Annotated in this window: 52 protein-coding genes and 1 riboswitch (2 of these 53 cut by a window edge); of the genes, 22 read left to right on the plus strand and 30 right to left on the minus strand. The window is 70.9% G+C overall.

What is annotated here, in order from left to right:
- The 3 genes from CP983_RS11160 to CP983_RS11170 all read right to left on the minus strand — a co-directional run.
- On the minus strand, nt 1-669 hold the 5' portion of the coding sequence (locus CP983_RS11160) for a phosphatase PAP2 family protein (protein WP_150499500.1). The gene continues 12 nt to the left of window position 1, outside the view; the window shows 669 of its 681 coding nt (coding positions 1-669); it begins with the start codon at nt 667-669; its stop codon lies beyond the left edge, outside the window.
- A gap of 122 nt (nt 670-791) precedes the next feature.
- The gene (locus CP983_RS11165; RefSeq protein WP_150499501.1) at nt 792-1,811 is read right to left on the minus strand and encodes an aldo/keto reductase; all 1,020 of its coding nucleotides are present in this window, start codon (nt 1,809-1,811) and stop codon (nt 792-794) included.
- Nucleotides 1,812-1,834: 23 nt separating this feature from the next.
- Nucleotides 1,835-2,731 (minus strand): helix-turn-helix transcriptional regulator, encoded by an 897-nt coding sequence (locus CP983_RS11170; RefSeq protein WP_150499502.1) that lies wholly within the window; start codon nt 2,729-2,731, stop codon nt 1,835-1,837.
- 413 nt (nt 2,732-3,144) lie between these two features.
- On the opposite strand from CP983_RS11170, the gene CP983_RS11175 reads away from it, so the two are divergent.
- Genes CP983_RS11175 through CP983_RS11185 form a run of 3 tightly spaced genes read left to right on the plus strand, consistent with a single transcriptional unit; the run spans nt 3,145 to nt 5,527 of the window.
- Nucleotides 3,145-4,029, plus strand: coding sequence for an aldo/keto reductase (locus CP983_RS11175; protein ID WP_150499503.1), 885 nt, complete (start codon nt 3,145-3,147; stop codon nt 4,027-4,029).
- Between the two features lie 58 nt (nt 4,030-4,087).
- Nucleotides 4,088-4,459, plus strand: coding sequence for a DUF2255 family protein (locus tag CP983_RS11180; RefSeq protein WP_150499504.1), 372 nt, complete (start codon nt 4,088-4,090; stop codon nt 4,457-4,459).
- A 33-nt stretch (nt 4,460-4,492) separates the two neighbouring features.
- The gene (locus tag CP983_RS11185) at nt 4,493-5,527 is read left to right on the plus strand and encodes a zinc-dependent alcohol dehydrogenase family protein (RefSeq protein WP_150499505.1); all 1,035 of its coding nucleotides are present in this window, start codon (nt 4,493-4,495) and stop codon (nt 5,525-5,527) included.
- A gap of 4 nt (nt 5,528-5,531) precedes the next feature.
- Here the strand turns inward: CP983_RS11185 and CP983_RS11190 are convergent, their stop codons facing one another.
- The gene (locus CP983_RS11190; protein WP_167537684.1) at nt 5,532-6,443 is read right to left on the minus strand and encodes a squalene/phytoene synthase family protein; all 912 of its coding nucleotides are present in this window, start codon (nt 6,441-6,443) and stop codon (nt 5,532-5,534) included.
- A 293-nt stretch (nt 6,444-6,736) separates the two neighbouring features.
- Between CP983_RS11190 and CP983_RS11195 the strand changes: the two genes are divergently transcribed.
- From CP983_RS11195 to CP983_RS11210, 4 genes are all read left to right on the plus strand, one after another.
- Complete coding sequence (locus CP983_RS11195) at nt 6,737-7,321, plus strand: sigma-70 family RNA polymerase sigma factor (protein ID WP_150499507.1); 585 nt, start codon at nt 6,737-6,739, stop codon at nt 7,319-7,321.
- A complete protein-coding gene (locus CP983_RS11200) occupies nt 7,318-8,070 on the plus strand; it encodes an anti-sigma factor (protein ID WP_150499508.1) in 753 nt (250 codons plus the stop codon). The genes CP983_RS11195 and CP983_RS11200 overlap by 4 nt, the downstream gene beginning before the upstream one ends.
- Nucleotides 8,071-8,181: 111 nt before the next feature.
- Nucleotides 8,182-9,795 carry a molybdopterin-dependent oxidoreductase gene (locus CP983_RS11205; RefSeq protein WP_150499509.1) on the plus strand — a complete coding sequence of 538 codons (1,614 nt, stop codon included), beginning with the start codon at nt 8,182-8,184 and terminating at the stop codon, nt 9,793-9,795.
- Between the two features lie 70 nt (nt 9,796-9,865).
- A complete protein-coding gene (locus CP983_RS11210) occupies nt 9,866-10,522 on the plus strand; it encodes a fasciclin domain-containing protein (protein ID WP_150499510.1) in 657 nt (218 codons plus the stop codon).
- A 73-nt stretch (nt 10,523-10,595) separates the two neighbouring features.
- Here CP983_RS11210 and CP983_RS11215 read toward each other — a convergent pair whose 3' ends face one another.
- Both CP983_RS11215 and CP983_RS11220 read right to left on the minus strand, forming a co-directional pair.
- Nucleotides 10,596-11,915: a class I SAM-dependent RNA methyltransferase gene (locus CP983_RS11215; protein ID WP_093747538.1), complete on the minus strand. Its 1,320-nt coding sequence runs from the start codon at nt 11,913-11,915 to the stop codon at nt 10,596-10,598.
- 97 nt (nt 11,916-12,012) lie between these two features.
- On the minus strand, nt 12,013-14,061 hold the full coding sequence (locus CP983_RS11220; RefSeq protein ID WP_107907509.1) for an APC family permease: 2,049 nt from the start codon (nt 14,059-14,061) through the stop codon (nt 12,013-12,015).
- Nucleotides 14,062-14,558: 497 nt separating this feature from the next.
- Between CP983_RS11220 and CP983_RS11225 the strand changes: the two genes are divergently transcribed.
- The gene (locus tag CP983_RS11225) at nt 14,559-15,230 is read left to right on the plus strand and encodes a potassium channel family protein (protein WP_030953572.1); all 672 of its coding nucleotides are present in this window, start codon (nt 14,559-14,561) and stop codon (nt 15,228-15,230) included.
- The gene (locus CP983_RS11230; protein WP_107907508.1) at nt 15,230-15,907 is read left to right on the plus strand and encodes a potassium channel family protein; all 678 of its coding nucleotides are present in this window, start codon (nt 15,230-15,232) and stop codon (nt 15,905-15,907) included. Before CP983_RS11225 ends, CP983_RS11230 begins: the two co-directional genes overlap by 1 nt.
- A 78-nt stretch (nt 15,908-15,985) precedes the next feature.
- Here CP983_RS11230 and CP983_RS11235 read toward each other — a convergent pair whose 3' ends face one another.
- From CP983_RS11235 to CP983_RS11270, 8 genes are all read right to left on the minus strand, one after another.
- Nucleotides 15,986-16,717 (minus strand): DUF3159 domain-containing protein, encoded by a 732-nt coding sequence (locus CP983_RS11235; RefSeq protein ID WP_030953575.1) that lies wholly within the window; start codon nt 16,715-16,717, stop codon nt 15,986-15,988.
- A gap of 3 nt (nt 16,718-16,720) precedes the next feature.
- Complete coding sequence (locus CP983_RS11240; protein ID WP_093747537.1) at nt 16,721-17,119, minus strand: OB-fold nucleic acid binding domain-containing protein; 399 nt, start codon at nt 17,117-17,119, stop codon at nt 16,721-16,723.
- A gap of 94 nt (nt 17,120-17,213) precedes the next feature.
- Nucleotides 17,214-17,897, minus strand: coding sequence for a response regulator (locus CP983_RS11245; protein ID WP_125525890.1), 684 nt, complete (start codon nt 17,895-17,897; stop codon nt 17,214-17,216).
- Complete coding sequence (locus CP983_RS11250; RefSeq protein WP_150499511.1) at nt 17,894-20,500, minus strand: sensor histidine kinase; 2,607 nt, start codon at nt 20,498-20,500, stop codon at nt 17,894-17,896. Before CP983_RS11250 ends, CP983_RS11245 begins: the two co-directional genes overlap by 4 nt.
- Nucleotides 20,501-20,635: 135 nt before the next feature.
- Nucleotides 20,636-21,850, minus strand: a complete 1,215-nt coding sequence (locus CP983_RS11255; RefSeq protein ID WP_125525892.1) for an alginate lyase family protein — start codon at nt 21,848-21,850, stop codon at nt 20,636-20,638.
- Between the two features lie 159 nt (nt 21,851-22,009).
- Nucleotides 22,010-22,768, minus strand: coding sequence for a DUF3710 domain-containing protein (locus CP983_RS11260; RefSeq protein WP_107907505.1), 759 nt, complete (start codon nt 22,766-22,768; stop codon nt 22,010-22,012).
- A 1-nt stretch (nt 22,769) separates the two neighbouring features.
- The gene (dut, locus tag CP983_RS11265) at nt 22,770-23,321 is read right to left on the minus strand and encodes a dUTP diphosphatase (protein WP_125525893.1); all 552 of its coding nucleotides are present in this window, start codon (nt 23,319-23,321) and stop codon (nt 22,770-22,772) included.
- Nucleotides 23,318-23,902 carry a PaaI family thioesterase gene (locus CP983_RS11270; protein ID WP_107907503.1) on the minus strand — a complete coding sequence of 195 codons (585 nt, stop codon included), beginning with the start codon at nt 23,900-23,902 and terminating at the stop codon, nt 23,318-23,320. The genes dut and CP983_RS11270 overlap by 4 nt, the downstream gene beginning before the upstream one ends.
- A 58-nt stretch (nt 23,903-23,960) precedes the next feature.
- Here CP983_RS11270 and CP983_RS11275 point away from each other — a divergent pair, with 58 nt between their 5' ends.
- Complete coding sequence (locus CP983_RS11275; RefSeq protein WP_107907502.1) at nt 23,961-24,422, plus strand: DUF3093 domain-containing protein; 462 nt, start codon at nt 23,961-23,963, stop codon at nt 24,420-24,422.
- Nucleotides 24,423-24,500: 78 nt separating this feature from the next.
- Here the strand turns inward: CP983_RS11275 and CP983_RS11280 are convergent, their stop codons facing one another.
- The 4 genes from CP983_RS11280 to CP983_RS11295 all read right to left on the minus strand — a co-directional run bounded on the left by CP983_RS11280 (nt 24,501) and on the right by CP983_RS11295 (nt 28,050).
- Nucleotides 24,501-25,424 (minus strand): hypothetical protein, encoded by a 924-nt coding sequence (locus CP983_RS11280; protein WP_107907501.1) that lies wholly within the window; start codon nt 25,422-25,424, stop codon nt 24,501-24,503.
- A gap of 13 nt (nt 25,425-25,437) precedes the next feature.
- Nucleotides 25,438-25,734 (minus strand): DUF4193 domain-containing protein, encoded by a 297-nt coding sequence (locus CP983_RS11285; protein WP_005481602.1) that lies wholly within the window; start codon nt 25,732-25,734, stop codon nt 25,438-25,440.
- Between the two features lie 405 nt (nt 25,735-26,139).
- Nucleotides 26,140-27,390, minus strand: coding sequence for a sensor histidine kinase (locus CP983_RS11290; protein WP_093865845.1), 1,251 nt, complete (start codon nt 27,388-27,390; stop codon nt 26,140-26,142).
- A 6-nt stretch (nt 27,391-27,396) separates the two neighbouring features.
- Nucleotides 27,397-28,050, minus strand: coding sequence for a response regulator transcription factor (locus tag CP983_RS11295; protein ID WP_007385219.1), 654 nt, complete (start codon nt 28,048-28,050; stop codon nt 27,397-27,399).
- A gap of 418 nt (nt 28,051-28,468) precedes the next feature.
- Between CP983_RS11295 and CP983_RS43935 the strand changes: the two genes are divergently transcribed.
- Nucleotides 28,469-28,642, plus strand: a complete 174-nt coding sequence (locus tag CP983_RS43935) for a hypothetical protein (protein WP_163017036.1) — start codon at nt 28,469-28,471, stop codon at nt 28,640-28,642.
- Nucleotides 28,643-28,733: 91 nt separating this feature from the next.
- On the opposite strand, the gene CP983_RS11300 is transcribed toward CP983_RS43935, so the two are convergent.
- Both CP983_RS11300 and CP983_RS11305 read right to left on the minus strand, forming a co-directional pair.
- Nucleotides 28,734-29,549, minus strand: a complete 816-nt coding sequence (locus CP983_RS11300; protein ID WP_150499512.1) for an inositol monophosphatase family protein — start codon at nt 29,547-29,549, stop codon at nt 28,734-28,736.
- Between the two features lie 8 nt (nt 29,550-29,557).
- Entirely contained in the window at nt 29,558-30,685 is a 1,128-nt protein-coding gene (locus CP983_RS11305) for a ferrochelatase (RefSeq protein ID WP_150499513.1), read from the minus strand.
- A 187-nt stretch (nt 30,686-30,872) separates the two neighbouring features.
- On the opposite strand from CP983_RS11305, the gene CP983_RS11310 reads away from it, so the two are divergent.
- The 3 genes from CP983_RS11310 (at nt 30,873) to sepH (ending at nt 34,898) form a co-directional block, all read left to right on the plus strand.
- Complete coding sequence (locus CP983_RS11310; protein WP_107907498.1) at nt 30,873-32,111, plus strand: MFS transporter; 1,239 nt, start codon at nt 30,873-30,875, stop codon at nt 32,109-32,111.
- A complete protein-coding gene (locus CP983_RS11315) occupies nt 32,071-33,399 on the plus strand; it encodes a D-arabinono-1,4-lactone oxidase (RefSeq protein ID WP_150499514.1) in 1,329 nt (442 codons plus the stop codon). The genes CP983_RS11310 and CP983_RS11315 overlap by 41 nt, the downstream gene beginning before the upstream one ends.
- A 461-nt stretch (nt 33,400-33,860) precedes the next feature.
- Complete coding sequence (sepH, locus tag CP983_RS11320; RefSeq protein WP_150499515.1) at nt 33,861-34,898, plus strand: septation protein SepH; 1,038 nt, start codon at nt 33,861-33,863, stop codon at nt 34,896-34,898.
- A 92-nt stretch (nt 34,899-34,990) separates the two neighbouring features.
- Here the strand turns inward: sepH and CP983_RS11325 are convergent, their stop codons facing one another.
- Nucleotides 34,991-35,842, minus strand: a complete 852-nt coding sequence (locus tag CP983_RS11325) for a sulfurtransferase (RefSeq protein ID WP_150499516.1) — start codon at nt 35,840-35,842, stop codon at nt 34,991-34,993.
- 296 nt (nt 35,843-36,138) lie between these two features.
- On the opposite strand from CP983_RS11325, the gene CP983_RS11330 reads away from it, so the two are divergent.
- Nucleotides 36,139-36,942 carry a VOC family protein gene (locus tag CP983_RS11330; protein WP_150499517.1) on the plus strand — a complete coding sequence of 268 codons (804 nt, stop codon included), beginning with the start codon at nt 36,139-36,141 and terminating at the stop codon, nt 36,940-36,942.
- A gap of 15 nt (nt 36,943-36,957) precedes the next feature.
- On the opposite strand, the gene CP983_RS11335 is transcribed toward CP983_RS11330, so the two are convergent.
- Genes CP983_RS11335 through CP983_RS11350 form a run of 4 tightly spaced genes read right to left on the minus strand, consistent with a single transcriptional unit; the run spans nt 36,958 to nt 42,338 of the window.
- On the minus strand, nt 36,958-37,605 hold the full coding sequence (locus tag CP983_RS11335) for a thymidine kinase (RefSeq protein WP_107907493.1): 648 nt from the start codon (nt 37,603-37,605) through the stop codon (nt 36,958-36,960).
- Nucleotides 37,606-37,649: 44 nt separating this feature from the next.
- Nucleotides 37,650-38,852 (minus strand): alkaline phosphatase family protein, encoded by a 1,203-nt coding sequence (locus CP983_RS11340; protein ID WP_125525900.1) that lies wholly within the window; start codon nt 38,850-38,852, stop codon nt 37,650-37,652.
- Nucleotides 38,852-39,439: a DUF5998 family protein gene (locus tag CP983_RS11345; protein ID WP_030956635.1), complete on the minus strand. Its 588-nt coding sequence runs from the start codon at nt 39,437-39,439 to the stop codon at nt 38,852-38,854. Before CP983_RS11345 ends, CP983_RS11340 begins: the two co-directional genes overlap by 1 nt.
- A 52-nt stretch (nt 39,440-39,491) precedes the next feature.
- Complete coding sequence (locus CP983_RS11350) at nt 39,492-42,338, minus strand: bifunctional acetate--CoA ligase family protein/GNAT family N-acetyltransferase (protein WP_150499518.1); 2,847 nt, start codon at nt 42,336-42,338, stop codon at nt 39,492-39,494.
- A gap of 178 nt (nt 42,339-42,516) precedes the next feature.
- Between CP983_RS11350 and CP983_RS11360 the strand changes: the two genes are divergently transcribed.
- The gene (locus CP983_RS11360; RefSeq protein ID WP_016432192.1) at nt 42,517-42,798 is read left to right on the plus strand and encodes an HPr family phosphocarrier protein; all 282 of its coding nucleotides are present in this window, start codon (nt 42,517-42,519) and stop codon (nt 42,796-42,798) included.
- Nucleotides 42,799-42,977: 179 nt separating this feature from the next.
- On the opposite strand, the gene CP983_RS11365 is transcribed toward CP983_RS11360, so the two are convergent.
- The 4 genes from CP983_RS11365 to CP983_RS11380 form a co-directional block, all read right to left on the minus strand.
- On the minus strand, nt 42,978-43,673 hold the full coding sequence (locus CP983_RS11365) for a GntR family transcriptional regulator (protein ID WP_125528361.1): 696 nt from the start codon (nt 43,671-43,673) through the stop codon (nt 42,978-42,980).
- A 188-nt stretch (nt 43,674-43,861) separates the two neighbouring features.
- On the minus strand, nt 43,862-44,647 hold the full coding sequence (locus CP983_RS11370) for a M23 family metallopeptidase (protein ID WP_150499519.1): 786 nt from the start codon (nt 44,645-44,647) through the stop codon (nt 43,862-43,864).
- Nucleotides 44,648-44,659: 12 nt separating this feature from the next.
- Nucleotides 44,660-44,825, minus strand: a riboswitch (cyclic di-AMP (ydaO/yuaA leader).
- 213 nt (nt 44,826-45,038) lie between these two features.
- Nucleotides 45,039-46,427 (minus strand): M16 family metallopeptidase, encoded by a 1,389-nt coding sequence (locus CP983_RS11375; RefSeq protein WP_150499520.1) that lies wholly within the window; start codon nt 46,425-46,427, stop codon nt 45,039-45,041.
- Nucleotides 46,424-47,800 carry a M16 family metallopeptidase gene (locus CP983_RS11380; RefSeq protein ID WP_176575204.1) on the minus strand — a complete coding sequence of 459 codons (1,377 nt, stop codon included), beginning with the start codon at nt 47,798-47,800 and terminating at the stop codon, nt 46,424-46,426. Before CP983_RS11380 ends, CP983_RS11375 begins: the two co-directional genes overlap by 4 nt.
- A 420-nt stretch (nt 47,801-48,220) precedes the next feature.
- Here CP983_RS11380 and CP983_RS11385 point away from each other — a divergent pair, with 420 nt between their 5' ends.
- Entirely contained in the window at nt 48,221-50,677 is a 2,457-nt protein-coding gene (locus CP983_RS11385) for a DNA gyrase/topoisomerase IV subunit A (protein ID WP_150499522.1), read from the plus strand.
- On the opposite strand, the gene CP983_RS11390 is transcribed toward CP983_RS11385, so the two are convergent.
- Nucleotides 50,674-51,819, minus strand: a complete 1,146-nt coding sequence (locus CP983_RS11390) for a CobW family GTP-binding protein (protein WP_229914693.1) — start codon at nt 51,817-51,819, stop codon at nt 50,674-50,676. The genes CP983_RS11385 and CP983_RS11390 overlap by 4 nt on opposite strands.
- A 323-nt stretch (nt 51,820-52,142) precedes the next feature.
- Here CP983_RS11390 and CP983_RS11395 point away from each other — a divergent pair, with 323 nt between their 5' ends.
- From CP983_RS11395 to CP983_RS11415, 5 genes are all read left to right on the plus strand, one after another.
- Nucleotides 52,143-52,694 (plus strand): DUF6082 family protein, encoded by a 552-nt coding sequence (locus tag CP983_RS11395; protein ID WP_150499524.1) that lies wholly within the window; start codon nt 52,143-52,145, stop codon nt 52,692-52,694.
- A gap of 758 nt (nt 52,695-53,452) precedes the next feature.
- Complete coding sequence (locus CP983_RS11400; protein WP_128430880.1) at nt 53,453-53,689, plus strand: hypothetical protein; 237 nt, start codon at nt 53,453-53,455, stop codon at nt 53,687-53,689.
- Nucleotides 53,690-53,933: 244 nt separating this feature from the next.
- The gene (locus CP983_RS11405; RefSeq protein WP_150499525.1) at nt 53,934-54,878 is read left to right on the plus strand and encodes a sucrase ferredoxin; all 945 of its coding nucleotides are present in this window, start codon (nt 53,934-53,936) and stop codon (nt 54,876-54,878) included.
- A 379-nt stretch (nt 54,879-55,257) separates the two neighbouring features.
- Nucleotides 55,258-56,940, plus strand: a complete 1,683-nt coding sequence (locus CP983_RS11410; protein ID WP_167537685.1) for an ATP-binding protein — start codon at nt 55,258-55,260, stop codon at nt 56,938-56,940.
- Nucleotides 56,937-57,197, plus strand: the 5' end (the start) of a protein-coding gene (locus CP983_RS11415) for a response regulator (protein WP_030945089.1). 420 nt of this gene lie beyond the right edge of the window; the window shows 261 of its 681 coding nt (coding positions 1-261); the start codon lies at nt 56,937-56,939; the stop codon falls past the right edge of the window. Before CP983_RS11410 ends, CP983_RS11415 begins: the two co-directional genes overlap by 4 nt.

Here is a 57,197-nt window from a genome sequence, read left to right on the forward strand (position 1 = left end):
GCGCCGACCGGCGTCGGTCGCCCTCTCGGCCAGCCGGTCGGCCGTCCGGTCGACGAGCCACGCGGTCGCCGGTATCACCGCGAGCGCGGTGCACCAGCCGCCGAGGACGTCGGTCGGATAGTGCGCGCCCAGGGCGACCTGGGCCCAGCCCATGACGGCGCCCGCAACCAGCGCCGCGGCCGGCACGATCAGCGTGCCGGCCGTCCTCCCGAGGCCGAGCCGGCCGGTCACGAGCAGCGCCACCACGAGGGCGAGCGAGGTGAGGAAGGCGGTGTGCCCGCTCGGGTACGACAGGTTGTCATCGCCGTGGATGGTGCGCCCCACCAGGGACTTGAGCAGCGTCGCCGTCACCACGGCGATTCCCGGACCGGCGACGACGAACACCGCCGCGCGAGGGCTCCGCAGCAGCAGACAGCCGGTCACGACGGCGCCGACCAGCATGGCCGCGCCCAAGGGCTCCCCCAAGAAGTCGACGGCCAGCGCGACACCCCGCCACGGCGGCCCCACGCTGTCCGCCGTCGGATCGACGACCCACCTGTCCACCCGGCCGGGCTCCGTGTGCCCGGAGTACGCGACCCCGAGCCCGACGACCACCGACGCGGCGAGACCCGAGATCAGCCCGAGCCACGCCCGCAGCGACGGCGGTAACACCGCCGACCGCCCGGTCACACGCCCACCACGCCGGATCGCCCCGCGGCGCTTCGCCGTGACCGATGGACGGCCTTCCGGATCTGGACCACTTGGGGCGAGGTGAGAGCGCGACGCGTCATGACCCCATCCTGCCGAATCGGTCAGCGGCGCCGCCGGTCGGCCCGCAGTTCGAAGTCGCCGTAGCTGTCGTCGACCGGGTTGACCGTGACGCCGGGTGCGACGATCTCGTCGATGGCGTCGAGCACGTCGGACGGGAGCGTGACGTCGGCAGCGGGCAGGAACGCCTCCAACTGCTCCATGGTGCGCGGGCCGATGATCGCCGAGGTGACACCGGGGTGGTTGACGACGAAGGCGACGGCGAGCTCGATCAGCGTGAGGCCGGTCTTCTCGGCGAGGACCGCGAGCTGCTCTACGGCGTCGAGTTTGCGCTGGTTTGCGGGGGTGTTCATGTCGAAGCGGGCCTGTGGGCGCGCGGCGGAGGCGGGGCCCTCGGTGGCGTTCCTGCGGTAACGGCCCGAGAGCCAGCCACCGGAGAGCGGGCTGTACGTGAGGGTGCCCATGCCTTGGCGGCGGACGGTGGGGAGCACGTCCTCCTCGATCCCGCGCACCAGGATCGAGTACGGCGGCTGCTCGGTCACGAACCGCTCAAGGTGCCGCTCGCGGGAGACCCACTGGGCCTCGACGATCTGGGAGCCGGAGTAGGACGAGGAGCCGAGGTAGCGGATCTTGCCCTGGTGCACGAGGTCGGAGAGGGCCCCGAGCGTCTCGGCGACGTCCGTGTCGGGGCTGGGGCGGTGCACCTGGTAGAGGTCGATGTGGTCGGTGCCGAGCCGCCGCAGGGAGTTCTCCACCTCGCGGATGATCCAACGCCGGCTGCCGCCACGCCGGTTGGGGTCGTTCGGGTCCATCGGCATGAAGAACTTGGTCGCCAGGAACACGTCCTCGCGGCGGTCCTTCAGGGCCTTGCCGACGATCTCCTCCGAGGCACCGGCGGAGTACACGTCCGCGGTGTCGACGAAGTTGATCCCGGCGTCGAGGGCGCGGTGGATGATCCGGATCGAGTCGGCCTCGTCCTCGTTGCCCCAGGGGCCGAACATCATCGCTCCCAGGCAGAGCGGGCTGACCTGGACGCCGGTGCGGCCGAGCGGTCGGTACTGCATGAAGCTGTGCTCCTCTGAAGTGATCAGTCGTTCGCGGTCGGGGCTGCGCTGCCGGTGCCCGCCCAGGCGGCGAGGAGACCGAGCGCCTCCCGCGCCGGGGTGTCCGGTTCGGGGGTGTAGAAGTTCAGGCGCAGTCCGGGATCGGACGGCAGGTCCATCGCCTCGTAGGGCAGGGCGAGATCGCCGACCAGCGGGTGGTGCAGGTTCTTGACGCCGGACCGGTGGAACTTCACGTCGTGGCGGGCCCAGCGGTGGGCGAAGTCCTCGCTCCTGGTGGTCAGTTCACCGATGAGGTCGGTGAGCGCCTTGTCGTGGGGAGCCCGGCCCGTCTCCGTGCGCAGGAAGGCGACCGAGTCGTCGGCGCCCTTGTCCCAGTCGATCCAGAAGTCCTTGCTCGCGGGGTCCAGGAACAGGAAGCGGGCGCTGTTGACCGGCCCGCGCTGCGCGAACAGGGGCGAGTCGAAGAGGGGTGCGTACAGCGCCCGCCCCAGCGTGTTCGCGGCGAGGATGTCGAAGCGTGCGTTGCGTACGTACGCCGGTACGTCGGTCATCGAGTCGAGCAGGCGAAGGATCGTGGGCCGCACCCGGGACGCGGTCACCGTTGCGCGCCGCCCCGACGGCGTCGCCGCGCGGGCCAGGTCGTACAGGTGGGTGCGTTCGGCCTCGTCGAGTTGCAGGGCGTGGGCGAGGGATTCCAGTACGGAGTCCGAGGCGCCGGAGAGGTTTCCGCGCTCGAGGCGGACGTAGTAGTCGACGCTCATGCCCGCGAGCAGCGCGACCTCCTCCCGGCGCAGGCCCGCGACGCGCCGGTTGCCGCCGTAGACCGGCAGTCCGGCCTGGTCGGGGGTGATCCGGGCACGCCGGGTGCTCAGGAACTCGCGGACCTCGGCGGCCACGCCCTTCTTGTCTCTGTCAGCCATCGTCCTGATCCCTGAGATCACTCGTCCGCCGGCGCTCACGTCCCGGGCGGACGGTCCAGCCTCGCTCTTCACCGTAGGTCGGTCCGGGAGCTCCTGCGAGGTACTGGCATTACCTGGAAGAGCAGTGACTCCCTCCCGCGTGCCGTTCGGGGTTCTCTGGAGAGACTCCGGACCCCGGCCGCATGCAATTCAGGTAGCCGCGGTTGCCGGAGCCGGCGAGCAGGCCGAGAGTGCTGCTTGTCTGGTTTGCCCTGACCACAGTGAATATGTCCGACTGGAGTGGCGTCGCCGCCGGCGCCGCGTCGGTCCTGGTCGGACCCCGTCCACCGGATCGGCAGCGCCTTGAGCCCGAGCGTCCTGATCCCGATCGCGAATCGCGCCCGCTCGGGCCTCCCCTCCGAAAGGTCCTCGTGATGCAGACCGTCACCCTCAACAACGGCGTGCGGATGCCCGCCCTCGGACTCGGCGTCTTCCAGACCCCGCCCGACGAGACCAGGGACGCCGTCACCGCCGCGCTCGACCTCGGCTACCGGCACATCGACACCGCGGCCGCGTACGGCAACGAACGCGAGGTCGGCCAGGCCGTCCGGGACTCCGCGGTGCCCCGCGACGACCTCTTCATCGAGACGAAGATCTGGATCAGCGACTACGGCTACGACGAGACACTGCACGGCTTCGCCAAGAGCGCCGCCAAGCTCGGCGTCGACCGGATCGACCTGCTCATCCTCCACCAGGCCCTCCCGTCCGACTTCGACAGGACCATCGCCGCCTACCGCGCCCTGGAGAAGCTCCTGGCCGACGGCAGGGTCCGCGCCATCGGCGTCAGCAACTTCATGGTCGAGCACCTGACCGCACTGCTCGACGCCACCACCGTCGTTCCCGCCGTCAACCAGCTGGAGATCCACCCCTACTTCCAGCAGCGCGCCGTCCTCGACTTCGACGACCGGCACCACATCCTCAGCCAGGCGTGGTCGCCCATCGGCGGAATCACCTTCTATCCGGGATACGGCGAGGACCGCAGGAGCGTCCTGGAGGACCCGGTCGTGACCGCGATCGCCGGGGCACACGGCAAGAGCCCGGCCCAGGTACTGCTGCGCTGGGGCATCCAGCAGGGCCGCTCGGTGATCCCGAAGTCGACCAGGCGCCGGCGCATCGCCGAGAACATCGACGTCTTCGACTTCTCCCTCACCGCGGAGGAGCTGAAGGCCCTCGACGCCCTGGAGACCGGCCGGCGCGGCGGCCCCGAGCCCGAGAACGTCACCCTCGCCGCCTACGGGCGCGCCATCCCGGAAGCCTGAGACTCCGGGAGCCCGGGATTCAGGAAGCCCGAGATTCCCTCCACCGAAGGTGAGGACCATGACCACCTGGAACGACTCCGACCTGACAGAGATCGGCACGGCGGAAGAGCTGGCCCTGGAGTCCGAACGCTCCGACGGCACGCTCCGCGCCCCCGTGACCATGTGGGTCGTACGGGCGGGCGACCGGCTCTACGTCCGCTCGGTCAAGGGCGTCGACGGCCCCTGGTACCAGGGCACACGTTCGCGCCTGCGGGGACGTGTCGAGGCCGGAGGCGTCCGGGCCGACGTCGCCTTCCGCGACGCCGATCCCGGCGAGTACGCCGACGTGGACGCGGCCTACCGGGAGAAGTACGGCCGGTACACCAGCATCGTCGACCACGTCCTGACCGACCGGGCCCGCGCCTCCACCCTCCGCCTCGAACCCCGCTGACCACCCACCGCCACCTCCCCGAGGAGCCCCACCGTGCGCGCCACCCTGATGTACGCGGCCGAGGACATACGTGTCGAAGACGTCGCCGACCCGAAGATCCAGCAGGCCACCGACGCGGTCGTACGGATCGTGCTGTCCTGCGTCTGCGGCAGCGACCTGTGGCCCTACAAGTCGCTGGAGCCCACCGACACCCCCCGTCACATGGGTCACGAGTTCCTCGGCGTCGTCGAGGAGACCGGGTCCGGGGTACGCACCCTGAAGCCGGGGGACGTGGTCGTGGCGCCGTTCGTCTGGGCCGACAACACCTGCGCGTACTGCCGCGAGGGCCTGCAGACCTCCTGTCCGCACGGCGGCCAGTGGGGCGTGAACGGCGTCGACGGCGGCCAGGGCCAGGCCGCCCGCGTCCCCCAGGCCGACGGCACGCTGGTGAAGATGCCCGTCGCCGAGGACTCCGAGCTGCTGCCCGACCTGCTCACGCTCTCCGACGTGCTCTGCACCGGCTACCACGCCGCCCGCACGGCGGGCGTCCGCCGCGGCGACACCGTCACCGTCGTCGGGGACGGCGCGGTCGGTCTGTCCGCCGTGCTCTCCGCCCGGCTGCTGGGCGCCGAACGGATCGTCCTCATGGGCCGCCACGGGGCCCGCACCGACCTGGGCCGCGACTTCGGCGCGACCGACGTGGTCGCCGAACGCGGGGACGAGGGCGTCGCCCTGGTCCGCGAACTCACCGGCGGTGAGGGCACCCGCAAGGTCCTCGAATGCGTCGGCCTGAAGGACGCCCTGGTGCAGAGCCTCGGCGTGGTCCGCGCGGGCGGCACGATCAGCCGCGTCGGCGCCCCTCAATATCCCGAAGTACCTTTCGGGTTCGGCGACTTCATGCGCAACATCACCCTCACCGGCGGCGTCGCCCCCGCCCGCGCCTACATCGAGGAACTGATGCCGCACATCCTCGACGGCTCGATCCGCCCCGGCCGGGTCTTCGACCGCACCGTCCCCCTGGAGGACGTCGCCGACGGCTACCGCGCGATGAACGACCGCGAGACCTTGAAGGTGCTGGTCCGCCCATGACCGCTCACGATGAGCCGACCCTGACGATCCCCCGCTCGCGGAGCAGGACGGCGAGGGGTTTGCGCAGGCCGTATCCGACGGTGCGCCGGGTGACGGAGGCACCGGCGTGCTCGACACGGGACAGTTGATGCTCGGCCAGCTCCAGCAGAGCCCGCTGCAACGGCTGGAAACTCGGCGCGGTGGAGTCGAGCAGGGCCTGTGAGTCCGTGAGGGCCTGCCGGGTCCTGCGGCAGGTGAAGGCGACCAACTCCCTCACCGCCGCACTGTCCTGCCCCGCTTCCAGAGCCGCCCGGGTGACGCCGAAGCGGTCGAGGTCCTCCTGCGGCAGGTACAGGCGTCCTTCGCCCAGGTCCTCGGTGAGGTCGGCGAGGAAGTCCAGACGTTGCAGTCCTTCGGCGAACGACCGGCACCGGGACCGGAAGACCGCGTCACCGCCGCCCTCGTGCTGGAGATCCTCCATCAGCATCAGGGCCGGCAGGGCGAGGTTGTCCACGTAGCGCTGGAAGTCGGCTTCGGTGGCGTGCCCGGTGAAGTGCAGTTCCTCGTCGGTGGCCTTGAGATACGTGTGCACCCAGTGGTGCGGCAACTGCCGCACGGACACGGTGTGCAGGAAGGCGCGCAGCACCGGGTCCTGGGCGTGCCCGGAGTCCAGCCCGGAGGCGACCTGCTCGGCCCAGGCCCTCCAGCGCGGCAGCCGCTCGTGCAGGGGACCTTGGTCGGCGAGGTCGTCGGTACGGGCGAGAAAGGCGTAGGCGGCGATCAGATGCGGCTGCAACGCGGGAGCCACCAGCAGCCGCACCGCGGCATAGTGCGGCAGGATCCTGCGAGCAAAGACCCGACCGGCGAGCGAGTAGTCGTCCCGCAGCGCACGCCCGTGCACCCCGGCAGCCACCAGCCGCCGCTCCCGACCCACCACGAAACCCTCCCCCGTCACCGCCAAGATATCGCCCGCATCCCCTCACATCGCACCGAACGCGCGCCGCCGAAGCCGCAGCTCAGAAACCATTGGCCGCCGGCTCAGTGATCGCGACGAGGTGATCTGGATTCGTCGTGAGTCGTCGTACGCCGCATGCGTACAGACCGTCGAGCTTGAAGCGCCGGCGGTCGGTGCCACCTGGAGCTTCCTCCCCGTAGGGACCAATCCGCGGCATGCGCAGGATCGGATTACGTCCGGAGATGTCCCAGGTACGGCGATCACGGAGGGCCCACGTGCGAGAAGCAGTCCATATCGGCAGAAATCCATCGACGGAGCCGGATCTGCAGGAGCTGGTGGGTCGCGTCGCTCTCGGTGACGAAGAGGCGTTCGCCTCGGTCTACGACAGTGTGGTGAGCCCCGTCCTCGGTGTCGTCCGCGCCGTCCTGCGCGATCAGGCGCAGTCGGAGGAGGTGGCCCAGGAGGTCCTGGTGGAGGTGTGGCGCACAGCCCCCCGATACCGCCCCGACCGCGGCACCGCCATCAACTGGATCCTCACGCTCGCACACCGCCGGGCGATCGACCGCGTGCGCTCGGTCGAGGCCACGGCGGCCCGGGACCACAGAGCCGCCGTCATGGACCACATGCCCGAGTACGACGAGGTCAGCGAACAGGTCGAGGCGCGCATCGAGCGCGAGCAGGTCCGCCGCTGCCTGCGCACGCTCACCGAGCTCCAGCGCCAGGCCGTCACGCTGGCGTACTACCGCGGTCTGACCTACCGACAGGTGGCGGAAGCCCTGACGCTTCCCCTGGGCACGGTCAAGACAAGGCTGCGCGACGGCCTCATCCGTCTGCGCGACTGCCTGGGGGTGGCCGCATGACCACCGCCGACCTGCACTGGATGACGGGCGCCTACGCGCTGCACGCCCTGTCCGACGACGAGCGCGAAGCCTTCGAACGCCACTTGCCCCACTGCGAGCCGTGCGAGCGGGAGGCCACCGAACTGCGCGCCACCGCCGCGCGCCTCGGACTTGCCGTCTCCATGACGCCGCGCACCGCGATGCGGGAGCAGGTGCTGCGCCGCATCGACGCCGTCCGGCAGGACCCGCCCGACGCGGGGGCCGCTGCCCGTCCGGAGCGCGCGGGGGCACGGGCCGGGCTGATCTCGCGCTGGGCGCTGGCCGCGTGCATGGCGGCCGTCGCCGCGCTCGGCGCCACGGCGGTGTGGCAGCACGAGCGCGCCGAGAGCGCTCTGGAGCAGGCCCGCCGGACCGAGCAGGGCGCGGGCGAGATCGCCACGGTGCTGGCGGCGCCGGATGCCGCTGCCCGGTCAGCCGCGTTGGGCGACGGCGCCACCGGCACCGTCGTCGTCTCGCAGGACCTCGACAGGGCCGTGTTCGTCGTCTCCGGGATGGAGCGGCCGACGCGCGGGCAGGTGTACCAGCTCTGGTTCGCCGACGGCACCGCAATGCGCTCCGCCGGCCTGATGGACCCCGAGCGCGGCGATCAGACCGTGCTGCTGCGGGGTCCCGTCGACGGGGCGTCCGGCATGGGCATCACCGTTGAGCCCGCGGGCGGCTCGCGTCAGCCCACTTCCCCTCCACTGGCCCTCATGAATCTCCCCGCCTGACCCATTAGATGTAATCCGTTGCGGAAGCAGGGGGCGGATTGGTCAGAAAAAAAGAATCCCTCAATCGAGTCGTCGACCAATCCGCGGAGCCCGCAGGGCCGGATTCCCCACGTGATCGACGACGGAAAGAAACTTCGCCATCCGCGCAGCTGGGTGCGGCCCGCGCTGGCCGCGTTCAGCGGTGCTCTCGCGGGCTGTACGGCCCTCACCGTCGCCGAATTGGTGTCCGTACGGGTGCGTCCTCAGGCAGGTCCGGTCGTCGCGGTCGGCAGTGCGGCAATCGACCGCACACCCCCCGCCGTAAAGGACTGGGCGATTCGCAATTTCGGGACCGACGACAAACTGGTGTTGCAACTCGGCATTCTCGCCGTACTCGCCCTGCTCGCACTCGCATTGGGTCTGCTCGCCCTGCGCCACATCCGTTCGGCCGCGGCAGGGGTGCTGCTGTTCGGTGTCGTGGGCGGCCTCGCGGCGACCAGCCGCCCGGACTCCGCCGGCATCACCGATGCCGTCCCCTCCCTCGCGGGCGCGGCGGCCGGAGCGGTCACCCTTTTTCTTCTGGTGAGCCGCCTGACGGCCGCCCGCACCGAAACCGGCGCTGAAACCGGCGAGTCGGGAGCGGGCGACGAACCGGGCTGGGACCGCCGGGGCTTCGTGATCACGGCGGTCGCCGCGGCCGCCGCCTCCACCGGCGCCGGCACGCTCGGCCGGCATCTGAACGGCTCGACCGCCCGCGATGCCGTCGCCTCACGCGAGGACGTCGTTCTGCCCGCCCCCGGCTCTCCCGCCCCCGCGACACCCAAAGGCGCCGGACTGCGGATCGGGGGAATCAGCCCCTTCATCACGCCGACCGACGACTTCTACCGCGTGGACACCGCGCTGGTCGTTCCGAAGGTGGACGCCAGCACCTGGCGGCTGCGCATCGACGGCCTGGGCGTCGGCAAGGCGGTCTCACTCTCCTACGACGACCTGCTGCGGCGCGACCTCATCGAGCGCGACATCACACTCACCTGCGTCTCGAACGAGGTCGGCGGCCCCTACGTGGGCAACGCCCGCTGGATCGGCGTACCTCTCGCACCCCTGCTCGCCGAGTGCGGCGTCAGGGCCCCGTCCGAGGGAGGACCCGCCGACCAGCTGGTCTCCCGCTCGGTCGACGGCATGACGATCGGCAGCCCCGTGGAAGACGTCATGGACGGCCGGGACGCCCTGCTCGCCCTCGGTATGAACGGCCGACCGCTCCCCTTCGAGCATGGCTTCCCGGCCCGCATGGTGGTCCCTGGTCTGTACGGCTACGTCTCGGCCTGCAAGTGGATCGAGGACATCGAACTCACCACGTTCGACGCCTACGACGCCTACTGGGTCAAGCGCGACTGGGCGCGTGAGGCACCCGTCAAGACCCAGTCACGGATCGACACCCCCAAGCCGTTCGCCCGCCCCCGGACCGGCACCGTCATGGTCGCCGGAGTCGCCTGGGCCCAGAACCGAGGGATCGACAAGGTCGAGGTCCGCGTCGACGACGGCGGCTGGCAGGAGGCCCGGCTCGCCGCCGAGGACTCGCGCGACACCTGGCGCCAGTGGTCCTTCGCCTGGCAGGCGACCAAGGGCAGCCACACCCTCACCGTGCGCGCCACGGACCGCACCGGCGCGGTCCAGACCGAGAAGCGCACCCGCACCGTCCCCGACGGCGCGGACGGACGGCACTCCGTGGTGGTGACCGTCGAATGACCCGTACGCCAATTCCCCGACCCCCGATGTGAACGCAGCTCCGGCTGCATCAACCAACAGGAGACACACCATGAACACCCGAATTCGTTACGCCGCGCTCGCTGTCACCGCCGCGGTCGTTCTGCCCCTGTCCCTGAGCGCCTGCTCCGACAGCGGCAGCGGCTCCGCCTCGTCGGGCTCTTCCGGAAAGTCGTCCGCGACGACGCCGGCCGCCGAGGGCATGGGCAACTCCGCGAGCGCCGCCCCGGCCGACGCGCCCTTCGGACCGGCCTGTTCATCGGTACCCGAGGACGGCGCCGGCTCGTTCGACGGCATGGCCGAGGACCCGGTGGCCACCGCCGCGTCCAACAACCCCGCCCTGTCCACGCTGGTGACGGCGGTGAAGAAGGCGGGTCTGGTCGACACCCTCAACAACGCCCAGAACATCACGGTGTTCGCGCCGACCAATGACGCCTTCGCGAAGATCCCGAAGGAGACCCTGAACAAGGTCCTGGCCGACAAGGAGCAGCTGACGCAGATCCTCACCTACCACGTGGTGGGCCAGAAGCTGACGCCGAAGGACCTTGAGAAGGGCTCCTACGAGACCCTGCAGAAGTCGAAGCTGACCACGACCGGCTCGGGTGAGTCCTACACCGTCAACGACTCCGCGAAGGTGGTGTGCGGCAACGTCAGGACGGCCAACGCGAACGTCTACATCATCGACACGGTCCTGATGCCGGCCTCCTGACACCACAAGGAAGAGCGGCCGGGGGCAACGCCCCCGGCCGCTCACAGTCTGCCGAAACCGCAGTTCAGGATCCCTACTTCGCCGGCTCCAGAATCGCCACGCACTCCACATGATGAGTCATCGGAAACAGATCGAACGCCCGCAGGGTCCGCACCCGGTACCCCCCGTCCCGGAAGTACCCCAAGTCCCGCGCCAGAGCGGCAGGATCGCAGGCCACGTAGGCGATCCGCCGCGCGCCCAGCGAAGCAAGGTGCTCGACCGTCTTGCGGCCCGCTCCCGCTCGCGGCGGGTCCAGGACGATCAGGTCGACCTCGGAGATGCCCGTGCGCGGCAGGACCGACTCGACCTTGCCCTGCTCGATGCGGACGCGCTCGAAGTCGGCCAGATTGTGCCGGGCGTCCTCCACCGCGCGCTTGCCGGACTCGATGCCGAGGACCGCGCCCTTGTCGCCGAGGCGGTCGGCAAGGGCGCCCGCGAAGAGGCCGACGCCGCAGTACAGGTCCAGCGCCATCTCGCCCTTGCGCGGCAGCAGGCCCTGCATGACCGCCGTGACCAGGGTGTCCGCGGCCTTCGGGTGGACCTGCCAGAAGCCGCCGCTGCCGACCCGGTGGGTGCGGCCGTCGGCGCGCTCGCGGACGAAGGGACGGCCGTGGACGCGGTGCGTGCCGCCGTCCTTCTCGCCGACCCGCATCACTGAGACCGGCTTGTCCAGCTCGACGATCGGCAGCCGCGCGCCGGGCCGCGGCGTGAGGATCACCTGGCGGTCCTGCGAACCCGTCGCCGCGATGGCCTCCACCGAGGCCATGCCCGTCCAGTCCCGCTTCTCGATGCCCAGCTCGCTGACGCCCTCGGCGGCGATCATGCAGTGGTCGACCGGCTCCACCTCGTGCGAGCGGTGCCGGCGCAGTCCGGCGTGACCGTCGGCGTCGACGGCGTACTGCACGCGCGTGCGCCACTGCGGCACCTGTCCGGCGGGCAGCTTGTCGCCCTCGGCCGGCATCACCGTGCCGTCCCAGCCGACGTCCTCGGGCGTCAGGCCCGCGAGCCGCTGCAGCTGCTCGGCGACGACCTCGCCCTTCAGCCGGCGCTGCGCCCCCGGCTTCGCGTGCTGCCAGTCGCAGCCGCCGCAGCGGCCGGGGCCGGCGTAGGGGCAGGGCGCCTCGACGCGGTCCTTGGAGGCCGTGAGGATCTCGACGGCATCGGCGCGCAGGAAGCGGTCGCCCTCCTCGCCCTCGGTCACCCGGGCCACGACCCGCTCGCCGGGCAGCGTGTGCCGGACGAACAGCACCTGGCCCGCGTCGGTGCGGGCGATGCAGTGCCCACCGTGGGCGACGGGGCCGATCTCGACCTCGTACTCCTCCCCCACCAGCGACTTCTTTTCTTCTGCCTGCATGGTGGGGTGACTCCAGATCGAGAGGGGGCACGGCCCTCTCCAGAGGTCTCCTGAGGGCCCGACAACAGCCCACCAGTCTACGTGCTCCAGACCCCGGTCACTTCCGGGCTTCGGTCTCCTTGGCCCGCTCCTGCGCCGGCCCCCGTCGCACCGCACCCGGCGCGTTCCACTCCCCGCGCTTGCGGGCGCGGACCTTCGCGGCCTCGGAGGACTGGAGCTGGTAGGGCACCGAGGTGACCATGATGCCCGGCGTGAACAGCAGCCGGCCCTTCAGCCGCAGCGCGCTCTGGTTGTGCAGCAGATGCTCGTACCAGTGGCCGACGACGTACTCGGGGATGATCACGGACACCGCGTCGCGCGGCGACTCCTTCCGCAGCCCCTTCACGTACTCGATGATCGGCCGCGTGATCTCGCGGTAGGGCGAGTCGAGGACCTTCAGCGGTACGTCGATGCCGCGCCGCTCCCACTCCTCGCGCAGCGCCTTGGTCTCCGCCGGGTCGACGTTGACGCTGAGCGCCTCCAGGGTGTCCGAGCGCAGCAGCTTGGCGTAGGCGAGGGCGCGCAGCGCGGGCCGGTGGATCTTGGAGACCAGGACGACGGAGTGCACCCGGGACGGCCGGACGCTGTCGTCGCTGGGGCCCTCGGGGGCGGAGAGCTCCTCGGAGACGTGGTCGTAGTGGCGGCGGATCGCCGTCATCGTCACGTAGAAGATCACCATGCCGAGCAGGGCGACCCAGGCGCCGTGCGTGAACTTGGTGACCAGGACGACCACCAGGACGAGCCCGGTGAAGAAGGCGCCGAAGGTGTTGATCGCGCGGGAGCGGACCATGTGGCGGCGCTGGGCCATGTCCTTCTCCGTGGCCAGCAGGCGGTTCCAGTGCCGGACCATGCCGATCTGGCTGAGCGTGAAGGACACGAACACGCCGACGATGTACAGCTGGATCAGGCGTGTGGAGTCGGCGCCGTAGATCCACACCAGCAGCACGGCCGCGCCCGCCAGCAGCACGATGCCGTTGGAGAAGGCGAGCCGGTCGCCGCGGGTGTGCAGCTGGCGCGGCAGATAGCGGTCCTGGGCGAGGATCGAGCCGAGCACCGGGAAGCCGTTGTAGGCGGTGTTGGCCGCGAGGAACAGCACCAGCGCGGTGGCCGCGGCGAGCACGATGAAGAAGAAGCTGCCCTTGCCGAAGACGGCCTCGGCGACCTGGGTGATCACGGGGTTCTGGACGTAGCCGGAGCCGACCGCGACACCGTCCTTGACCAGGTCGACGGCCGGGTTCTCGGCCATGCGGACCTTGGTCGCCATGGCGAGCCCGATGATGCCGCAGAACATGGTGACGGCCAGCAGGCCCATCATCGCCAGCGTGGTCGCGGCGTTCTTCGACTTGGGCTTGCGGAAGGCCGGGACGCCGTTGGAGATCGCCTCGACGCCGGTGAGCGCGGCACAGCCGGAGGAGAACGCGCGCAGCAGCAGGAAGACCATCGCGAAGCCGGCGAGGCCCTCGTGCTCGGGTTTGATCTCGTACGACGCCGTGGGTGCCCGCATGGTGTCGTCCAGGACCAGCCCGCGGAACGCGCCCCAGGCGATCATGATGAAGACGCCCGCGACGAAGACGTACGTCGGGATCGCGAAGAGGCTGCCGGACTCCCGCACGCCGCGCAGGTTCATCACCGTCAGCAGCAGGATCACCGCGGCCGCGCACTCGACCTTGTGCTCGACGACGAACGGGATCGCGGAGCCCAGGTTCTCGATGCCGGAGGAGATGGACACGGCGACGGTCAGGACGTAGTCGACCAGGAGCGCGCTGGCCACCGTCAGGCCCGCCTTGGGGCCAAGGTTGGTGGTCGCCACCTCGTAGTCGCCGCCGCCGCTCGGGTAGGCGTGCACGTTCTGCCGGTAGGAGGCCACCACGGTGAACATCAGCACGACGACCGCGAGGGCGATCCAGGGGCTGAAGTGGTAGGCCGACACGCCCGCGATGGAGAGGACCAGCAGCACTTCTCCGGGCGCGTACGCCACGGAGGACAGCGGGTCGGAGGCGAAGACGGGCAGCGCGATGCGCTTCGGCAGGAGCGTTTCCGCCAGCCGATCACTGCGCAGTGCGCGCCCGATCAGAATCCGCTTGGGCACGTCGGTCAGTTTGGACACAACAGAGAATCGTAGGCCCCCGGCCTGGGGCGGAGCACATCCGGGTGAAATCGCGCACGGCGCGGGGGTGAATTCCGGGCCCGCAACGCGCCGGGCACGGAGCCGGATGACGCCCGCGTGCCTCCATGACCTGCGTCGGTACGCTCATCACAGCCGGGGAGACCTCATGTCGCAGACGACCGCTCAGCTCGTCGGAGCTCTCGTCTCGCCCGCCGGACTCGGCGTCCTGGCACTGGCCAGCCTCCGCAGCTTCAACCGCCGCTGAGGGCACCGGCGGACGCCCCGGTGGGCCTGTCGGAGGGGACGGTTACGGTGGGACTGAGGCACGCGCGCGTCCACGATCCGTACCGCGAGGGATCATTCAGGCCATTGCCCGGCATGATGTTGCCCAGCGGTCCGCGACCGGCCCGCGCCCGTTGCCCGGCGAACCGAGAGAAGGTTATGAGCACCACGTTCACGCAAGTCAGACGCCTCACGAGGAGTGCGGGGTAAGCGCCGTGCACATCGTCATCATGGGTTGCGGAAGGGTGGGTTCCGCTCTGGCCCAGACCCTGGAGCAACAAGGGCACACGGTCGCTGTGATCGACCAGGACCCCACCGCGTTCCGCCGGCTGGGCCCCGGGTTCGGCGGCCGCCGCGTCACCGGCGTCGGCTTCGACCAGGACACCCTGCGCGAGGCCGGCATCGAGGAGGCGGGCGCCTTCGCCGCCGTCTCCAGCGGCGACAACTCCAACATCATCTCCGCCCGGGTGGCCCGCGAGATGTTCGGCGTGGAGAACGTCGCGGCGCGGATCTACGACCCCCGCCGCGCCGAGGTCTACCAGCGCCTGGGCATCCCCACCGTGGCCACGGTCCGCTGGACGGCGGACCAGATGCTGCGCCGCCTGCTGCCCTCGGGCGCCGAGCCGCTGTGGCGTGATCCCACCGGCGGCGTCCAGCTCGCCGAGGTGCACGCCTCCGCGGAGTGGGTGGGCCACAAGATCAGCCGGCTCCAGGAGGAGACGGGCGTCCGCGTGGCGTTCCTGACCCGCCTCGGCGAGGCGATCCTGCCCACCTCGCAGACGGTGCTGCAGGAGGGCGACCTGGTGCACGTGATGATGCGCACCGACGAGGTCGACAAGGTCGAGGCGGCGTTCGCCAAGGGTCCCGAAGAGGAGGGCGGTCACTGATGAGGGTCGCCATTGCCGGTGCCGGTGCGGTGGGCCGCTCGATCGCGGGCGAGCTGCTGGAGAACGGCCACGAGATCCTGCTGATCGACAAGGCGCCGACCGCCATCTCGGTCGAGCGGGTCCCGCAGGCGGAGTGGCTGCTGGCCGACGCCTGCGAGATCACGTCGCTGGACGAGGCGGCGCTCCAGCGCTGCAACGTGGTCATCGCGGCCACGGGTGACGACAAGGTCAACCTGGTCGTGTCCCTGCTGGCGAAGACGGAGTACGGCGTTCCGCGCGTCGTCGCCCGGGTGAACAACCCGAAGAACGAGTGGCTCTTCAACGAGTCGTGGGGCGTGGATGTGGCCGTGTCCACGCCGCGTCTGATGTCCGCCCTGGTCGAGGAGGCGGTGAGCGTCGGCGACCTGGTCCGCCTCCTCCGCTTCAGCCACGGCGACGCGAACCTCGTCGAGCTGACCCTTCCCGAGGAGTCGGCGCTGGCCGGCACTCAGGTCGGCGACGTCGAGTGGCCGCAGGACACGTCCCTGGTGACGATCATCCGCGGCACCCGCGTCCTCACCCCGTCCCGTGAGGACTCCCTGGAGGCCGGCGACGAGCTCCTCTTCGTGGCCGCCCAGGCCCGCGAGGAGCAACTGGAGGACCTGCTGTCGGTCCGCCGCGAGGACACGACGAGCTAGCTGCTCCGCATATCGCATGAGGAAGGGCGCCCCGGAATTCCGGGGCGCCCTTCCTCATGCGATATGCGACGTGCGTGCCTACTCGGCCCGGCCGGCGGCAGCCTTCCGCTCCGCCTCGGCCTTCTCCGCCGCCTCCATCTCCGCGAACACGTCGATCGGGGCCGGCGCCTTCGCCAGGAACACCCAGGTCAGCCACACGGCCAGCAGGAACGGCGGGATCTTCAGGGCGACCAGCACCCAGCCGAGCTGGGTCGTGTCGGCCCACCAGTACAGCGGGAAGAGGATCGCGCACTTGGCGAGCAGGATCAGGCCCCAGGCGTAACTGGCCTTGGCGTACGCCTTCTTGCGGCCGGGGTTGCGGGTGCGCCAGGAGAGGTTCTCCTTGAACACCGGACCGAGGATCAGGCCGATCAGCGGCACACCGCACAGGGTCGTGATGATGTAGGCGAGCGCCAGCCCCAGCGTGTAGAGCATGCCGGGCAGGTAGAAGTCCTTGGCGTTGCCGGTCATCATCGCGAACACGACACCGAAGGCGACGCCGAAGACTCCGCTGAAGGCGTGCTTGATGGTGTCCCGCATCACCAGCCGCACGACCACGAGGACCAAGGACACCGCGAGGGCCGCGATGGCCGACATGTGCAGGTCCTTGTTGATCGTGTAGATGGTGACGAAGAGCAGGCCGGGCAGGACCGTCTCGATCATGCCGCGCATGCCGCCGAAAGCCTCGAACAGCGCGGCCTCGGTCACCGCCCGGGAGTCGTGCTCGGCGTCTGCGGTGGTGTCTTCGGTCGGCTTGTCGAGCGACGTCACCGGCTACTCCCGTCCGAGGGGTCTCAGTTCGTATTTCGGGTTGAACAGCACACGGCGCCCCCGGCTCATGGAGATCCGGCCGGATGCGATCAGCCGGCGCCCGGGCTCTATGCCCACTATGGAGCGTCTGCCGAGCCACACCACGTCCAGGGCGGCGGAGCCGTCGAACAGCTCGGCCTCCAGGGCCGGGACTCCCGCACGCGGCCGCAGCGTGACCGTGCGCAAGGTACCAGTAACCGTCACTATCTGTCGGTCACGGCAGTCACCGATCTTGGTGCAGCCGGCGGTCTCGGCGTCCTCGCGCAGCTCCTCGGACTCCAGGTCCTCCTGCGACGAGGAGAGCCGGTCGAGCATGCGCCGGAACCGGCCCACCGACTTTTCCGAACGAGGAACAGCACTCATGTCTTGAAGCCTACCGGGGTGCGCCGACACCTACGTACCCCTGGTGCCACGGCCCGAACCCGCTCCGCTCCGACCTGCGGAAGAGGCCCACGGCTCACTTCTCGAAGCGGTACCCCATCCCCGGCTCCGTGACGAAGTGCTTGGGGTGCGAGGGGTCCGCCTCCAGCTTGCGGCGCAGCTGGGCCATGTACACCCGCAGGTAGTTCGTCTCCGTCCCGTACGACGGCCCCCACACCTCCTGGAGCAGCTGTTTCTGGCTCACCAGCCGCCCCGTGTTGCGCACCAGCACCTCCAGCAGATGCCACTCGGTGGGGGTGAGCCGTACGTCCTTCCCGCTGCGGTTGACCTTCTTCGCTGCGAGGTCGACGGTGAACTCCTCGGTCTCGACCATCACGTCGTCCTCGCCGCCCCCGGTGGGCTCGGCCCGGCGGACGGCGGCCCGCAGCCGGGCCAGCAGCTCGTCCATGCCGAAGGGCTTGGTGACGTAGTCGTCGGCGCCGGCGTCGAGGGCCTCGACCTTCTCGTCGGAGGAGTGCCGGGCGGAGAGCACCAGGATCGGCACCCGGGTCCAGCCGCGCAGTCCGCGGATCACCTCGACGCCGTCCATGTCGGGCAGACCGAGGTCGAGGACGACCACGTCGGGGTGGCGGGTGGCGGCGAGTTCGAGGGCGGTCGCCCCGTCGTGGGCGGCGTCGACCTCGTACTTGCGGGCCTTGAGGTTGATCACGAGGGCGCGCACGATCTGCGGCTCGTCGTCGATCACCAGCACCCGGGTCATGTGGTCTGCCTTTCGGGTCGTACGGAGTGAAGGGGCTCGTCGGAGCGGGGGTGCCCCGTGCCGTGAGAGGGCTCTCCGGGGCCGGGCGGTTCCCCGGGCCGCGCGCCCGCCGCCCTGAGCGTGAGCACCATGGTGAGGCCGCCGCCGGGGGTGTCCTCGGCGTTGAGGGTGCCGCCCATGGCCTCGGCGAAGCCGCGGGCGACGGCGAGGCCGAGCCCGACGCCGGCGCCGCGCGGGGCGTCGCCGTAGCGCTGGAAGGGGGCGAAGATGCGTTCCTTGGCCTCGTCCGGGACGCCGGGCCCGCGGTCGACCACCCGGACCTCGACCCGGTCGGCGATGGCACTTGCGGACACCAGGACCCTGCTGTCGTCAGGGCTGTACTTGACGGCGTTCTCGACCAGGTTGGCCACCGACCGCTCCAGCAGCCCCGGGTCCACGGCGACCATGGGCAGCGTCTCCGGGACGTCCAGGTCGACGCTGCCCTCGGGCACCCCGCCCAGCGCCATCGGCACCACCTCGTCGAGGTCGATCTCGCGGATCAGCGGGGTGACGGTGCCGGTCTGGAGGCGGGACATGTCGAGCAGGTTCCCGACGAGGTGGTCGAGCCGGTCGGCGCCGTCCTCGATGCCTTCGAGCAGTTCGGCCTCGTCCTCCTCGGACCAGGCGACGTCGTCGGAGCGCAGCGAGGAGACGGCCGCCTTGATGCCCGCGAGGGGCGTGCGCAGATCGTGGCTGACGGCGGCCAGCAGCGCCGTACGGATGCGGTTGCCCTCCGCCAGTTCCTTGGCCTGGTCGGCCTCGCTCTGGAGGCGCTGGCGGTCGAGTACGACCGCGGCCTGGGCGGCGAAGGCGGCGAGGACACGGCGGTCCTCGGCGGGCAGCACCCGGCCGGTCAGCGCGAGCGCCATGTGGTCGCCGACCGGCACGTCCACGTCCGCGTCCTCGGGCCGTACCGGTGCCGCTCCCGCGCCCACCCGGCCCGCGCAGGTCCACGGGTCGACGTCGCTCTCCCGCTCCAGCAGCACCGCCGAGTCCATGCCGAAGGTCTCGCGGACCCGCTCCAGCAGCTCCGTCAGACCGGTCTCGCCGCGCAGCACGTTGCCGGCGAGGAAGGACAGGATCTCCGACTCGGCGCGCAGCCGGGCCGCCTGATGGGTGCGGCGGGCCGCGAGGTCGACCACGGAGGCGACGGCCACCGCCACGAAGACGAAGATCACCAGCGCGAGCAGGTTCTTCGGGTCGGCGATCGTGATGCGGCGCAGGGGCGGGGTGAAGAACCAGTTCAGCAGCAGTGAGCAGACCGCGGCCGAGGCGAGCGCCGGGTAGAGCCCGCCGAGGAGGGCCGCCGCCACCGTGAGGGTCAGGAACAGCAGCATGTCGTTCGCGAGCCCGAGGTCGGCGTCGACGTGGGTCAGCAGCAGCGTGAGCAGTACCGGTCCGCCGACGCCGACGAGCCAGCCCGCGAGGATCCGGGGCCGGCCGAGGCGCGCCCCGCGGGCCACGGGCAGTCCGCGCCCCTTGGCGGCCTCCTCGTGCGTGACGATGTGCACGTCGAGGTCGGGGCCCGACTCCCGGGCCACCGTGACGCCCACGCCCGGTCCGAACATGTACTGCCAGCTCTTGCGGCGCGAGGAGCCGAGCACTATCTGGGTGGCGTTCGCCCCGCGCGCGAAGGCCAGCAGCGCCGCCGGGATGTCGTCGCCGACGACGTGGTGGAAGGTGCCGCCGAGGTCCTCGACGAGGGTGCGCTGGAGGGCGAGTTCCTTCGGCGAGGCGGACGTCAGCCCGTCGCTGCGGGCGATGTAGACGGCGAGCACCTCACCGCCGGCGCCCTTCTCCGCCAGCCGCGCGGCCCGGCGGATCAGCGTCCGCCCCTCAGGGCCGCCGGTCAGCCCGACGACGATGCGCTCCCTGGAACCCCAGATCCGCGACACCCGGTGGTCGCTGCGGTACTGCTTCAGGTACTCGTCGACCCGGTCCGCCACCCACAGCAGCGCCAGCTCCCGCAGGGCGGTCAGGTTGCCGGGGCGGAAGTAGTTCGAGAGGGCCGCGTCGACCTTGTCGGGCTTGTAGATGTTGCCGTGTGCCATACGGCGCCGCAGTGCCTGGGGTGACATGTCGACAAGCTCGATCTGGTCGGCCCGGCGCACCACCTCGTCCGGCACGGTCTCCTGCTGCCGCACGCCGGTGATCGACTCCACGACGTCCCCGAGGGACTCAAGGTGCTGAATGTTGACGGTCGATATGACGTCGATACCGGCCGCGAGGAGCTCCTCGACGTCCTGCCAGCGCTTGGCGTTGCGGGAGCCGGGGATGTTGGTGTGCGCGAGTTCGTCGACGAGGGCGACCTGCGGGTGCCGGGCGAGGACGGCGTCCACGTCCATCTCGGTGAAGGCGCTCCCCCGGTACTCCAGCTGCCGGCGCCTGATCTGCTCCAGGCCGTGCAGCATCACCTCGGTGCGCGGCCGGTCGTGGTGCTCCACGAACGCGACCACGCAGTCGGTGCCCCGCTCCACACGCCGGTGCGCCTCGGAGAGCATCGCGTACGTCTTGCCGACGCCCGGTGCCGCACCGAGGTAGATCCGAAGCTTGCCGCGTCCCATGGTCCCCATTGTGTTCCGGTCATAGCTGCCTACGCAGCGTCGACCTTACGGCCAACAATCGAGACAAATGGGGCCGGGTGCCGCGACGGGGGCGTCTTTGACGCAACTCTGACGCCCCCGCCGCGGGTCCCCGCCTCAGCTGGGGTTGTCGCCGTGGGTGAGGGTCTCCCACGCCACGAACAGGTTGTTGCTGCCGGCCGGGCGGCCGCGCTCGGTGAGCGTCTGGGTGTTGCTCATCGCGATGCCGAGGCGGTTGTGCAGCGCGTTGTAGCCCACCTCGGTGATCGGCCCGAGGCCGAGCTTCAGGGAGCCGCCGCACAGCCAGCTCGGGGCGGCCGTACCCAGCTGGTACTTCGCCTGGAACCCGAGCGCCTGCCGCAGCCGCTCGCCGACGTCGGTGCCGTACAGGTCCTGGCCCTGGATCCGGCTGGTCTCGGCGATGTGCGAGATCGCGGAGATGCCGTACCCGGTGTGGGTGAAGTCGCGGCAGGTCTCCTGGGTGAGGCCGGTGACGAAGGTGGACTGCTTCTGCCAGTAGTTGACGATCTTCTCGCGGGTGTCGAGGTTCTGGCTCGGCACGGTCCTGGGCAGATCGCCGTCGGAGGCGAGGTAGACGTAGGCGGCGGTACGGGTGCGGAACTTCGCCATGGCCTTGTCGTACGACGCCTTGTCCTCCAGGAAGACGGAGATGCCGACGGCGGCCTCCATCATCGACAGCTCCCAGTTGCCGTTGGAGTTGGAGCCGTTGATGATCTCGGGCAGGTAGACGTTGCGGAGCATGGTGGCGAACCGTCCGGAGTTCGCCCAGCTCCCGGTGTACGTGTGCTTGATGATCTCGGCGGCCTTGGGCCAGGAGGAGCCGGCCCAGCCCGTCTGGAGCGGCGCGTTGCTGTTGGTGTGGTCCTTGATCACCGCGGACCAGGCGTCCATCAGCTCGATCGCCTTGCGCGCGTACCGCTCGTCCCGGGTGATGTACCAGGCGAGGGCGTCGGTGTAGGCCGCTATCGCGTCCTCGCGCTCGTCGGTGCAGCCGTAGTTCGGGTTCGAGTAGGAGCCGCACTCGACGACCGCGCGCGGCTTGGGGGTGCGGTTGAGGTCGGCGTACTTGCTCGCCGTCATCTGGTCGAAGGCGCCCTTCCAGGGCTGGGCGCCGGCGTTGACCTTGGTGCGCACGAAGTCCAGCTGGGACTTGGAGACGGTGACTCCGGGATGGGCGAAGGTGGCCGGCGCCGCGTCGGCACGCTCTGCCTGCGGCCGCAGCAGCAGGGTGGCCACCAGCGCGGTGGTCAGTGCCGCGAACAGGGCGGTGCGACGGAATCTGCGGCGATGACGTGCGGGAGCAGGTGACATGTGGGGGAGCCATCCGTTCTCGTACGTGAACAATGAGCGTCCCTTTGAACACTCGCGATGGCCGCAGACGATAGGTACAGACCAATAAGTCGTCAAGGGTTCACGCACGAGAAAGGGCCGCACCCCGGACGGGGTACGGCCCTAGTGTCCTTACGGTGCTCAGCGCACCTCGGTGATCTCCGGCCCGCGCTGGAGCTGGCCCATGCCACCGGAGAAGCGGGATCCCGCCTCCTCCTGCTGCACGCCCTCGGGAACCATCTGGGCGTCGTTGGGCAGCTGCAGGACGATCGGGTCGCGCGGGGCCATCGGACCCTCGCCGCGGACCACGACCGTGTCCCGGAAGATCTGCTCGAGCAGACCGGCCGCCTGCGGCTGCACCGCGCCCTGGCCCGAGATCACACCGCGCAGGAACCAGCGGGGACCGTCCACACCGACGAACCGCACGACCTGGAAACCACCCGTGCCGTCCGGCAGTTGCACCGGCACCTGGGCCCTCATCTCCCAGCCGAGCGGCCCCTCGACCTCGTCGATGATGCCACCCTGCTGGGTGATGCCGGAGCCGATCTCCTCGCGCACCTCGCCCCAGATGCCCTCACGCTTGGGGGCGGCGAATGCCTGGAGCTGGATGGCGCTGTCGCGCAGCACGACCGTCGCCGCGACGATCGCGTCGCCCGCGACCTCCACGCGCAGTTCCATGCCGTCGACGCCCGGCACGAACATGCCGCCCAGGTCCACCCGGCCCTCGGCGGGGTCACGGACCTCGGAGCTGTCCCAGGGCCCGTCGGGCCGCGGTTCCGGTTCGAGCCGTACACGCTCGCGCGTGCCCTCGTCGTCCGCCTCAGAGTCGATGTCGACGACCTGCTCGGGCTCGCCGGCCGCGTCCTCGGCGGCACCCTTCTTGTTGCGACGTCCGAACACGTCACTGTCCTTCCCGGTCGGATACGACCGAAGCGTATCGATTCCCACCCGTAGTGCCGCCTTCGGCGGCCTGACCGCTTTTATCGCTTGTAGCGCCCACCGCGGCATGGCCGCCGGTGGACCCGAAGCCCCCCTCGGCCCTTGCCGAGTCGGGAAGCTCCGCGACCTCCTGGAAGCGAACCCTCTCGACCTGCTGGACAACCAGTTGGGCAATCCGGTCGAAGCGCTCGAACCGCACGGGCTCGTGCGGGTCGAGATTCACCACGATCACCTTGATCTCCCCACGGTACCCGGCATCAACCGTCCCCGGGGCATTCACGAGGGCGACACCGAGACGGGCGGCGAGACCCGAGCGCGGGTGCACGAAGGCCGCGTACCCCTCGGGGAGGGCGATCGACACCCCGGTGGGCAGGACGGCCCGCTCCCCTGGCTTCAGTTCCCGGCTCTCGGTCGTCCGCAGATCGGCCCCCGCGTCACCGGGGTGCGAGTACGTCGGAAGCGGTACGTCCGCATCGACGCGCCGGATCAGCACGTTCAGGGGATCACGGCTCACGGGTTCACCTCGAAGGCGCGGGCCCGCCGCACCTGGTCCGGGTCGTTCATGGCGGCCCGGATCTCCTCCGGGCGGCCGTTGTCGATGAAGTGGTCGACCTTCACCTCGATGAAGAGGGCGTCCGCGCGCACCGCGAGGGGCCCCTCGGGGCCGCCGATCCGCCCGGTGGCGCTGGAGTAGATCTTGCGGCCCGCGACCGCCGTCACCTCGGCCTCCAGGTACAGCACCGTGCCGACCGGCACCGGCCGCACGAAGTCGGTCTCCAGCCGCCCGGTCACCGCGATGGTCCGCAGCAGCCAGTTCAGCGAGCCGAGGGTCTCGTCGAGGGCGGTGGCGAGGACACCGCCGTGCGCGAGCCCGGGCGCACCCTGGTGGGCGGCCTGCACGGTGAACTCGGCGGTGATGCTCACGCCGTCCCCGGCCCGCGCCTCCAGGTGCAGCCCGTGGGGCTGCTCGCCGCCACAGCCGAAACACTCGCCGTAGTGCGCGCCGAGGAGTTCCCCGGGCGCGGGCGCGTCCGGGTGCCGTACCGGTTTCACGGCGTCGGCCGGCGGCTGAAGAGCTGCTGAAGTACCTCTCACAGCCGCAGACCTTACCCGCGCGTCGGAACCTGTCGGACACCGTGCCAAGCTTGTTTCCATGCAGCTTTCCGCCGCCCCGTACGAAGAACGCCTCACCGCCCCCCGGTCCTGGTGGCTGATCTCGTTCCTGGTCGGGCTCTCGCTGGCCCTGATCCTTCTGCCGTTCGGCACGCTCCCCATGCTCGCGGGCCTGGCGGGTGGCACCGCCGCGGCGGCGGTCGTGGCGAGTTCGTACGGCTCCATCCGCATCCGCGTGGTGGGCGACTCCCTGATCGCGGGCGAGGCGAAGCTTCCGGTGCGGGCGCTGGGCGAGGCGCACGTCATGGACTCGGAGGAGGCGCGGGCCTGGCGCACCCACAAGGCCGACACCAGGGCCTTCCTGCTGCTGCGCGCCTACATCCCGACGGCGCTGCGCGTGGAGGTCGTCGACCCCGAGGACCCGACGCCGTACCTGTACCTGTCGACGCGTGAGCCCGAGCGGCTGGCGGAGGCGATCGCCGCGGCCAAGGCCGCGGCCTAGCACACCAGATCGGGCCGTCACCGGCCCGGTCAAGATTTCCCCTGCCCGTCGTAAAAACTTGTCCGCGGCGCCGGCCGGTCAGCCGTTCCCGAGGTCCTTGCGCCACTGGGCGTGTGCGTCGTCACCCATCGGCAGCGGCTTCGCCGGGCGCTCCAGCGGCGGCAGTTCGGGCAACTCCTCCCACGGCACCTGCACCTTCCGCAGGTCGTTCCGGATCCGTGCCGCGAGTTTTTTCGTGTCCCGGCGGTTCATGACCGCGCCCACAGCGGCACCGACCATGAAGGGCATCAGGTTCGGCAGATTGCGCACCATGCGCTTCATGATCTGTTGACGCAGTTCGCGCTTCATCTGCCCGCCGAGCGCGACGTTGATCGTCGTGGGCTTCATCGGGTCGATGCCGCGTTCCTCGGACCACGAGGAGAGATACGCGGTGCTGCGTTCCCTGAGACCGCCGGGCGGGCGTACGCCGTACACCTCGTGCAGTTCGGCGATCAGCTTCAGCTCGATCGCGGCCACACCGGTGATCTCGGCGGCCAGCTCGGTCGGCATCGCGGGCGGCACCGGCAGCATCGCCGCCGCGCCCACGCCTGCCCCGACCGTCGAGCTCGCGTTGGCGGCACCCGCCACGAGCTTGTCGGCGAGCTGCTCGGGCCCGAGGCCCGGGAACTGCCGACGCAGCGCCGCGAGGTCACGTACGGGGATACGCGGGGCGTTCTCGATGATCCGGTCGGCCAGGTACCCGAGGGCCGCTCTGGCCCGGCTGCCGCCCTTACGGACGCCTTCCCTGGCCCTTTCCCGGATGACCGCGACCCGCCGCCGGGCGACGGGCGCGGGAATCTCGGCCGACGCCGGGAGGTCAGCTCCGGACATCGGTTCGAGCGAGGCTCCCGTACCTGATGAGCCCCGCTCGTCGTCACGCGCGCCGTACGGGCCGTCGGACGGCCCTTGGTCCGCTCCCCGCCTGAGGAAGCGGCGCTTCCGAGGAGGGGTCGAGCCAGTCATGCCCGACCCGGCCTCAGTCGCAGTCGCGGCAGATCGGCTGACCGTTCTTCTCCCGGGCCAGCTGGCTGCGGTGGTGCACCAGGAAGCAGCTCATGCATGTGAACTCGTCCTGCTGCTTCGGCAGCACCCGGACGGCCAGCTCCTCGTTCGAGAGGTCCGCGCCGGGCAGTTCAAGGCCCTCGGCGGCCTCGAACTCGTCCACGTCCACAGCGGACGTCGACTTGTCGTTCCGCCGTGCCTTCAGCTCTTCAAGGCTGTCCGAGTCGACGTCGTCGTCGGTCTTGCGTGGGGTGTCGTAATCCGTTGCCATGTCGCTCTCCCCCTCTGGGTGTCTGCGGTGTCTCCAGCGCACGTAACGCGTGAGAGGCCGGACTTGTGCCCGACCCGAGGCGGAGATTTTGCCTCACATCAAGGTCTGTTACTCAATCGACACCCAACCGGACTCCTCAAGAGTGATCGGCTTGGATGGCGAACGGGACCGTACACGGTCCTAATGCCGCAGTTCAAAGGCGTCTCACCCTGTACTTCCCGTGATCAAGACCCCCGAAAACCCGGATTTTCCCGGCTTTCCGACAGCCCGCATGATCACGGAGAGTAGATGGCCTGAAATTCGCCCTTGTGATCGATCACACACGGTTCCGCTCGCCGAGCGCTCAGAAAATTCCGCGCAAAGCGAACATCCCCGTGCCAGCGGCGTGTGTCGGCGCACATGCTCTCAGACCGACAGGGTCACTCGCATCACGAGCCCGCCTCCTTCACGCGGCTGGGCCGAGATGTGGCCGCCGTGGGCCCGCACCACCGACCGCACGATGGAGAGGCCGAGGCCCACACCCTTGTCACTGCCCGTGCGCTCCGTCCTCAGCCGCCTGAACGGCTCGAAGAGGTTGTCGATCTCGTACGCCGGCACCACCGGCCCGGTGTTCGAGACGACCAGGACCGCCTGTCCGTGCTGGATCTCGGTGGTGACCTCGACCCAGCCGTCCTCCGGGACGTTGTACCGCACGGCGTTCTGCACCAGGTTCAGGGCGATGCGCTCCAGCAGGACGCCGTTGCCCTGGACCACCGCGGTCTTCTGCTCGCCGCGGATCACCACCCCCTTGGCCTCCGCCTCGGCGTGCACCTGGTCGACGGCCTGCTCGGCGACCTCGGCGAGGTCGACCGGCTTGCGCTCGACGATCTGGTTGTCGCTGCGGGCGAGCAGCAGCAGGCCCTCCACGAGCTGCTCACTGCGCTCGTTGGTGGCCAGCAGCGTCTTGCCGAGCTGCTGGAGCTCCACCGGCGCGTTCGGGTCGGAGAGGTGCACCTCGAGCAGCGTGCGGTTGATCGCCAGCGGGGTGCGCAGCTCGTGCGAGGCGTTGCCGACGAAGCGCTGCTGGGCGGTGAAGGCCCGTTGCAATCGTTCCAGCATGTCGTCGAAGGTGTCGGCCAGCTCCTTCAGCTCGTCGTCCGGGCCGTCCAGCTCGATACGGCGGGACAGGTCCGAGCCGGCCACCGCGCGGGCGGTGCGGGTGATGCGGCCCAGCGGCGACAGGACCCGGCCGGCCATCGCGTAGCCGAAGGCGAAGGCGATGATCGCGAGGCCGAGCAGGGCCAGCAGCGACCGGCTGAGCAGATCGTCGAGGGCGACCCGGCGCTGATCGTCGATACAGGCGCTGACCGCGTCGTTGAACTGCGGGTAGGTGAGGTTCGAGGCGTTGTTGATCGCGGGGCAGTTGTCGCTGGTGACCTTGAGCTCGGCGCCGCCCACGATCTTGAACAGCGGTTCGTTGCCGGTGTTGATGGCCTGCGCGGCCAGCAGATAGATGATCGACAGCAGCAGGATGCCGGCGATCAGGAACATCCCGCCGTACAGCAGCGTGAGCCGTATCCGGATCGTCGGGCGCAGCCACGGGAAGGGCGGCTCCGACCTGCGGGGGTCCCAGGTGGGCTTCGGGGGCGCCTGGGGAGGCGCGGGAGTGGCGGCCATGGCGGATCAGATCCGGTAGCCGGAACCCGGGACGGTCACGATGACCGGCGGCTCGCCCAGCTTGCGGCGCAGCGTCATGACGGTCACCCGCACCACGTTCGTGAACGGGTCGGTGTTCTCGTCCCACGCCTTCTCCAGGAGCTGCTCGGCGGAGACGACCGCGCCCTCGCTGCGCATCAGCACCTCCAGCACGGCGAACTCCTTCGGCGCGAGCTGCACCTCCTTGCCGTCGCGGAAGACCTCGCGGCGGTTGGGGTCCAGCTTGATGCCGGCCCGCTCCAGGACGGGCGGCAGCGGCACGCTGGTGCGGCGGCCGAGGGCACGCACGCGTGCAGTCAGCTCGCTGAACGCGAAGGGCTTGGGAAGGTAGTCGTCGGCGCCGATCTCCAGTCCCTCGACCCGGTCGCTGACATCCCCGGAGGCCGTGAGCATCAGCACGCGGGTGGGCATGCCGAGTTCGACGATCTTGCGGCAGACGTCGTCGCCGTGCACGAGCGGGAGGTCGCGGTCGAGGACGACCACGTCGTAGTCGTTGACGCCGATGCGCTCCAGGGCGGCCGCACCGTCGTACACGACGTCGACGGCCATGGCCTCCCGGCGCAGTCCGGTGGCCACCGCATCGGCGAGCAGCTGCTCGTCCTCGACGACGAGTACGCGCACGTCGCTTGTCCTTCCTGTGTCCACCCGCGTAGCGGTTGTGCCGCACGTGGGCAGGGGTGTTTGTCGGGTCTCTCGGCCTCCATCCTGCCCTTTTCGGCCATAAGTCGGCGGTAAGACGGGTGAGCGGAGCATGCAGGACAGGTGTGAGGCCCGGGAATGCGAGATTTTCTCTTCCGGTTGAGGTTTCCGTGGGAGGGACCGCGGGGAGGACGGCATGTACACCCCGCGATCACGCTCTGCTTGTGCCGCACCACCTTGCGGTACGAGGGGATCCGCTTTCCGCAGAGCGGGTGTGGGTGTCCGGCACCGTCGCCGCCCGGCATGGGCAGCGCTGGGCACCTACTGGAGACGTGATCGCCCCTTCCGAACGGCACACCCCCGTGCCACCGACCCACGACCCAGGACGAGGGGGCGCAGCATGGACGCATTCACCGCAGGACTTCTGCAGCGCATAAAGACGACCGAGTCCGACCTGACGCGGGCACGTGACGAGGGCGACGACTTCCTCGTCGAGGTGGAGCAGGGCGAGCTCGACGACCTGCGCCGCCTCGCGGCCGAGCATGGTGTGGAAGTCAGCGCGTCTGGCGTCTGATCGGCTTTTCGGCACAACGGCTTTTCGGTACAACGGCGGCCCCCGGCGAATCCAGCGCCGGGGGCCGCCTTTTTCGTGCCTGTCCGTCGGGTCAGTCGTGCCAGGCGCCGAAGTCCTCCAGCAGCTGCTGGAGGGGCTCGAAGACTCCCGGCGTCGCGGCGACCGTCAGGTCACGGGACGGGCGTTCTCCTGGGCGGCCGCCGGTCAGGGCGCCGGCCTCGCGGGCGATGAGGTCGCCGGCGGCGAAGTCCCAGGCGTTGAGGCCGCGCTCGTAGTAGCCGTCCAGGCGGCCCGCGGCCAGGTCGCACAGGTCGATCGCGGCCGAGCCGCCCCGGCGGATGTCGCGCAGGAGGGGAATCAGGCGCCGGGCCACGTCGGCCTGGTGGGTGCGGACCTCGGTGACGTAGTTGAAGCCGGTCGAGACCAGGGCCTGGTCGAGGGGGGCCGTGGGCCGGCAGGTCAGCCGGCGCTCGCCCTTCCAGGGGCCCGTCGCCCAGGCGCCCCCGCCCCGCACGGCGTGGAACGTCTCGCCGCGCATGGGGGCCGCCACGACGCCGGCCACGGTCTCGCCGTCCTGCTCGGCGGCGATGGAGACGGACCAGGTCGGCAGTCCGTAGAGGTAGTTCACCGTGCCGTCGAGAGGGTCGATCACCCAGCGGACACCGCTCGTGCCCTCGGTGGAGGCGCCCTCCTCGCCGAGGAAGCCGTCGTCGGGGCGCTGCTCGGAGATCAGGTTCGTGATCAGCTTCTCGGCGGCGATGTCCATCTCGGTGACGACGTCGATCGGGCTGGACTTGGTCGCGGCCACCGCGAGGTCGGCCGGGCGGCCGTCGCGCAGGAGTTCACCGGCGCGGCGGGCCGCCTCCCGGGCCAGGGTGAGCAGTTCCGTGGGCAGGGCGTCGGTCACGGGGCTCCTCATGCGTAGGGGCTGTCGGCGCCGGCTGCGGCGGGCCTGGGTGCGCGGGACGGGCAGCAGCCGACCGGGCAGAGGTTGTGGCTCGCGCCGAGCGCGCCTAGTGCGCAGGGCGTGACCTCCTCGGCGCGCTCCACGGCGGCGCGCTCCAGGACGAGGTCGCGGACCGCGGCGGCGAAACGCGGGTCGTCGCCGACGGTGGCCGAGCGGCGCATCGGCAGGCCCAGCTCCGCGGCCTTGTCCTTGGCCTCGGTGTCGAGGTCGTAGAGGACCTCCATGTGGTCGGAGACGAAGCCGATGGGCGCGATCACGACGGCCGGGACGCCGGCCGCGTGCCGCTCGTCGAGGTGGTCGCAGATGTCGGGCTCCAGCCAGGGGATGTGCGGGGCGCCGGAGCGGGACTGGTAGACGAGCTGCCAGGGGTGGTCCCTGCCCGTGCGCTCACGCACGGCGTCCGCGATCACCCGGGCCACGTCCAGGTGCTCGGCGACGTACGCGCCGCCGTCGCCGTGGTCCTCGACGCGGCCGGAGCTGTCGGCTGCGGCGGTCGGGATGGAGTGGGTGGAGAACGCGATGTGCGCGCCGGCCCGGACGTCGTCGGGAAGGTCGGCCAGGGAGCGCAGCACGCCGTCGATCATCGGCTCCAGGAAGCCGGGGTGGTTGAAGTAGTGCCGCAGCTTGTCGATCCGGGGCAGTTCGAGGCCCTCGGCCTCCAGCGCGGCCAGCGAGTCGGCGAGGTTCTCGCGGTACTGGCGGCAGCCCGAGTAGGAGGCGTACGCGCTGGTGGCGAGGACCAGGATGCGGCGGTGGCCGTCGGTGACCATCTCGCGCAGCGTGTCCGTCAGGTACGGCGCCCAGTTGCGGTTGCCCCAGTAGATCGGCAGATCCAGACCGTGCTCGGCGAAGTCCTTGCGCAGGGCGTCCAGCAGGGCGCGGTTCTGGTCGTTGATGGGGCTGACGCCGCCGAACCGGAAGTAGTGCTCGCCGACTTCCTTCAGGCGTTCGGTGGGGATGCCCCGCCCACGCGTGACGTTCTCCAGGAACGGGATCACCTCGTCCGGGCCCTCGGGGCCGCCGAAGGAGAGCAGGAGCAAGGCGTCGTAGGGGCTGGCATCGCGCGCGTCTGGCATGGGTCGATCCTGTCATCCGGTACTGACAGCCGGGAAACGGCGGGGTGTCGACCCGGGTTCCCCGTTCGCCCGTACGGGTGCGTTAGGGTCACCTAACTCGTAAGCTGTCTCGGCTGGCGACACGCCTTACCGCGCGCTCCAGAGCCTCACCCGTCCACGCCTGCTTCCGCCTTGACCGGAGACCCCCGTGCCCAGCCCCTACCGCGCCCTGTTCGCCGCCCCCGGCTCCAAGGCCTTCTCCGCCGCGGGTCTCCTCGGCCGGATGCCGCTGTCGATGATGGGCATCGGCGTGGTGACCATGGTGTCCCAGCTGACCGGGCGGTACGGCCTGGCCGGCGCCCTGTCGGCCACCATCGCGCTCGCCGCGGCGGTGGCGGGCCCTCAGGTCTCGCGCATGGTGGACCAGTACGGGCAGGCCCGGGTGCTGCGCCCGGCGACGCTGATCTCGCTCGCGGCGGGCGCCCTGCTGCTGTTCGCGGCGCACTACTCGTGGCCGGACTGGGTGCTGTTCGTGGCCTGTGTCGGCATCGGCTGCGTGCCGAGCGTGGGGGCGATGATCCGGGCCCGCTGGGCCGCGCTGTACCGGGGGACGCCCCAGCTGCACACCGCGTACTCCTTCGAGTCCGTGATCGACGAGGTGTGCTTCATCTTCGGGCCGATCATCTCCATCGGGCTGTCGACGGCGTGGTTCCCCGAGGCCGGGCCGCTGCTCGCGGGCTGCTTCCTGGCGGTCGGCGTCTTCTGGCTGACCGCGCAGCACGCCACCGAGCCCGCGCCGCATCCGCGCGAGAAGCAGGGCGGCAGCTCCGCCGTGCGTGCCCCCGGGCTCCAGGTGCTGGTGGCCACCTTCGTGGCGACCGGCGCGATCTTCGGGGCCGTCGACGTGGTCACCGTGGCCTTCGCCGACGAGCAGGGGCACAAGAGCGCCGCGAGCCTCGTCCTCGCGCTGTACGCGGCGGGCTCCTGCGCGGCGGGCCTCGTCTTCGGGCTGCTGCGCTTCAAGGGGGCGCCCGAACGTCGTTGGCTGCTGGGCATATGCGCGATGGCCGTGAGTATGATCCCCCTCCTACTGGTCGGAAACTTGCCGTTTCTGGCCGTGGCGCTGTTCGTCTCGGGCATGGCCGTCGCTCCCACGATGATCACCACCATGTCCCTGATCGAAGAGCACGTACCACGCGCGCAACTGACCGAGGGCATGACCTGGGTGAGCACCGGGCTGGCGGTCGGGGTCGCGCTCGGCTCCTCCATGGCCGGCTGGGTGATCGACGCGGCCGGCGCGGACGCCGGGTACGGGGTTCCGGCGGTGTCCGGGGCCGTCGCGGTCGCGGTCGGTTTCCTGGGGTACCGCCGGCTCAGCAGGCCGGCTCCGCGTCGGGAGGGCACCGTTGAGCAGCACAGCGAGCGGGAAGAACGGCACGTGGCGTAACTGGGGCGGCACTGTCGCCGCCCGCCCCGCGCGGGAGGTCGCTCCGGCGTCCGTGGAGGAACTGGCCGCGGCGATACGCCGGGCCGCCGAGGACGGCCTGAAGGTGAAGGCGGTCGGCAGCGGGCACTCCTTCACGTCCATAGCCGCGACCGACGGTGTGCTGGTCCGCCCTCAGCTGCTGACCGGCATCCGGCACATCGACCGCGAGGCCGGGACGGTCACGGTCGAGGCGGGCACCCCGCTCAAGCGCCTCAACGTGGCCCTGGCGCGCGAGGGCCTGTCGCTCGCGAACATGGGCGACATCATGGAGCAGACGGTCTCGGGCGCCACCAGCACCGGCACGCACGGCACGGGCCGCGACTCGGCCTCGATCGCCGCCCAGATCAAGGCCCTGGAACTGGTCACCGCCGACGGCTCGGTGCTCACCTGCTCCGAGAAGGGGACCGATGAAGAACGCGCGGTCTTCGCGGCGGCCCGTATCGGCCTCGGCGCCCTGGGCGTCGTCACCGCGATCACCTTCGCCGTGGAGCCGATCTTCCTGCTGACCGCGCGGGAGGAGCCGATGCCGCTCGCACGGGTCCTGGCGGAGTTCGACGAACTGTGGACCGAGAACGAGCACTTCGAGTTCTACTGGTTCCCGCACACCGGCAGCACCAACACCAAGCGCAACAACAGAAGCGCGGGCCCGGAGAAGCCGGTGGGGCAGCTCGCGGGCTGGTTCGAGGACGAACTGCTCTCCAACGGCGTCTTCCAGGTGGCCCAGTGGGTCGGCCGCGCGGCACCCGCCACGATCCCGGCGATAGCCCAGGTCTCCAGCAAGGCCCTCTCCGCGCGGACCTACACGGACATCCCCTACAAGGTCTTCACATCACCGCGCCGGGTGCGCTTCGTGGAGATGGAGTACGCCGTTCCGCGCGAGGCCGTCGTCGAGACGCTGCGCGAACTCAAGGCCATGGTCGAGCGCTCCGGCCTGCGGGTCAGCTTCCCCGTCGAGGTGCGCACCGCGCCGGCCGACGACATCACCCTGTCCACCGCCTCGGGGCGCGACACCGCGTACATCGCCGTCCACATGGTCAAGGGCACTCCGTTCCAGCGGTACTTCACCTCCGCCGAACACATCTTCACGGCGCACGAGGGGCGCCCGCACTGGGGCAAGATCCACACGCGCGACGCCGAGTACTTCGCCGGGGTCTACCCGCGCTTCGAGGAGTTCACCGCCCTGCGGGACCGGCTCGACCCCGACCGGCTCTTCCAGAACGACTACCTGCGGAGGGTGTTGGGCGCGTAGCGCCCGGTCCGCGGGCCCGCCCTTCCGGCCAACTGCGCGGCAGGGGCACGCACGGTCGAAAGCATTAGTTCCGTTTCTGACATTTGCGTGAAGTACGCCACGTTCAAGGTCCAAAACCGCCCAACCCACGGCCGAGTCACGCCTCTTGCCAGAAGTTGGGCGGCGTGCCAATCCACGCACGTGGCCCAAATGGAGTACTGTGGCGAGCCCTGGGTCCGGTCTCCCGCCTGGGCATCCGTGGCCTTCAAGGACCGCCGGGAGGGGGCTAGTTGCACAGGGTGACGGAGTTGGTCACTTAGCGTTGCGAATAGGTAACCGTGCCATAACGGCGATCCAGGGCCCGTGCCCGACACGCCGGGCAACTCGGCAAGGTTGTGGCAGGCTGCACCCGGGCAGGCCACACTCGACTAGCGGAAGCAGCGACGCACGTGACGTCGGCAGGCACCACCCGGGAGGTCCCCATGCCCGAACTGCGTGTCGTGGCCGTCTCAAATGACGGCACACGGCTGGTGCTGAAGGCTGCCGACGCAACGGAGTACACCCTTCCGATCGACGAACGCCTGCGCGCAGCCGTGCGCGGCGACCGTCCGCGTCTCGGCCAGATCGAGATCGAGGTGGAGAGCCATCTCCGCCCCCGCGACATCCAGGCGCGTATACGCGCCGGTGCCACCGCGGAAGAGGTCGCCCAGCTCGCCGGCATCCCCGTCGACCGTGTGCGGCGCTTCGAGGGTCCTGTGCTCGCCGAGCGTGCCTTCATGGCCGAGCGGGCGCGCAAGACTCCCGTACGTCGGCCCGGTGAGAACGCCGCGGGTCCGCAGCTCGGCGAGGCCGTCCAGGAGCGGCTGCCGCTGCGCGGCGCCGACAAGGACACCGTGCAGTGGGACTCGTGGCGCCGCGACGACGGCACCTGGGAAGTGCTGCTGGTCTACCTGGTGGCGGGCGAACCGCACTCGGCGAGCTGGACCTACGACCCGCCCCGGCGGCTAGTCCAGGCCGTCGACGAGGAGGCGCGCTCGCTGATCGGCGAGTCCGACGACCTCGCCGCACCGGAGCCCAGTTTCCCGTTCGTGCCGCGGATCGCCCGGCTTCCGCGTGAGCGTTCGATGGACCGTGCCCTCGACACCGCGCGGCCGAGCCTGCCGGCCCAGGCCTCCGAACCGGTCGAGGAGACCGCGGAGGAGCGGGACTCGCTGACCAGCCTGCTGGAGGCGGTGCCGAGCTTCCGTGGCGACATGGTGGTCCCCGAGCGGCCTGCGGAGCCCGAGGTGGAGGATCCGCCGGCCGAACCGGCCGCGGAGGAGCCTCCCGCTCCGGCCGCGTCCGCCGGCTCCGCCTACGCGGACGTCCTCATGCCCCGCTCCGTGGGCAGCCACCGCGATCGCCTCATCGGTGCCACCGACCGCCAGGCCGAGGCGGACGGCGTCCGTCCGGGCCGCCGGGCCGCCGTCCCGAGCTGGGACGAGATCGTGTTCGGCACCCGCAGGAAGAAGCAGGAGTAGCCGGTAACCGCCGGTCGTACAGCCGCCCGTGCGGCCGTACGAGGACGAGGGCCGCGTTGTTCGCAACGCGGCCCTCGATCTGTGTACGGGTCCTACTGCGGATCCGGGCCCACGGCCACCGGACGGGACGGGTCCGAGGACCACTCCGACCAGGAGCCGACGTACAGGTCCGCCGGGATGCCGGCGACCGCCAGGGCCAGGGCCTCGTGCGCGGCGGAGACTCCCGAGCCGCAGTAGACGCCGACCCGGGTGTCCTCACGGGCGCCCAGGGACTTGAAGCGGGCGGCGAGTTCCTCGGCGGGCAGGAAGCGGCCGTCCGGGGCGACGTTCTCGTTGGTGGGGGCGGACACGGCGCCGGGGATGTGGCCGCCGACAGGGTCGATCGGCTCGACCTCGCCGCGGTAACGCTCACCCGCTCGTGCGTCCAGCAGTACCCCCGACCGGGCGAGAACCGCGGCGCCGTCGGCGTCGAGCAGGCCCGTCGCGCCCGGCACCGGCTCGAAGTCGCCCTCCGCCGGCGTCGGCACCGAGGTCTCCAGCGGGCCCTGCCAGGCCGGCAGTCCGCCGTCGAGGACCCGCACATCGGGGTGACCCGTCCAGCGCAGCAGCCACCAGGCCCTGCCCGCCGCCCAGCCCTGCCCGCCGTCGTACACGACCACCGGCGTCCCCGAGGACACGCCCGCCCGTCGCATCGCCGTACCGAATTCAGCCAAGTCGGGCAGGGGGTGACGGCCGTGCGAACCGGGCGCGGAGGCCAGTTCGCGGTCCAGATCGACGTAGACCGCGCCGGGGACGTGACCCGACTCGTAGGCCTTGCGGCCGTCGAACGGGGGCTCGCCAGGGGTCTTGGCCAGGCTCAACTGCCAGCGGACGTCGAGCAGCACCGGCGGCTGCTGCCCCGTCAGCGCGCTCGCGAGGTCGGATGCGGTGATGATGGCGTTCATGGCCACCATCCTCGCGCACGGGGTGGCCGCATCGCCCCGCTCCGGATACTCTGCCCGCCGGACAGGCCCGATCACGAGGCGTACGGGATCGGGCACATGCTGTACAGCCGATCGACATCCGTCGGCAATCGCACGGAAACGGGCAGTCCATCGCACAGCGGGCATCCTCCGGTCGGCGGCCGTCGTGCGGCGGCGTGCCCGCAGCGCGCGCGACCACGGGCGGTGCGAGCATCGGCACGGGGGGCGGGACAGCGGATGAGACGCGGCCACCGCGAGGGGCCGAGGAGAGAGTGACGATGACCGAGGCACGGGGGTCGGCCGGCCCGAACGGCGTGACGCACGCTCGGCACGCGCCCGGCACGCCCTGCTGGGTGAGCCTGATGGTGCACGGGCTGGCCGCGACCCAGGAGTTCTACGGAGCGCTGTTCGGCTGGGAGTTCCGCCCCGGCCCGCAGCAGCTCGGCCCCTATGTGCGGGCCCTGCTCGACGGCCGTGAGGTCGCCGGCATCGGCCAGCTGCCGCCTGACCGCCACCTCCCCGTCGCCTGGACGCCCTACCTCGCCTCGAACGACGTGGACCAGACCGCCGACACGGTACGGCTGTGCGGCGGCACCGTCGGCGTCGGCCCGCTGGACGCCGCCGAGGCCGGCCGGATGGCGATCTGCTCCGACCCCTCCGGCGCCGTCTTCGGCATCTGGCAGACGGCAGCCCACCTCGGCACGGCCATCACCGGCGTGCCCGGCACCCCGGCCTGGAACGAGCTGGTGACCTTCGAGACGGTGACCGTCGCCAAGTTCTACGAGACGGTGTTCGGCTACGAGGAGGAGGCGGCGGCCGCCGCCGACCTCGACTACGTCGGCCTGCACCTCGACGGCCGCCCGGTCGCCGGCATCCACGGCGTCGGCGGCGCCCTGCCCCGCGACCGGGGCCCGCACTGGATGACGTACTTCGAAGTCGCCGACGCGGACGACGCGGTGGAGCGGATCGTCGGCCTCGGCGGCCATGTCCTGCGGCCGGCCCACGACAGCGCCCACGGCAGGGTGGCGACGGTCGCGGATCCCGAGGGCGCCCGGTTCTCCGTGATCCAGAACCCGCGCTGACGACTCCCGCGCGACTCAGGCCGGCTGCACCGGCAGCACGTCCGGGGACAGCGCCGCCGCCCGTGCGCTGGCCGCCGTCATCCGGCGGCGGTGGTGGCGGCGGCACAGGACCTCGTAGCCGACGGCGTCCGACTGGTTGACGTCACCGACGACCACCTGGGCGCCCTCGACGACCATCTCGCCGCCTATCGTGCGGGCGTTGTGGGTGGCACGGGCGCCGCACCAGCACAGGGCCTCGACCTGGAGCACCTCGACGCGGTCGGCGAGTTCCACCAGGCGCTGGGAGCCGGGGAACAGCTTGCTGCGGAAGTCGGTGGTGATGCCGAAGGCGTACACGTCCAGGCCCAGGTCGTCGACCACGCGGGCGAGTTGGTCGATCTGGACCGGGGCGAGGAACTGGGCCTCGTCGGCGATGACGTAGTCCGCGCGGCCGCCGCGGGAGAGGTGGTCGACCATGTAGCCGTACAGGTCCATGCCGTCCTCGACCTCCACCGCGTCGGTGACCAGGCCGAGCCGTGAGGACAGCTTGCCCTCGCCCTCGCGGTCGTCGCGCGTGAAGATCATGCCCGCGAGACCACGCGCCGAACGGTTGTGCTCGATCTGCAGAGCCAGTGTCGACTTCCCGCAGTCCATGGTTCCGGAGAAGAACACCAGCTCGGGCATGTGGAGTTGAGCACCTTTCGGCAACAAGGGGTCGAGGGGAGGCTTCAGGAGCGTACTTCGAGCAGGGGGACCAGCTGCTCGGCGGGGGTCATCGAACCGTGGTTGCCGACCATCGCCGACTCCTTCGGCTCCCGCTCGGAGGCGATGATCAGGACGTCGTCGCGGGCGGCGGCGATGACGTCGCCGATGCGGTCGTGGACCCGCTCGTCGATCTGCGGTCCGAACCAGCCCGCTTCGATCGCCTCGGCGCGCGAGGCCACCCAGAACTGCTCGCCGAGGACCTCGCGCCAGCAGGTCAGGACGTCGTTCGCGGCGCCCGGCACCGCGTACACGTGCCGTGCGCGGCCCTCGCCGCCCAGCAGGGCGACACCGGCGCGCAGCTCCCAGTCCTCGTCGAAGTCGATGCGGTGCTCTTCGTCGAAGGGCACGTCGATCATGCCGTGGTCGGCGGTGACGTAGAGCGCGGTGCGCGCCGGGAGCTGCTCGGCGAGGCGCTGGACGAGCCGGTCGACGTGCATGAGCTGGCCGCGCCAGGTGTCCGAGTCGACGCCGTAGCGATGGCCGGCGCCGTCGAGTTCGGCGTAGTACGTGTAGACCAGGGAGCGGTCGCCCGCGGCCAGTTGCTCGGCCGCGAGGTCCATGCGCTCCTCGCCGGTCAGCCGCCCGAGGAACGTTCCGCCACTGAGTGCGACCTTGGTCAGCGGGGTGTTCTGGAAGGTGGGCGAGGACACCTGGGCGGCGTGCACGCCCGCCCGGTGCGCCAGCTCGAAGACGGTCGGGTACGGCTGCCAGACGTGCGGCGCCGTCCACGGGTTCCAGCGCAGCTGGTTCATCAGCTCGCCGGTGTCGGGGTTGCGCACGGTGTAGCCGGGCAGGCCGTGGGCGCCCGGCGGGAGGCCGGTGCCGACGGAGGCGAGGGAGGTCGCGGTGGTCGCCGGGTAGCCGGTGGTGATCGGGCGTCCGGTGCCGCCGCGCGAGCTGCCGAGGAGCGCGCTCATGAAGGGGGCTTCCTCGGGGTGCGCCCTGAGCTGCTCCCAGCCGAGGCCGTCGATCAGGAACACGCAGTTGCGGTCGGCGGGGGTCAGCTCGCCGATCGTGGCGGTCATGCCCGGTACCGCCATGCCGGCGGCCAGCGTGGGCAGCAGGTCGGCGAGCGAGCCGCTGCCGTACTCGGGGGACGGCGCGGAGGTGACGGCGAGGGGTTCCGGATGGGGGTCCCAGGCGGTGGACTGTGCGGACTGGGACATCAGCGCGTGAGGTCCGCGGTCGCCTCGGACAGGGCCTGGGCGAAGGCGAGCGTCTGGCGCACCGTCTCCGGTCCGTCGCCGGCCTCGCTGACGCGCAGGCTGAGATCGTCCGCCGTCGAGCTGCCCGTGTAGCCGTGGTCGGCCTCGCAGTTGGGGTCGCCGCAGGCGGCGGGCTCCAGGTCGATGCGGGAGACGGCACCCCAGCCGATGGTGAGGACCACCTCGCGGGGCAGCGTGCCCACGGTGTACTGCTCGGGGTTGGCGACGACGCGGCTGAGCACGACCGAGGAGATCCGGCCGAGCTTGACCGACTCCGTCGAGGTCGTGGCGTACGGCGTCGGGGAGGTGCTGTCCGCGGCCTGCTCGTCGGTGTGGCTGACGATGAAGCGGTTGCCGGTGAGGACGAGGACCGTCACATGGCGCCGCACCTCGTTCTGGTCGAACGTGGTCTCCTGGTGGACCAGGTACGACCGGATGGGCTCGCCGCCCACGGCGGCCTCCACCGCCTCGGCCACGAGGGCCGGGTAGTAGCCGCTGCGCTCGATCGCCGCTCGCAGCCCCTGGGTCGTCGTACTGGTCTTGGCCATGACGCCCATCCTACGGGGGTGCACTGACTGCGAGGCACCGCTCGCGGCGGTCTCAGTACGTCGGCAGGGTCCTCGGCCCGAGGTCGTCGCGGGCGGGCGGCAGGGCGAGGCGGACGGAGGCGCCGAGCACGCTCAGACCGTGCGTGGCGACCACGACCGGCTCCAGGGTGACCGCGACCACCTCCGGGTGGTCGTCGACGAGCCGCGACACCCGCACCAGCAGCTCCTCCAGGGCGGGGGTGTCGACGGGCGTGGAGCCGCGCCAGCCGAACAGGAGCGGTGCCGTGCGGATGGACCGGACGATCGAGGTGGCGTCGCGGTCGGTGACCGGGATCAGCCGGTGCGCCATGTCGCCGAGCAACTGGGAGGCGGCTCCGGCGAGCCCGAAGGACAGCACGGCGCCGGCCGCCGGGTCGATCACGGCCCGTACGACGGTGTCGACGCCGCGCGGTGCCATGGTCTGCACGACCGGCCTGAGCTCCTCCGGCCTGCCGAACAGCTCGGTCAACTCGGTGTACGCCCGTCGCAGTTGCTCCTCGTCCGCGAGGTCGAGCCGGACGCCGCCGAGGTCGGCACGGTGGCGCAGGTGCGGGGCGGTGGCCTTGAGGGCGACGGGGTAGCCGAGGGTGCGGGCGGCGTCGACGGCCGCGTCGGGGGTGGGGGCGTGCAGGGCGCGGTGCACCTCGATGCCGTACTTGCCGAGCAGGTCGCAGGTCTCGTCCGTGCCGAGCGTGAGCCCCTGCCCGCGCGCGAGCAGGCCGTCGATCAGCCGGGCGGCGCCCTTCTCGTCGATGTCCTCGTACTCGGGGACCTTGCCGGGCTCGGCCGCGTCGCGCCGCCACTGGGCGTACTTCACGGCTTCGCCGAGGGCGCGGACGGCACGCTCGGCGGCCGGGTAGGCAGGGATGAGGCGAGGGGTGGTCCCGTCGGTGTCCGTCGGTTCGGGCAGTGGTTCGGCCGGGAAGTCCAGCGGGCGGAAGGGGTGGTCGCGGCCCGGGGTGCGGGGCGCCGTCGTACCGGCCCGGGGCGCGGTGCTCGCCGCCGCGGACAGGGCCTCCGCGAGCCCTCCGAGCTCCACGTGCACCACCAGGACGGGCTTGCCCGGCACCCGCTCGGCCGCCGAGCTCAGGGCCTGCGCCAGCTCGGCGTCCCCGGTCGTCGCGTCGCCGATCGCCGGTATCGCGGTGACGACGACCGCGTCGCAGGTGTCGTCGGCGAGGGCGCGCGCGAGCGCCTCGTGGAAGTCGGCGGCCGACGCCGCGGTCGTCAGGTCCAGCGGCGGCAGCGGCCGCAGGCCCTCGGACAGACAGGCGTCGTACGTCAGCAGGCCCAGCGACTCGGAGTTCCCGAGGATCGCCACCCGCGGTCCGGTCGGCAGGGGCTGGCGCGCGAGCAGCAGTCCCGCGTCCACCAGCTCGGTGATGGTGTCGACGCGGATCACGCCTGCCTGCCGCAGCAGCGCGGAGACGGTGGTGTGCGGGAGCCGGGTGACCCGCACGGTGTGGCCCTGCGGCGCCGCTCCCCCGTGCCGCGCGCCCTGCACCACGACCAGCGGCTTCGCGGCCGCCGTGCGCCGGGCGAGGCGGGTGAACTTGCGCGGGTTGCCGATGGACTCCAGGTACATGAGGACGACGTCGGTGTCCGGGTCGTCGTACCAGTACTGGAGGACGTCGTTGCCGGAGACGTCGGCGCGGTTGCCGGAGGAGACGAAGGTCGAGATGCCGGTGACGCCGGTGACCCCGCCGCCGCGCCGGTGCAGCCGGGACAGCAGGGCGATCCCGATGGCGCCGGACTGCGCGAAGAGGCCGATCCGGCCCGGCCTCGGCATCTCGGGGGCCAGTGAGGCGTTCAGCCGTACGTCGTCGGCGGTGTTGATGATCCCGAAGGCGTTCGGGCCGATGATGCGCATGCCGTACGTGCGCGCGTGCCGGACGAGTTCGCGCTGGCGCTCGCGTCCGTCGGGCCCGCTCTCGGCGTATCCGGCGGACAGCACGACCAGGCCCTGTACGCCGTGCTCGCCGCACTCGGTGACCACGTCGGGGACGTACTCGGCCGGCACGGCGACCACCGCGAGGTCGACCTGCTCCTCGATGTCCCGCACGGAGCGGTGCGCGGGCACCCCGTCGAGTTCCTTGAGGTCCTCGGGGAACGCCTTGTTCACGGCGTACAGCCGGCCCGTGAACCCGGCGTCCCTGATGTTGCCGAGTACGCCGCGGCCGACGCCGCCGGGGGTGCGGCCGGTGCCGATGACGGCGACGGAGCCGGGCACCAGCAGCCGCCGTACGGAGTGGGCCTCGGCGCGCTGCTCGCGCGCGTACTGCACGGCGAGCGAGCGGTCGGTCGGCTCCAGGTCGAACTCCAGACGGACGACGCCGTCCTCGAAGCTGCGCTTCTGGGTGTACCCGGCGTCCGTGAACACCTTGATCATCTTGGTGTTGGCGGGCAGCACCTCGGCGGCGAACCGGCGGATGTCGCGTTCGCGGGCGACCGCGGCGATGTGTTCGAGGAGGGCGGAGGCGACGCCGCGCCCCTGGTGGGCGTCCTGGACGAGGAAGGCGACCTCGGCCTCGTCGGCCGGTGCGGACGCGGGCATTCCGTCGGCGCCGATCCGGTCGTAGCGTACGGTGGCGATGAACTCGCCGCCGATCGTGGCCGCGAGTCCCACCCGGTCCACAAAGTCGTGGTGCGTGAAGCGGTGGACGTCCTTCGCGGACAGTCGCGGGTAGGGCGCGAAGAAGCGGTAGTACTTCGACTCGTCCGACACCTGCTCGTAGAAGCTGACCAGGCGCTCGGCGTCATCAACGGTGATGGGGCGGATGCGCGCGGTGCCGCCGTCGCGCAGCACCACGTCGGCTTCCCAGTGGGCGGGGTACTCGTGCCTGTCCGAGGCGCTCTGCATGGGGCCCAGATTACGGCTCGCGTACGACAACGGCGCGAGGCAGTCTGTGGAGGAAGTCACGTGGGGTCGAGGCCGCGACCCCACGGTCACCACGGGAGGGTGTTTTGTCCCTCCCGGCCTGCTTCACGGGTGCGGGAAACTGGTCTAGACAACCCTGAACACCGAAGGGCAGCATCACATGGCTGAGCGCCGCGTCAACGTCGGCTGGGCCGAGGGCCTTCACGCCCGCCCCGCTTCCATCTTCGTCCGGGCCGCCACGGCCGCAGGTATCCCGGTGACGATCGCCAAGGCTGACGGCAACCCCGTCAACGCGGCCTCCATGCTGGCCGTCCTGGGCCTGGGCGCCCAGGGCGGCGAGGAGATCGTCCTCGCCTCCGACGCCGAGGGTGCGGACGCCGCCCTCGACCGTCTGGCAAAGCTCGTCTCCGAGGGACTCGAGGAGCTGCCCGAGACGGTCTGAATGACCTGAGCGGGTATCCCGATCGAACGGTGAAGCCGCGTCCGCCTTTCCGGCGGGCGCGGCTTCGCTGTTTTCGGGAAGGCGCCGACGGAATTCAACGCACGGCGGTGACGCATCCGAAAAAGGGCAGCGAAAATTCCCCGCCGCCGAATATCTTCTCTTTGTATACGGCGCCTGTGTTAATGCCGCAGGCTCGGCATGTTTACGGGATGTTGCGAATTCCTCACACGGTCCGCGCGCTCGCCGCCCGTGCCGAACCTCAGACGGTGCGCGGCGAGGGAGCGCTCGGTGTGCAGGGCGGTGATCGCGCGGGCGCGTTCGCCGTCGCCGCGCGCCACCGCGTCCACGATCGCGCCGTGCTCGGTCCAGGACTCCACGGGATCGGCGGGCGCCTCCACGGCGTACATCCAGGCGATCTTGTGCCGTAGCTGAGCCAGTATCGAGGTCAGGGCGGGGCTGCCGGTGGACTGGGCGAGCGTCTCGTGGAACCAGCTGCCCAGGGAGCGCAGATCGTCGCTGTTCCCGCGCCTGGCCCGCTCCTGCCCCAGCCTGACCAGGCCGCGCAGGACCTTCAGATGGGCCTCGGTGCGCCGCTGGGCGGCCCGGGAGGCGCCCAGGGGTTCCAGCAGGCCGCGCATCTCCAGCAGGTCGGCGGCCTCCTGCTCGGTCGGTTCGGCGACGCACGCGCCCGCGTGGCGCCGGGTCACCACGAAGCCCTCCGCCTCCAGGGTGCGCAGGGCCTCGCGCACGGGGACACGGGAGACGCCGTAGCGGCGGGCGAGCAGTTCCTCGGTGAGCCGGCTGCCGCGCTCGTAGACACCGGCGACGATGTCGTCCCGGATCGCCGTGCACACCGAGTGCGCCGGAATACGCATGACCGACCTCCGCCTTAATCCCCGTGAAACGTCGACGAATGACGTGTTCTCGAGGACTCTATTGCAATCGGCCGGAATTTCCGACGGCGAGCCGGAATCCATGGATATTTTTTGGTCAGCGTAACGTCCGGAAACAACGAAAGCCCCGGCTCGGGGAGCCGGGGCTTCGAGGGTGCGCGGCGGTGGCGTCAGACGTTCACGCCGTGCCCGCGCAGATAGGCGACGGGGTCGATGTCGGAGCCGTACTCCGGCGTCGTGCGGGCCTCGAAGTGCAGGTGCGGCCCGGTGACGTTGCCGGTGGCGCCGGACAGGCCTATCTGCTGGCCGGGGGTGACGGTCTGGCCGACCGAGACGCCGATGGACGACAGGTGGCCGTACTGCGTGTACGTGCCGTCGTTCATCTTGATCACGATGTTGTTGCCGTACGCCCCGCCCCAGCCGGCCTCGACGACGGTGCCGGAGCCGACCGCGTGGACGGAGGTGCCGCTGGCGGCGTGGAAGTCGACGCCGGTGTGGCTGCCGGAGGACCAGACGGCGCCGCCGGACTTGTAGCCGGTGGAGACGTACGAGCCGGCGATCGGGGAGACGTACGACAGCAGGCGCTTGCGCTCGGCCTCGCGGGCGGCGCGTTCCTTGGCCTCACGCTCCGCCTTCGCCTTCGCGGCCGCCTTCTCGCGGGCGGCCTCCTGAGCGGCCTTCTTCGCGGCGGCGGCCTCCGCGGCGGCCCGCTCCTGGGCGATGGCCTGGGCGTCGATCTGGGCCGCGATGGAGTTCTCGACGGAGATGACGGGTATGAGGCCGGTCTGCTCCGCGGCGGGCTCGGCGGCGAGCGCGGGGGCGGCCAGAGTGCCGACGACTCCGGTGGCGGTGAGCGCGGCGACTCCGGCCGCGCGGGCGGTGGTGCGCTCGAACCGGCCGGGCCTACGGTGCTTCCCGGTGGGGCGGTTCTTCCCCGTGGCGCAGGTGAACGCCATGAAGTGGCTGGTCCTTTCCTTCCCTCTCGCCTACCGGGTTAGCTGACGGGTTCGGAGCAGGAAGGTCTCCTACGGGCCCCCTCGCGACTCGCGCGGGCGTCCGATTCACCCCAGGGACTACGGGTGGGTCCCCGGCTCCCCAGGCTCGCGCCTTACGGGGACTCGGCGATGGCTGTCCGGTGCCGCGGGCGCGGCGCACTGCCTGACGGACAGCCCGGAAGACGCTAAACGCGGCGTCTTTCAATCCCCAAACGGATCGCGGCTTTTGTAGCGCATCCCACAGACCAGACAGGCAACCTCTCCCTCAATTCGGGCATAAGGGGGCCCTGGTGACTCAAGGGTCACCAGGGCCTCTGCACGCGCGTGGCGCCGGACGGCGCGAGCCCGTCCTCTACTCGGCCGCCACGACCTTGACTTCGCCGATGCCGAGGGCCTCGACGGGCTCCCGGATCTCGGCCGCGTCGCCGACGAGGATCGTCACCAGACGGTCCACCGGGAAGGCACTCACGGCCGCCGCGGTGGCCTCGACCGTGCCGGTCGCGGCCAGCTGCTGGTACAGCGTCGCCTGGTAGTCGTCGGGCAGGTGCTGCTCGACCTGGTCGGCCAGCGTGTTCGCCACGGACGCCGCGGTCTCGTACTTCAGCGGCGCCACCCCGACGAGGTTCTGCACGGCGAAGTCCCGCTCGGCGTCGGTGAGCCCCTCGGCCGCGACACCCCGCAGGACCTTCCAGAGGTCGTCCAGGGCCGGACCGGTGTTCGGGGTGTCGACGGAGCCGCTGATGGCGAGCATCGCCGCGCCCGTGCCCTCCGGGGCGGAGCGCAGGACCTGACCGAAGGCCCGCACACCGTAGGTGTAGCCCTTCTCCTCGCGCAGGACCTTGTCCAGGCGTGAGGTGAGGGTGCCGCCGAGGCAGTAGGTGCCGAGCACCTGAGCGGGCCACACACGGTCGTGCCGGTCGGGGCCGATGCGGCCGATCAGCAGCTGCGTCTGGACGGCGCCGGGGCGGTCGACGATGACGACGCGTCCGGTGTCGTCCGCGACGACCGGCGGGACCGCGCGCGTCTCGCCCGGCGAGCCGGTCCAGGCGCCCAGGGTGTCGCCGAGCAAGGCGTCGAGGTCGACGCCGGTGAGGTCGCCGACGACCACGACGGTGGAGGTGGCAGGGCGTACGTGCCGCTCGTAGAAGGCGCGTACGGAAGCCGAGTCGATGCCCTCGACGGTTTCCTCGGTGCCCTGGCGCGGGCGGGACATGCGCGCCGTCGCCGGGAACAGCTCCTTGGAGAGCTCCTTGGCGGCCCGGCGCGAGGGGTTGGCCAGCTCGTGCGGGATCTCGTCGAGCCGGTTGCGCACCAGGCGCTCGACCTCGCTGTCCTCGAACGCGGGCGCCCTCAGGGCGTCGGCGAGCAGGCCGAGCGCCTTGGTCAGGCGGGAGACGGGCACTTCCAGGCTGACCCGGACGCCGGGGTGGTCGGCGTAGGCGTCGAGCGTGGCGCCGCAGCGCTCCAGCTCGGCGGCGAACTCCTCGGCGGTGTGCTTGTCGGTGCCCTCGGACAGGGCACGCGCCATGATCGTGGCGATGCCGTCGAGGCCCTTCGGCTCGGCGTCCAGGGGCGTGTCCAGGAGCACCTCGACGGCGACGACCTGCTGGCCTGGGCGGTGGCAGTGCAGGACGGTGAGGCCGTTGTCCAGCTTGCCGCGCTCGGGCGCCGGGAACGCCCAGGGCCGGGCCTGGCCCGCCTCGGGCTGCGGGTGGAACTCCATGCTGGCGAGCTCGGTCACTGCGCCGACTCCTCGTTCTCGTCCGTGGCGGGGGCGGCCCCGTCGGTGGCGGCGGCTTCCAGTTCCTCGGCCTCGTCGGCGACCGGCTCGTACACGAGCACCGCGCGGTTGTCGGGGCGCAGCCGGGCCTGGGCGACGGCCTTGACCTCCTCGGCGGTGACCTCGAGGACGCGCTGTACGGCGGTGAACGCCAGCTGCGGGTCGCCGAACAGGACGGCGTACCGGCACAGTTCGTCGGCGCGGCCCGCGACGGTGCCGAGCCGGTCCAGCCACTCGCGCTCCAGCTGGGCCTGCGCGCGCTCCATCTCCTCGGCGGTGGGGCCCTCCTGCGCGAAGCGGGCGAGCTCCTCGTCGACGGCCGACTCGATGACGGGCACCTCGACGTCACCGGAGGTCTTCACGTCCAGCCAGCCCAGCGAGGGCGCGCCGGCCAGGCGCAGCAGGCCGAAGCCGGCCGCGACAGCCGTACGGTCGCGGCGCACGAGGCGGTTGTAGAGGCGGGAGGACTCGCCGCCGCCGAGGACGGTCAGCGCCAGGTCGGCGGCGTCGCACTCGCGCGTGCCGTCGTTCGGGAGGCGGTAGGCGGCCATCAGCGCCCGCGCGGGGACGTTCTCCTCGACGACCTCGCGCAGCTGCTCGCCGATGACCTCCGGCAGCGAGCCGTCGCGGGGGGCGGGCTTGCCGTCGTGGCCCGGGATGGAGCCGAAGTACTTCTCGACCCAGGCGAGCGTCTGCTCCGGGTCGATGTCGCCGACGACGGACAGAACGGCGTTGTTGGGCGCGTAGTAGGTGCGGAAGAACGCGCGGGCGTCCTCCAGGCTGGCCGCGTCCAGGTCGGCCATCGAACCGATCGGCGTGTGGTGGTACGGGTGTCCGTCGGGGTACGACAGCGCGGTCAGCTTCTCGAAGGCCGTGCCGTAGGGGACGTTGTCGTATCGCTGGCGGCGCTCGTTCTTGACGACGTCGCGCTGGTTCTCGAGGCTCACCTCGTCGAGCGCCGTCAGGAGGCTGCCCATGCGGTCGGCCTCCAGCCACAGCGCGAGCTCCAGCTGGTGGGTGGGCATGGTCTCGAAGTAGTTGGTGCGCTCGAAGCTGGTGGTGCCGTTCAGCGAGCCTCCGGCGCCCTGGACGAGCTCGAAGTGCCCCGTGCCCTTGACGCTGTTCGAGCCCTGGAACATCAGGTGCTCGAAGAGGTGGGCGAGTCCGGTACGGCCCTTGACCTCGTGGCGGGAGCCGACGTCGTACCAGAGGCAGACGGCGGCGACCGGCGTGAGGTGGTCCTCGGAGAGCACCACGCGCAGGCCGTTGGCCAGGCGGTGCTCCGTCGCGGTGAGGCCGCCGGATTGTGCCTCCGGTGTGGCCGTGTGACCCATGGGCAAGGTGTCCTTCCGGTCGCGTGCACTGCCTTGTGCCGAGCAGTTCGGCATAAGTTCCTGCCACTGTATGCAGCGTGCGAAGGCTCGGCGAAGTTCCCGGTCAGAACGGCTCCCTCGGGACGCGCGTGTGGCGTGTGGGTCGGATGTGCCGTCTGTGTGCGGGGGCGATCACTCCGGCGAGTGAACGCTCGTGGGGCGTGAGCTTGCCACCGAGGTCGGAGTGTCCGTGCGGGCTCCCTCGTCCGGGCCCGTCGGTACTCGATGGCGTAGTCGGTCGCCGTCGGGGCCCGCCGTCGGCGACACTTCTCACGCGCCGGGCCGGAGCCCAACATCGGGTCCTGGTCGGTGGTTGTCAGTGCCGCGGTCCACAATGGTCCGCGTCAGATCCGTCCACGCTTCAGCAAGGAGCCGGCAGCGATGGCCCGCCGTAGCACGAAGACCCCGCCGCCCGACGACACGTACGAGGAGAAGATCCTCGACATCGACGTCGTCGACGAGATGCAGGGCTCCTTCCTCGAGTACGCGTACTCGGTCATCTACTCCCGCGCCCTGCCCGACGCCCGCGACGGCCTCAAGCCGGTGCACCGCCGCATCGTCTACCAGATGAACGAGATGGGCCTGCGCCCCGAACGCGGCTATGTGAAGTGCGCCCGCGTCATCGGCGAGGTCATGGGTAAGTTGCACCCGCACGGCGACGCCTCGATCTACGACGCCCTGGTGCGCATGGCGCAGCCCTTCTCCATGCGCGTCCCGCTGGTCGACGGCCACGGCAACTTCGGCTCGCTGGGCAACGACGACCCGCCGGCCGCCATGCGGTACACCGAGTGCCGTCAGGCGCAGGCCACGAGCCTGATGACCGAGTCGATCGACGAGGACACGGTCGACTTCACCCCGAACTACGACGGCCAGGAGCGGGAGCCGGTGGCGCTGCCCGCCGCCTTCCCGAACCTCCTGGTCAACGGCGCGTCCGGCATCGCCGTCGGCATGGCCACGAACATGCCGCCGCACAACCTCGGCGAGGTCATCGGGGCCGCCCGCCATCTGATCCGCCACCCGAACGCGGATCTCGAAACCCTGATGAAGCTCGTCCCGGGCCCCGACCTGCCCACCGGCGGCCGCATCGTCGGCCTGGCGGGCATCCGGGACGCCTACGAGACGGGCCGCGGCACCTTCAAGATCCGCGCCACGGTCGAGATCGAGACGGTGACCGCCCGCCGCAAGGGCCTCGTCGTCACCGAGCTGCCCTTCACGGTCGGCCCGGAGAAGGTCATCGCCAAGATCAAGGACCTGGTCGGCTCCAAGAAGATCCAGGGCATCGCCGACGTCAAGGACCTCACCGACCGCGAGCACGGCCTGCGCCTGGTCATCGAGATCAAGAACGGCTTCGTGCCGGAGGCGGTCCTGGAGCAGCTGTACAAGCTGACGCCGATGGAGGAGTCCTTCGGCATCAACAACGTCGCCCTGGTCGACGGCCAGCCCCTCACCCTGGGCCTCAAGGAGCTCCTGGAGGTCTACCTCGACCACCGCTTCGAGGTCGTCCGGCGCCGAAGCGAGTTCCGCCGCAGCAAGCGCCGCGACCGGCTGCACCTGGTCGAGGGCCTGCTCACGGCTCTCGTCGACATCGACGAGGTCATCCGGCTGATCCGTTCCAGCGAGAACAGCGCACAGGCGAAGGAACGCCTGATGGAGCGCTTCTCCCTCTCCGAGATCCAGACCCAGTACATCCTCGACACGCCACTGCGCCGTCTCACCAAGTTCGACCGCATCGAGCTGGAGTCGGAGAAGGAGCGGCTGAACGCGGAGATCGCCGAGCTGACCCGGATCCTGGACTCGGACGCGGAGCTGCGCAAGCTGGTCTCCGCCGAACTGGCCGCGGTGGCCAAGAAGTTCGGCACCGAGCGGCGTACGGTCCTGCTGGAGTCGGCGGGCACCCCGGTCTCCGCCGTGCCGCTCCAGGTGGCCGACGACCCGTGCCGGGTGCTGCTGTCCTCGACGGGTCTGCTGGCCCGTACGGCGAACGGCGACCCGTTCGCGGAGGACGGCGACGCGAGGCGCTCCAAGCACGACGTGATCGTCTCGGCGGTGCCGGCCACGGCCCGCGGCGAGGTGGGCGCGGTGACGTCCACGGGCCGGCTGCTGCGGATCAACGTCATCGACCTGCCGCAGCTGCCGGAGACGGCGTCGAGACCGAACCTCGCGGGCGGCGTGCCGCTGGCGGAGTTCGTGTCGCTGGAGGACGGCGAGACGCTGGTCTGCCTGATCACGCTCGACGAGTCGTCGCCCGGCCTGGCGCTCGGCACCGCACAGGGCGTCGTGAAGCGTGTGGTGCCCGACTACCCCTCGAACAAGGAGGAGTTGGAGGTCATCACGCTGAAGGAGGGCGACCGGATCGTCGGCGCGGTCGAGCTGCGCACCGGCGAGGAGGACCTGGTCTTCATCACGGACGACGCCCAGCTGCTGCGCTACCAGGCCGCGCAGGTCCGCCCGCAGGGCCGCGCCGCCGGTGGCATGGCGGGCATCAAGCTCACCGAGGGAGCGAAGGTCATCTCCTTCACCGCGGTGGACCCGGCGGTCGACGCGGTGGTGTTCACGGTCGCGGGCTCGCGGGGCACGCTGGACGACTCCGTCCAGACGACGGCCAAGCTGACGCCGTTCGACCAGTTCCCGCGCAAGGGCCGCGCCACTGGCGGTGTGCGCTGCCAGCGGTTCCTGAAGGGCGAGGACTGCCTGTCCCTGGCCTGGGCGGGCGCCATTCCGGCACGGGCCGCGCAGAAGAACGGCACACCGGCCGAGCTGCCGGAGATGGACCCGCGCCGTGACGGCTCGGGTGTGTCCCTGGCGAAGACGGTGTCGGTGGTGGCGGGTCCGGTCTAGGCGGGCGGGCCGTCCGGGCCCTGCTCATCCGTGCCCTGCTCGTCAGGGTCTTGCGCGTCCGGGTCCTGCCCGTCCGGGTCCTGCACATAGCGCAGAACGCCCCACATGCCGTGCTCGTCGGCTGCGTGTGGGGCGTCGCTCTTGCACCCCTCGAGGTCCTTGGCCAGGGCATCGGAGTCGATGCCGGATCCGATGAGGACGAGCTGGGTGAGGCGAGTACCGGCGTCGACATCGACGCCGGCCCACGGTTCCGGGTAGAAGCGCAGGAACGGCCCGACTGCGTGCACGGCATAGCGGTTCACGGCGTCGTGCGGCCCGAAGTCGACGTACCCCTTGATCCGGTACAGCCCCTCGGACCTGCTGTCCAGGAACCCCATCAGCCGCCGCGGATCGAGGGGCTGTTCGGAGACGAAGGACAGGCTGTCGTAGGCGGTGTGCAGGTGAGCGTGGTGACCGTCGTGGTCATCGCCGTCGCCGTCGCCGGTGTGCTCGTGCAGGTCGTCGAAGGACAGCTGCCCGATGCGCTCCTCGCTGGGCCGGCAGTCGAAGAGGAACTCCGGGTCGATACGGCCGTAGGTGGCCGGGACGACGGCGGCCCGGTCGGCCAGCTCACGGACCAGCCCGAGGACACGCCCGCCGTCCGGCGCCCGGTCGAGCTTGTTGACCACGACGAGGTCGGCGAGGGCGAGATGCCGGTCGATCTCGGGGTGCTTGGCGCGCGTGCCGTCGAACTCGGCTGCGTCGACGACCTCGACGAGCCCGCCGTACACGATGCCGGGATGCTCGCTGGCGAGCAGCATGCGCACGAGTTCCTGGGGCTCGGCGAGCCCGCTGGCCTCGATGACGATGACGTCGATGCCGGTGGACGGCCTGGCGAGCCGCTCCAGATAGACGTCCAGCTCGCTCGCGTCGACCGCGCAGCACAGACAGCCGTTGCCGAGCGACACCGTGGAGTCGCCGAGCGCGCCGGCGACCGCCATCGCGTCGATCTCGATGGCGCCGAAGTCATTGACGATGGCCCCGACGCGGGTGCCTCCGCTGCGGTGGAGGAGGTGGTTGAGCAGAGTCGTCTTGCCGGAACCGAGGAATCCGGCGAGAACGACGACCGGAATCTGCTGCGGGCCGGGGCTCTGCTGACTCAACGTGCGACCTTTCTCACGCCGACGGGTGCACCGGCTCGCGGCTCGGCGCACATACGAGGATCTGAATGCCGACCCAGGATACGAGCCGGAAGAATCTCCGCGAAGTGAACGATTGTTAGCTGCACTTGCCGGGCAGACGTTGGGCATGGCGCCGGAGTGTGCGACCCTCGCATCCCTCTGTGCGCCTCCTCTCCGCCTCCCCGCCGATCAGAGCCGCTCGGCACTCTGGGAGACGGCAAGCGCCGCCCACCGCTCGCCGGTCCCCTCCAGTCGACCCGCATCCCGACGACCGGCGGACGGCCGCCTGATCGGGGGTAGTTGACATGGCCACACAGAAACGCTTCGCACGGAGGCTGGGTTCCACCGCGCTCACCCTCTTGGCAGCCACCGCCACGGTGGCGCTGACAGCGCGTCAATGGCGATCCGAGAAGACACGCCTGCACGAGCGACAGCTCGAGCTCGAGGAACTCGCGATCCGGCGAACAGCTCTGGCCCATCAACAGCGTATGCACTGGGAGTTGCTGGCGAGGGCCATCGACGACCCCTCCCTCGCGGCGGTGATCGACACCTACGACCAGAACATCCCGGCGGAGAGTCGCCGTCAGTTCCTTTACGCCAACGCCTGGTACGTCCACCTCTACCACCTCTACCAGGCAGAACTCCTGGACCGAGAGGAGCTGTACACACGCCTGCGGGAGTTCTTCCAGAGCGCCGTCTTCCGCGAGTACTGGGAGGCGTCGCGCCATATGCGAGCCAGCCTCGACGAGTCGTCCGTGGAAGCCCAGCTGGGGAAGATGGTCGACGGCCTCGTCCGCGACCTGGACGAATCCGATACGGACGAGTGGTGGGTCGTCGGCAATCCGCCGACGGACTGACGGACGCAACCAGGTCGGCCACTTGGCCCCCCAGCCCCGGACGCCTCTGCAACTTTTTGGTTGTCCGCCTCAAGTAGCGTGAGAGACACCAGTACGGTTCCCCCATCCGCCGGGGTTCACGGCCGCGTCCCTCACGTGAGGACACAGACGTTGCCTCAGCGGCGCGGGTCGCCATCCCGCATTCGGGCCTTCGGGCCAGGGAGGAGCCGGTGCCTTGAAGCTGATCAACTGGCTCAAGGACCGGTGGAAGGACCACCTTCGACCACACGTCTCCTCGGAGAGGGTTTCCGTGACGTGCGATGTGGTGATCGTGGCCGCGTTGATCCATCAGTGGTGGCCGTGGTCCTGAAAAGGGTGAGTCCCAGCTGATTCATCAGCCGGGACTCACACCACCGAGGCCGGGAGTTTCGTCCTCGCGATCCGTCGGGTGATGGCCGACAGGAGGGCGGACTCCCGGTCGCCTCCGCCGACATGGGCGTGAGTCGAAGCTTCACAATGCACTACTCAGTCCCATCAGGGCGAGGTCTCTTCACAAGGACACTTGAACGACGGCGGCCGACGAACCGGCATCGGGGCGCCGGCAGCCCACCCACCGACTCAGGGTCACCTAACGCCTAGTCCCTCAAATGCATGCACGCCGGGACACTACGGAGTGACGTTTTGTTGATCCAGCCTCAGGGCCCCGAGAATCATGAGACTGTGCTCCTCATCATTACACCCGTCACCTCTAGCCTCAGTTGTTGTAAGGACCGGTACCTTTGAAGATCGTGCGCCGCATCGGTGTGCCTCCAAGCGCCCGAGGCAGTAGTTCAGGAGCGACCTGCCCGGACGTGTTCGAACTCAGTGACGGCAACTTCGCCGTCATCGGCACCGAGGCCACCGAGGCGCTTGACCCGGAACTGCCCGCCGATGCCGCCCGCGCCGACTACGAGCGCATCGTCATCGTCAGCCGCGAGACTCTCATCCGCGCCAAGGCAGACATCCCCGACGCCTGACAGCCCCGCACGAGCACGCGTCCAACCGGACCCGTTCCGTCCCACTTCCCGGTCGCAAGCCACCCTTGAGCGAGCCGGGCCACCACCCACCCGGCGAGCAGCCGGTACCCCGTCGCTGCTCGATCTCCACCGATGAGGCCTGGCGCCAGAACGGCACCAGGCCACACGCATGTCTGATGCCCCTTGAGCAGCACGGCGCCCCCTGAGCCCTCACGCCACGCCAAGTCAGGTTAGGCTCACCTCTGTGAGTACGTGCTCAACCGTCTCGCAGGACCTCGACGAGCCGATCGCGGGGACCGCGGCGACCGCGACGACATGGCTGCTGCTGGAGCAGCCCGGTCCGTGGGGTGCCAAGGCGCTCACCCAGAGCCACCTGGATCCCGCGCTGGGCCGCGCCCTGGAGGCCGCCGCGCAGGGCACGGGCGTACGCATCGCGCTGATCCGCCGCCCCGGCCGCCACGCGGACTGCGGCGGGCCCGCCGAGCGCCAGGTCTACGTCGCCCACACCGTCCCCGGCAACGTATGGCTGCGCGGCGCCACGATCACCGACCCCCAGCACCTGCTCAACCTGGACTTCACCGCCCTCGGCATGGGCGACCACCACACCTTCGACTCGGTTCTCCAGGGGCAGCCCCACACAGGCGACCCCCTCGCGCTCGTCTGCACGAACGGCAAGCGCGACCGCTGCTGCGCCCTGCTGGGCCGCCCCCTCGCGGCGGAGCTTGCCGCCTCCGGGGTGGACGGGGTCTGGGAGGTCACTCACCTGGGCGGACACCGGTTCTCCCCCACGCTGCTCGTGCTGCCGTACGGCTACGCGTACGGCCGGGCGCAGGCCCATGCCGTCAAGGAAGTCCTGCACAGCGTCCAGGAGGGCCGGATCGTCGTCGAGGGCTGCCGCGGGAACTCGGCCTGGGAACGGCCCGGCCAGGCGGCCGAGCTGGCCGTCCGCAGGGCCACGGGCGAGGCCGCCGCCGAGGCACTGAGCGTCGTACGGACCGACGGCGCGGCCCCGCGGTGGGAGGTGACCGTCGCCCACGTGGACGGCCGGCACTGGCGAGTGAGCGTGGCCCAGGGCACCTCCGCACCGCCCCGCCCCGAGAGCTGCGGGACGTCGGTGCTCGGCTCGCCGGCGCGCATGGACGTGGTGGCGCTGCGCGAGCTGAGGACTACGACGGCACTGGCGAGCTGACTCGCAGGGCAGGGCGGCGGCGCTGCCCAAGGGGGCGTGCAGAGGCGCCCTGCCCGACCCGCACGCCCGTCTCGCCCCCGGCGGGCCACGCAACCCGCACGCCCGCCCGGAACCGCCCACGGCCCCACGCGACCCCGTACGCCCCTCCCGACGTCCGCACGGGGCACACGGACCCCGACGCCCCGCCCGCCCCTCCTGACGTCCGCACAGGCCCACACGACCCGGTACACCGCGACCTCCGCAAGGGCCACACGCCCCCCCCGCAGTCCACCCCACACGCCCCTCCCCACACCCACAGCCCCACCCGCCCCCGCCGATCAGGAGATCCACGCCACATCCCCCTACGGCCCTCCCCACACCCCCACGTACCGTCATGGATATGAGCCCCACTCCCCCCGCCCGTCGCCTGCGCCTGCATCTGCCCCGGCGGATGTTCGCACAGGTGCTGCTGATGCAGGTGGCGATCGCCGCGGGGGTCGCGGTGCTCGCGACCGGACTCTTCCTCGCCCCGCTCAGCGACCAGCTCGACGACCAGGCGATGCGCCGCGCGCTGGCGATCGCGCAGACGACCGCCGCCCAGCCGCAGATCGCCGAGGACCTGACGGACACGCCCGCCACGGCCGGCGGCCCGGTGCAGCGGGAAGCCGAGCGGATTCGTACGGCCACCAAGGCCGAGTACATCGTCGTGATGGACCGACGCGGGGTGCGCTGGTCGCACCCCACCCCCAGCGAGATCGGCAGGCTCGTCTCGACCGACCCGGGCCAGGCCCTCGCCGGCCACGACGTGATGCAGATCGACAGCGGCACCCTGGGCCGCACCGCCCGCGGCAAGGTCCCGCTGCGCGACAGCGACGGGAAGATCGTCGGGGCGGTCTCGGTCGGCATCGCCTACGACAGCGTGCGGGCCCGGCTGCTGCACGCCATCCCGGGGCTGTTCGCGTACGCCGGCGGTGCCCTGGCGGTCGGCGCGCTGGCCGCCTGGCTGATCTCCCGCCGGGTCCAGCGGCAGACCCGTGACCTGGCCTTCTCCGACATCTCGGCACTCCTCGCGGAACGCGAGGCGATGCTGCACGGCATCCGGGAGGGTGTCGTCGCCCTGGACCGCGGCGGTCGTATCCGCCTCCTCAACGACGAGGCGCGGCGCCTGCTCGGCATCGGTGACGAGGCCGTCGGCCGGTCCCTCGACGAGGCGCTCGGCGAGGGCCGTACCGCCGACGTGCTCGCCGGCCGGGTGACCGGCACCGACCTGCTCACGGTCCGCGGCCAGCGCGTCCTGGTCGCCAACCGCATGCCCACCGACGACGGCGGCGCCGTGGCCACCCTGCGCGACCGCACCGAGCTGGAGCAGCTCGGCAGGGAGCTCGACTCCACGCGTGGCCTGATCGACGCTCTGCGCGCCCAGGACCACGAGCACGCCAACCGCATGCACACGGTCCTCGGGCTGCTGGAGCTGGAGATGTACGACGACGCCGTGGAGTTCGTCGGGGAGGTCGTCGGCGACCACCGGGCCACCGCGGAGCAGGTCGCCGAGAAGATCCAGGACCCGCTGCTCGCCGCCCTGCTGGTCGGCAAGGCGACCGTGGCGGCCGAGCGCGGTGTCGCGCTGAGCCTGGCGGACCGCACGGGGCTGCCGGACCGGCTGATCGACCCCAGGGGCCTCGTCACGATCGTCGGCAACCTGGTGGACAACGCGCTGGACGCCACCGCGGGCACGCCGCACGCACGCGTGGAGGTCGAATTGCAGGCCGAGGGCCGTATCGCGACGCTCAGGGTGCGCGACACGGGACCGGGAATCCCCGAGGAGCAACGCGAGTTGATCTTCACCGAGGGATGGTCCACCAAGCAGCGCCCGGCCCACCGCGAGCGCGGCATCGGGCTCCCCCTCGTGCGCAGGCTCGCCGAACGGCAGGGCGGCAGCGCGAGCGTGGGCGAGGCGGCGGGTGGTGGCGCCGAGTTCACCGTGGTCCTGCCCGAGGCGCTGGCCGCGGCGGACCTGGAGCCGGCTCTCAGCGTGCCGTCGGATCCACATGCGCACACCGTCGCCGAGGAGGAGTCGCGATGATCGAGGTCCTGGTCGTGGACGACGACACGCGCGTCGCGCGCGTCAACGCGGCCTACGTCGAGAAGGTGCCGGGCTTCCACGTCGCCGGCGAGGCGCACAACGCCGCCGAGGCGCTGCGCCGGGTGGAGGAGCTGCCTCAGCTGGACCTGGTCCTCATGGATCACTATCTGCCCGACGAGACGGGCCTCGCGGTCGTCCAGGAGATGCGCCGGCGCGGCCATCAGACCGACGTGATCATGGTGACCGCGGCGCGGGAC

The organism is Streptomyces chartreusis, from assembly GCF_008704715.1.
GTDB lineage: Bacteria > Actinomycetota > Actinomycetes > Streptomycetales > Streptomycetaceae > Streptomyces > Streptomyces chartreusis.

Coding starts and splice junctions, on each gene's coding strand:
- CP983_RS11165 (WP_150499501.1), bottom strand. CDS start 1,811: ATGCAGTACCGACCGCTCGGCCGCACCGGCGTCCAGGTCAGCCCGCTC.
- CP983_RS11170 (WP_150499502.1), bottom strand. CDS start 2,731: ATGGCTGACAGAGACAAGAAGGGCGTGGCCGCCGAGGTCCGCGAGTTC.
- CP983_RS11175 (WP_150499503.1), top strand. CDS start 3,145: ATGCAGACCGTCACCCTCAACAACGGCGTGCGGATGCCCGCCCTCGGA.
- CP983_RS11180 (WP_150499504.1), top strand. CDS start 4,088: ATGACCACCTGGAACGACTCCGACCTGACAGAGATCGGCACGGCGGAA.
- CP983_RS11200 (WP_150499508.1), top strand. CDS start 7,318: ATGACCACCGCCGACCTGCACTGGATGACGGGCGCCTACGCGCTGCAC.
- CP983_RS11210 (WP_150499510.1), top strand. CDS start 9,866: ATGAACACCCGAATTCGTTACGCCGCGCTCGCTGTCACCGCCGCGGTC.
- CP983_RS11215 (WP_093747538.1), bottom strand. CDS start 11,915: ATGCAGGCAGAAGAAAAGAAGTCGCTGGTGGGGGAGGAGTACGAGGTC.
- CP983_RS11230 (WP_107907508.1), top strand. CDS start 15,230: ATGAGGGTCGCCATTGCCGGTGCCGGTGCGGTGGGCCGCTCGATCGCG.
- CP983_RS11240 (WP_093747537.1), bottom strand. CDS start 17,119: ATGAGTGCTGTTCCTCGTTCGGAAAAGTCGGTGGGCCGGTTCCGGCGC.
- CP983_RS11245 (WP_125525890.1), bottom strand. CDS start 17,897: ATGACCCGGGTGCTGGTGATCGACGACGAGCCGCAGATCGTGCGCGCC.
- CP983_RS11250 (WP_150499511.1), bottom strand. CDS start 20,500: ATGGGACGCGGCAAGCTTCGGATCTACCTCGGTGCGGCACCGGGCGTC.
- CP983_RS11255 (WP_125525892.1), bottom strand. CDS start 21,850: ATGTCACCTGCTCCCGCACGTCATCGCCGCAGATTCCGTCGCACCGCC.
- CP983_RS11275 (WP_107907502.1), top strand. CDS start 23,961: ATGCAGCTTTCCGCCGCCCCGTACGAAGAACGCCTCACCGCCCCCCGG.
- CP983_RS11280 (WP_107907501.1), bottom strand. CDS start 25,424: ATGACTGGCTCGACCCCTCCTCGGAAGCGCCGCTTCCTCAGGCGGGGA.
- CP983_RS11285 (WP_005481602.1), bottom strand. CDS start 25,734: ATGGCAACGGATTACGACACCCCACGCAAGACCGACGACGACGTCGAC.
- CP983_RS11290 (WP_093865845.1), bottom strand. CDS start 27,390: ATGGCCGCCACTCCCGCGCCTCCCCAGGCGCCCCCGAAGCCCACCTGG.
- CP983_RS43935 (WP_163017036.1), top strand. CDS start 28,469: ATGGACGCATTCACCGCAGGACTTCTGCAGCGCATAAAGACGACCGAG.
- CP983_RS11305 (WP_150499513.1), bottom strand. CDS start 30,685: ATGCCAGACGCGCGCGATGCCAGCCCCTACGACGCCTTGCTCCTGCTC.
- sepH (WP_150499515.1), top strand. CDS start 33,861: ATGCCCGAACTGCGTGTCGTGGCCGTCTCAAATGACGGCACACGGCTG.
- CP983_RS11325 (WP_150499516.1), bottom strand. CDS start 35,842: ATGAACGCCATCATCACCGCATCCGACCTCGCGAGCGCGCTGACGGGG.
- CP983_RS11330 (WP_150499517.1), top strand. CDS start 36,139: ATGACCGAGGCACGGGGGTCGGCCGGCCCGAACGGCGTGACGCACGCT.
- CP983_RS11335 (WP_107907493.1), bottom strand. CDS start 37,605: ATGCCCGAGCTGGTGTTCTTCTCCGGAACCATGGACTGCGGGAAGTCG.
- CP983_RS11340 (WP_125525900.1), bottom strand. CDS start 38,852: ATGTCCCAGTCCGCACAGTCCACCGCCTGGGACCCCCATCCGGAACCC.
- CP983_RS11345 (WP_030956635.1), bottom strand. CDS start 39,439: ATGGCCAAGACCAGTACGACGACCCAGGGGCTGCGAGCGGCGATCGAG.
- CP983_RS11350 (WP_150499518.1), bottom strand. CDS start 42,338: ATGCAGAGCGCCTCGGACAGGCACGAGTACCCCGCCCACTGGGAAGCC.
- CP983_RS11360 (WP_016432192.1), top strand. CDS start 42,517: ATGGCTGAGCGCCGCGTCAACGTCGGCTGGGCCGAGGGCCTTCACGCC.
- CP983_RS11365 (WP_125528361.1), bottom strand. CDS start 43,673: ATGCGTATTCCGGCGCACTCGGTGTGCACGGCGATCCGGGACGACATC.
- CP983_RS11370 (WP_150499519.1), bottom strand. CDS start 44,647: ATGGCGTTCACCTGCGCCACGGGGAAGAACCGCCCCACCGGGAAGCAC.
- CP983_RS11380 (WP_176575204.1), bottom strand. CDS start 47,800: ATGGGTCACACGGCCACACCGGAGGCACAATCCGGCGGCCTCACCGCG.
- CP983_RS11385 (WP_150499522.1), top strand. CDS start 48,221: ATGGCCCGCCGTAGCACGAAGACCCCGCCGCCCGACGACACGTACGAG.
- CP983_RS11395 (WP_150499524.1), top strand. CDS start 52,143: ATGGCCACACAGAAACGCTTCGCACGGAGGCTGGGTTCCACCGCGCTC.
- CP983_RS11410 (WP_167537685.1), top strand. CDS start 55,258: ATGAGCCCCACTCCCCCCGCCCGTCGCCTGCGCCTGCATCTGCCCCGG.